Here is a 57,671-nt window from a genome sequence, read left to right on the forward strand (position 1 = left end):
CACTAATGGTGTAGTTAATCCATCATATTCAACTGCTGGGTTTGGATTACTAACTGCAAGATTATCAAAATAATAGGCACAATTTACACAAGGCCCTGTAGGTGGTGAATTTTGACCATTATTTACATTGTTAATACTAACAGGTGTTGTTGTTCCCGGAATTAAAGCTACATTATAATTTATATAATTCCCTCCTCCAGGATTTGGCCCTGATAGAAAAAAAGCAAAAACGTCGTTAAAACTACTATTCACAAATTCAGGATATTCATCTGAACCAAATAAATATCTAAAAAATAAACTATCTGCAGAAGGGATAAAATCAAATTCTAAACTGGCAGCATCATTTGTAGTTTGTGGAATAATGGCATTTAATAATGGATCGCTCGGTCCTGTTGTGTTTCCAGTTATTCCAGTAGAATTGTTAGGTCCAGGTGCATCAGAAATATACCCGGACGATAAAATTACACCGGCAGCAAAGTCAAAATTATTGCCCGGATCGGCAAAATAGCCTATGGATAAAGGATCTCCAATATAGGTAACATTCCCTGCCTGAAGGCAACCTGAGATTAAAACATCAGTAACAAGTTGTGCATTGGTATAGGTATTTGAATTTACCATTATTGGCTGGCTTTGCATTATTACTGCAAAGCTTATAAACGATAATGCTATTATTATTTTTTTCATATTAGAACCACTTAAAAAATTACTGTTACTGTTCCTGATTTTCGGTGGTCTCCACCATTCTTGTCTTTATAAATAATTACCCATGGATATATTGAACCGCTTTCAACATCCTGGCCATAAGCTTTTCCGTCCCAAGGGTGATATATATCAAAAGTTTCAAATATTTTTGCTCCCCATCTATCATAAATAAGCATATGAAAATTGTCGGCATCAACTCCAATTATTTTTGGCATGAAAGTTTGATTCTTAGAAATATCACTTTTGGGGCTAATTGCTGTTGGTGCATAAAAAGTGTATTCGTCTCTCACTACAATTTCTTGCATTACAGAGTCTTTACAACCTTTGTTGCTTTCAACAAACAATTGAACAGTGTATGTTCCAATTTCATCGAAAACATATTCCGGATTTTGTGTATTTATCAATGTATCATTCAATCCGTCAAAATCCCAATAGTAAGTCAAATATCCTTGCGAAACATCAGAATCGTCTTCAAAATAAACAATTGGTTTTATTATACTTACTATTTGAGGATGAGCTGTGAATCGAGCTTCAGGTTTTTGAAAAACTGTTATTAGATCTTGAGCTACACGAGAATTTTTACACCCAACCGGAGAAGATACTTCTACTGAAATATCGAAAGTTCCTTCATTAAGATATGTATGTTTTGGGTTTGAAAGGTCAGCACCAATATCGGCATATCCATCGCCAAAATCCCAAACGTATTCTCTTCCGTCTTCATAAAGAAGTTCTGAAAAGTTTACTTCAAGTGGAATACAACCCTCATAGATATCGGCAAATATTTCAATTTCTGGTTCATTAAAAACTGAAATTGTTATAGAAGCTTTACCTTGTGGCGAACCACACCAATCGTCAACTACAATTGAGTAAGTGGTTGTTTGCTCAGGTGTAAGAAAATATGGTGGTGCTAAAATATCTGTATGAACACCATCTGAGAATTTCACAGTGTATGGTCCACCTGTTCCGCCCCAAATTGAGTCTATAAAAATTGATACCTCATCTCCAAAGCAAATAGAATCTCTATCGGTAGCAAGTGAAGCACTAATATCAGGCCAAATATGAATTGTAATGACGGAAGTATCTGCTCTACAATCATTCAAATCGTGTCCCGTAATCCAATAAGTTGTAGTTTCTGAAGGTGTAACAGAATATGCTCCGCCGGAAAAGCCTGATTCCCATTCATAAAAATATGGAGTCGTACCTCCGGCACCTTCTACAAACATTGTTGTAGTTTGCCCAAGACAAATATATGTGCTTGTCGATGTTTCTAAAACGTAAGGTTCGGGTTCTTCTACCGGTCCGTTGAGAATTTGTGAACAACCATTATCATCGGTAACAGTGATTGAATAATTTCCTGCTCCAATATCGTTTAATGTATCGCTAACTATTCCATTGAAAACATAACCAGTTGACCAAAGAAATTCGTAAGGAGGAACTCCTCCAACAATGGTTACAATAGCTTTTCCATCATTCAGTCCGGCACAACTTGCAGAAATAGATGAATATTCTGGCACAACAAGTGTTGGTTGATTTATTACAAAAAGGGCAGAATCAATGCAACCTAAAGAATCAACTACAAAAAGTTTATAATTGTCTGCACATAAATCATTTATTACATTCGATGATGATGTTATTGAATCTACTAAATAAGTATAAGGAGCAAAGCCATTTATCGGCGTTCCTGTAACTGTTCCTTCGCAAACTTCAAAGCAATCAAGGTCTTCGGAAACTACATTTAATCCTGTAAGATCAGAAATTGTAAATGTAATGCAATCTACTGTAATTTGTCCGCAAGCATCAGTTACTGTCAGGCAATAAGTTGTGGCAGCACCGAGTGTTGGTATTACAGAAATATCAGGATTTGTAGAATTATTACTCCATTGGTATGATATTATACTTTGGTCCATTTCGGGAGGGATGTAAGAATGCAGATCATATCCGACCGGTATAATTGTACAAATGGAGGTATCATTTTCAGAAATTCCAGCATTTAGTGTATAATTATCCTTTATGAAAATTGTATCGTTAGTTGGTGAAAAAATACATGGCAAACACTCTCCAACCAATGAAATTATGAAATATTCAGTATTTTCATTATTATTATCAATAAATGCAGAGTAAAAAACTGTGTCTGTCAAATCACCCATAGGAATAGTTATTGTTGTTGGGAAGCTTGAATAATCAACACCATTTGTAGCATTTCCTGTTATTAATATGTCAAAAGTGTATGCTGTTGCCATTCCACTTGTTCCCGGACGAGTAAAAACATAATAATTATCACATCCTTCATAAATATCATTGTCTGAACCAACCGTACTATAATTTTTCCCTGTTGGAACTGTTGGTTCGCCTAAACTACCAGCTTCAAGAAAAAGTCCCGAATCGTAAAACCCATCGCCACCATCGGCAATACATATTTTCATATGGTATGTCTGACAAGGACTTACCCATGATTTTGCTTCTAAAATCTCTGTGAAACCATCGTATTGCATCCAGGCAGTATTTCCTCCGGCATATAATCCATCGTAAGCTAAGCTTAAACAATAATTACAAGTTGGACAAGTTCCTGCGGTTCCACTATTTACTGAATTAGCATTTACAGGAATTGTTGTACCCGGAATTACTGCCAAATTAGTAAAAGGTACACCTGGTCCACTTATAAAGATTCCAATTACATCGTTGGTATCCGAACAAACATTTTCTGGGTATTCTTCAGAGGAATAAATATAATTAAATCTAATTGTATCAACAGAAGGAATAAAATCGAATTCAATTACGCAAGCATCATATGTTTGATTTGAAGCAGTAATATTATCAAGATCAGGATCTCCGGGATAGCCCAAATCAACACCATTTATTGTTCCGATATCATCGTCCGGACCTATGGCATTTGTTGCCTTTCCTGTGGCTAAAATTAATCCTTGCTCAAAAATAAATGCACCACTGGCAGATCCAAATCCACCAAGTGCTGCAGGACTTCCTGTATAAGAAACATTCATAACTTTTATACAACCACTTACAAGATATTCAGTAACTAATTCGTAAGCCGTTTTCAAAGTTGTGTCAACACCAATTTGTGCTTGCACGTTTAATGATGCTATAAGTATGAAAAATATAAAAAATGATTTTAATTTCATATCTGTATGTTTTTACAACAAGGCTCAAATTTGTAATGAGTCAATGATGTTTTTGTCTAAACTTAATAAATAATTGATACGCTTCCTTTTTTTGTCTGCTTTATGCCAGAATAATCAACATAATGAAGTATCCACACATAAGAGCCTATTTCTCCTAATTCTCCTTTTCCTACTGTTCCATCCCAAGGCATTTCAGGATCGTCGGATTCAAAAACAAGTTCTCCCCATCGATTATAAATTAGTAACTGATAGTCTTCGACTTGTATTCCATGACCGATTGGAAGAAAAATTCTATTATCAGGATTTTTGCTAAGTGGGTTTATTACATTAGGTACATAGATTGTGTTTTGGTCTATAATTTCAATTTCAGTATAAGCTGTATCTATGCAAGTTACAGTATTTTCATAAGTTTTATGAGCAATCATAGTTACAAGATATTTCCCAATTTCAGGGAACAAATGTTTTGGGTTTTCAATTAAAACAGAATCGCCATCGCCAAATATCCAGAACCAGGAATCGGCATCAATAGATAAGTTTTCAAAACTAATTTCGGGTTGAATTATTGATACTATTTCAGGATCGGCAGAAAATCTTGCCTCAGGTTGTGCAAAAACTTTAATCATTTCTTCGTTGGTAAATTCTTTAATACAACCTTCTAAGGTAGTTACCTGAAGTGTTACATCATAAGTACCGTCATTCTGAAAAACATGATTTGGCTCTCTGAGAGAAGAATAGTTTAGAAATTCACTGTCGTGAAAATCCCATTGATAAATTAATTCTTCAGCAGTTTCAGTTTCATTTATAAATTGAATTTCAAGAGGTTGACAACCTTTTATTACATTCGATTTGAATTTAATTGTTGGAGCTTCCAGAACTTCAATCATCACTGTATCAGTAACAGCAGGTGTTCCGCAACCGTCAGTACCGATAATAATATATTCCTGACTTATTTCCGGCCATACATCGTAAGGTGGGCTAATTGCAGCGCCATTATAGACATTGAAAAAGTAAGGGCCGCCGTTTCCTCCTGACAATTCTGCCCAAATTGTTGCCGTATCTCCTCTACAAATTGTGTTTGCCATTGAAGTATAATTTATATCGGTAGAAACATCAATAGATAGTTTTGGATTTACGTTTACAGTTACGCATTTTTCATTACTATAACAGCCTGATGAGTCAATAGAATAGACGCAATATGTCTCTGAAGATGACGGATTTACAGTAATCATTGGAGATGTAAAACCATTTGACCAAATATAATTATATGGGGTAGTTCCTCCAATACAAGTTGAGACAATATTTCCATATTGACTTAAACAAATTGTCTGGTCGTCTGAAGCATATAAAATCAATGGAGCAGGCTCAGAAAATGAAACCAAAGTATCAATCGTACATCCTTTAGTATCGGTTGCTGTTACAAGATAAGTTCCAGCTGCAAGATTTGTAATTCCTTGTGTTGTATATCCGTTCGACCAATTGTATGAATATGGAGGTGTACCTCCTATAACAGTTACGATTGCAGAGGCATTTGTGTCGCCATGACAACTTATTAAAGTATTACTGGCAGTAATATCAAGGGATAATTCAGCAACGACTGCTCCCGATTGCGCAGTACAACCATATACATCGGTAACAGTAATACTGTAATTGCCGGACGCCACTCCGGTGAATGTATAATTACTTAATGGTTGCGGTGGAGAAGTAGGGAAAGTTGATAGATTGTAAACGAAAGGAGCAGTTCCATTATTAATATTTATTGTAACAGTTCCATCGACAGCACCAGGACAAGATTCTGGTGTTGTGCTTGCTAAAGCACTCATCTGGTCGTTTTGAGTAACAGTAAATGGAATAGATTCGTTGCAACCTCCTCCCCAGGTAACAGTACAACTGTAAACACCGGCTGTGAGATTAGTAATTTCGTCAGAAGGCACATTAACAATATTTGACGCACCTGTTGACCAGTCGAAAATATAAGGTGTACTTCCACCGGTTACTTCTACAACTGCATTCGCAGTATTTCCTCCAAAACAATCTACATTTAAATAGCTGCCTGGACCCATTGCCAAACTTGCTGCATCAATTGTATATGTAACTGTATCGGTATATAATGCTCCAGTACATCCTGAAATGCCTGCAATATAAGAAACAGTGCCTGTTGGGTTAACTGTTATTGAAGGTCCGGTTCCAATAGAATTCATCATAATATCGAACCATTGAATTGATGATGGTGGAATTATATCACCAGGAATAAATCTGGTACTTTCTAATTGAGCCTGCCATTGTGTTGAGTTTCTTCCGGGTGCTGTATGAGCTACTAATCCATTGAAGTTATGTACTCCCTGTGTTCCGGTTCCTCCAGCCCAGGCAAAACATGTAGGTTTATTTGTTAAATGATTATAAATCTCATTTGAAAACTCGCATAAAACTATCTGAAATTTTCCTAAAGTAGTTGTACATGAGAACATAGGACAATTATCCCAGTTTACGACAAATTTCCTGTTTGGAGTGGTTCCTGTAACATAGTAGTAAACATAAGGACCAACACCTACAGAAGGATGCCAGTCTTCCCAAGGTCCCATTGCACAATTTTTAGGAACACTAAAGGCCTGACTTGGTATTGCGGCAGATGTATATGTGGATGGTTGTCCAGGACTGAAACTTACCCACCCATTAGAACCAACCCAACATTGAGTGTAAACTTGTCCGAAAAAACAAAATTCGAAAGGTAATGTAAGTGTACTTGAAACAACATCGTCCCACCATGTGCCAGGAAAAGGCACTGGTGTACCTCCATAAACTTCCGGAGCATAAGGAATTATCTCGAAAGTATAAATGTTTGTTCCATATAATGGAGCAATTGTAGCATTCAGGTTAATATTTCCTGCTCCACAAATTAAAGAATCGTTGCCTGCGAATATTTGGGCTTGTATTCCATTATTGAATAAAACAAGCAAGAAAATTGCGGGGATTAATTTTAATAATCTATTTTTCATAATATTTTAGTTTATATAATTAAACTGAAATTGGAAATTAGAAATTGGTCAGTGCCTAACTTCAAATTTCCAATTTCTAATTTCATTTTACTGTTGAAAGAAATTGGTCTAAATTATAGAGTGTATTATTGTATTGAAATTTAGCTACTTCGAAAAACAAAAATGTTTTGTGAAGGTATGCCATATCTGCTTTAAACTTAAAAGTCAAAGAGCATTCATAATTTCCATCTTTGTTTAAAGTCTCACTTACAGTTAACTCATATCCATTAATATGTCTTTGTGCTTTCATTTTAATAACATCAAGTTGAACTTCATCTACCTTGAGGTAAAATGATGAGAGAGCAGTTTCTCCATCCACTGATAGTACATCTTGAGTATTTTCGAAATATGCAACAATTTCATTTTTTTCTTGGGAGAAAAGGTTTGCAGAAAACAAAATCAAAAAACTTACGGTTAAAATTCCAATATTTTTCATAATACATTATTTATTTAAAATTCAGAAAAAAGACGAAAGTAATGATTAATGGTTGTTTAACAAAAAATATTTGTTCATTTCCAATTTCCATAGGAATTTACCAGAAGGTTTTGTCTCTGGCAAATGTCCAAAACTTTTGCAAAAAAAATCATATGAAAATTGCCTATTGGTAGCATGTGCTTATAATCTCATAGGGATTTTCAATTGGTAGCCCCGAATTATCATTCGGGGCAAAGAATAATGCTTGCTAAAATCCTGTAGGGATGGGCTATTGTGTAATTTTTTTATCATTATAATGAAATGATTAATGAATTTTCTTAGATTTGCTTAAAAAATAAATTTAAACACACATTAAATAAGAGAATTAGAAATAAACAAAAATCCTAAACTCAGAAAATGACTATTGAAAACACTATCCCATTCAATAATTCTACAAATTGTAAGTCCGATTATGCAGATTTGATTTTGCCCGTCCCATTGCCAAGATTATTTACTTATTTCATACCTAAACAATTTCAAGGAAAAATTGAGCCCGGACATAGAGTCGTAGTACAATTTGGGAAAAGAAAAATATACACAGCAATTGCAAAAAAAATCCATCAGACTAAACCAGAATTGTATGATACTAAGGAAATTCTCACAGTTTTGGATGAAAACCCAATAGTAAATATTTTCCAATTGAAATTTTGGGATTGGATTTCGCAATATTATATGTGCACTCTTGGCGAAATTTACAAAGCAGCTCTACCTCTTGGGTTGAAATTGGAAAGCGAATCGAAAGTTTTAGAAAATCCTACATTCAGCAATTTTGAGGCATTAAGCGATAAAGAAAAAATAATTTTAAGAAACTTAGACAAAGATAAAGGTTTAACATTTAACAAAATAAATTCTCTGTTGAACCAAAAACAATCTATCACAAATATTAAATCTTTGCTGGAAAAAAATGCAATATTGCTTGAAGAAAAACTAAAAAATATTTATAAACCAAAATATGAGCATTACTTAAAATTAAATCCGGAGTTTCAGGACGAAAAAAAATTGGAAGGGATTTTTAATTCCTTGAGCAAATCTCCCGCACAACTAAAAGCTCTTATGGCATTTTTACAATCTGCTCCGAGCATCGAAAAAGCAAAAGTTTCAAGTATAAAAAGAAAAGTACTTCTGCATAAATCAAACTGTAGCCAACAAATTGTAAATGAGTTAATAAAAAAGAAAATATTCTTAAACATAAAAAAAGAGATAAACCGGCTGGATTTTTCAGAAGTAGAAACAAAAGAACTTAACGAACTAAATGAAAATCAGCAGATTGCTTTAAAACAAATCAAAAAGGATTTTGACAAAAATAATGTGGTTCTACTTCATGGTGTAACTTCAAGCGGAAAGACAGAAATTTATATTCATCTGATTAGAGAATATTTACAAAAAGGGAAACAGGTTTTGTATTTGCTTCCTGAAATTGCACTTACTGCCCAAATTATCAATCGTTTAAAAAACATATTTGGAAATAAAATTGGAGTTTATCATTCAAAGTTTTCTGATTCGGAGCGAGTCGAAATTTGGAATCGCATACAAAATGTTGAAGATATAAATAGCTATCAAATTATTCTTGGGGTTAGATCATCGGTTTTTTTGCCATTCAGGAATTTAGGTTTGATAATAATTGACGAAGAACACGAAAATTCTTATAAACAATTTTCGCCAGCTCCACGCTACAATGCGCGAGATTCTGCAATAGTTCTGGCAAATTTTTTTTCAGCAAAAACATTGCTCGGAACTGCAACTCCTTCGCTCGAAACTTATGCTAATTGCATGAGCAAAAAATACTCTCTCGTTGAGTTAAAACAAAGGTACCTTGGCATTAACCTGCCGGAAATATTTGTTGCCGACACAAAAGAAGCATATAAAAAGAAGCAAATGAAATCGCACTTCACACCAATGCTTCTCGAAAATATTTCTGCTGCTCTAAAAAATAATGAACAAATAATTCTATTTCAAAATCGTAGAGGTTTTTCGCCATATCTGGAATGCAACTTATGTGCATGGATACCAAAATGTAACAATTGTGATGTTAGTCTGACTTATCATAAATATAAGAATTATTTGAATTGTCACTATTGTGGAGACGTTCAGGAAAGTATAAAAGTTTGTAAAGTATGTGGTAGCAGTAGTTTGCAAACTCGAGGTTTTGGTACTGAAAAAGTAGAAGACGATATTTCGATTTTTTTCGAAAATATTAAAATCAAACGGATGGATTTGGATTCTACACGCTCGAAAAAAGCATACGAAAAAATAATTAACGATTTCGAAAAAGGAAATATCAATATTTTGGTTGGAACTCAAATGATAACTAAAGGTTTAGATTTCGACAATGTTAGTTTGGTTGGAATTTTAAATGCCGATAATATGTTGAATTTTCCCGATTTTCGTTCGCATGAACGAAGTTATCAACTTATGGCACAAGTAAGCGGTAGAGCTGGTCGAAAAAATAAGCAGGGAAAAGTAATAATTCAGACAGCAAGCCCGGATCACCCGATAATTCAAAATGTGGTATCGAACAATTATTTGGCAATGTACGCAAATCAAATGTCTGAAAGGCAACAATTTAATTATCCTCCTTTTTTTCGTTTAATAAAAATTACAGTTAAACATAAAGACTTGAATGTTTTAAACCTTGCATCAAATCTTTTTGCAAGAAATATTCGTAATATATTTAAGGAAAGAGTTTTAGGACCAGAGTTTCCGGCAGTTTCAAGAATACAAAATTGGTATTTGAAAAATATTTTAATAAAACTCGAAAAAGAAAAATCGCAGCTATCAGCCAAGAGCATTTTGCAAAACGAAGCTAATTTAGTTCTTGGAATGGATGAATTTAAAAGTTTGAAAATAATTTTTGATGTTGATCCTTTTTAGGAAATTGGCTGTTGGCTTTTTGCTCGTGGCTATGGGCTAAAGGCTAATCCTACTAAATATTTCAGTAGTCGAAAAACCTTCAACAAAATCAATAGTTTCAACTTTTCCACCTTTAGCTTTTAAAATATCGTAACCAACTATATCTTCTATTTTATAATCGCTACCTTTCACGAGTATGTCGGGCTGAACAAGTTTTATCAATTCATAAGGAGTTTGCTCATCAAACAAAATAATATTGCTAACAAAACTCATAGCTGCAAGTATCAATGCCCTTGAGTTTTGTTCTTGAACCGGACGGTTTTCTCCTTTCAATTTTCTTACTGAATTATCTGTATTTAGACCAATTATTAATACATCCCCCAAATCGGCAGCTTGAGCTAAATATTCGATATGTCCCCGATGAATTATATCAAAACATCCATTAGTAAAAACAATTTTTTTTTCTTTAAAACGCCAATAATTTAGTTTCGATATTAAAGTAGTTTCAGTAAGAATTTTTGCTTTAATGTTTTGAAGTTTTTGCATTTTAGAAAAGTTTATTTCAAAGACTTTTTTCTCCTATTCACAAATAGCATTAAAATGGAAAAAGACCCGAGAATTATTACTAAAAATGCTTGCGATTCGTGTGTAATTATTGAGTAAACTGCACTGTCAACTTCATTAATTTCAAATAATGAAAGGCCAACTTTTACTAATTCGTGATACGAACCAATTCCGCCAGGTGTTGGAATTGTCATCCCTATTCCTCCAAATATCAGCATAAAAATAGAGTCCACAAAATTTAATACAGAAGTTGGTTCTATTGCAAAAAACACAACATAAGTCATAAGGATATACATCAACCAAATGAATAAAGTATGAAAAATGAACCATCTTCTTTTTCTCATATGAAAAACTGATTTGGCTCCTGTCATTACACCTTTTACAATTTCAAATATTTTTTTTATAAGTTCATATTCTCTCAACTTATTTCGATAAAAATATATTAAAAAAAGCGAGACAGTGCTCAGCGAAAATAGTATTAACCAAAAAAAGAAAAGATTGTCAAAAACTGTTGAAATGTAATTAAAAAAGGGATCAAGTATAGTTTCAAAAATAAATTTTCCGAATAGCTCCACTTTAAAGATTATAACAAAAATCATTAGGAGTATCAGCATTAAGAGGTCTGAGGCTCGCTCTACTATCACGGTTCCGAGAAGGGCATCGAAAGGAATTTTTTCAGTTCTGCGGAGAGTTTCGCAACGAGTAATTTCGCCAATGCGAGGAATTGCCATGTTGGCAAAATAGCCAATTGCCATAGCGTAAAATACCGAAGTCTTTTTTGGCTTATGACCTAATGGTTCTATTAAAATATACCAACGCAAGGCGCGACTTACGTAGCCCAATAGTGCAAAAAATAGTGAAAATAAAACCCATGAATAATTTGCACTTTTAATGTCTGTCCATAATTCTTCAAAATTAATTCCTCTGAATGCTGCATAAAGCAGTCCAATAGAAATTGATAGAAAAATCAAATAGTTGAAAATTTTTAAGACTATATTTTTCAATGATTATTGTATGAGTTTGTTGGTTGCTGTATCAGGGAAGACTAAGTTTGGTTTGAAGGTTTTAGCTTCTTCAAAATCCATAGAGGCATACGAAATAATTATTATAACATCGTCAATTTCTACTTTGCGGGCAGCAGGACCATTCAAACAAATCATACCGGTATTTCTTTTGCCTTTAATTACGTAAGTGTCAAGCCGTTCGCCATTATTGATATTCACTATTTGAACTTTTTCGTTTTCAATAATATTAGCAGCCTCCATCAAATCTTCGTCAATGGTGATGCTACCTACATATTGCAGGTTTGCTTCTGTTACACTAACTTTGTGTATTTTCGATTTTACAACTTCAATAAACATAATGCTGCAAAGTAAAATAAAAAATTATGAAGTATCAAATTAAAATTTTAGGGCTTCAATTCTAATAAACAATATTGTCAATAAGTCTCACATGGCCAAGAAAAACTGCAATGCACCCAACTTTATTGTTTTTTTCGTTCCAGGAATTTATCTTTTGCAAATTTAATTCATCTACAATTTCAAAATATTCGAGTTTTAGAATTGGGTTTGAATTGATTTTTCCAATTACCCATTTATTTGTTTCTGTGGGAGAATGAGTTTTTGCAAATTCTTTCGACTCGAATAAAACTTGAGAAATTGTTACGGCATTTTTTCTTTCGGATTCTGAAAGACGTTGATTTCTTGAACTCATTGCCAAACCATCTGTCTCTCGAACAATTGGGCAAGCATGAATTTTAACCGAAAGTTTTAAGATTTTCACCATCGCTTTTATGATTGCAAGTTGTTGAAAATCCTTTTGTCCGAAATACGAATTATCTGGCCTAACAATGTCGAAAAGACGGCTGACAACCTGAGCAACTCCATCGAAATGTCCTGCTCTGAATTTGCCTTCCATAACTTTATCCAAGTGTCCGAAATCGAATTTTTGTGTTGTAGGTTTTGGATAAATTTCTTGAACCGATGGAAAAAATAAAATATCAGTATTCACTTGTCTCAACAAAAGCGAATCGTTTTCAATGGTCCGTGGATATTTTTTCAAATCGTTCGGATTGTTGAATTGTGTCGGATTTACAAAAATGCTTACTACAGTAATATTATTTTCAATTCTCGATTTTTCTATCAAAGAAAGATGGCCTTTGTGTAATGCTCCCATAGTTGGGACAAAACCTATTGTCATTTTTCGCGCTTTCCAGAGTTTAAGTTCTGCTTGTAAATCTTTTATACTTTTGAATATTTTCATTAAATTGTAAATTTGAGCTGATTTGTTGAATGCTAGCAATTCTATAGTAATTTTTCCTTATCAAGTTGTCGGGAAATATTTTATCTGTAAAAATCTATTCGCATAGAAGCACTTCGAAAATGCCGTTTACAAAATTGTCATTGTCATATTTTGCATCGATGCGACCTTTCATAATATTATAAACTGTATCTATAGAAAATATCTCAATTGCTCCTTCCGAAAGTATCATATTTTCTTGCTCATCGTTGGTTATAGTTAAAGTTTGTATATTTTCATTTTCCGAAAAATTTAACTGAAGTTCGTATAATCCAGTTTTGTTCGGAATAATAAACAAAACATCATTCCCTGTGAAAGCATAGTTGCATGGGTCTAAACTTAGATGTTCGTAAAGTGCAATGTCGAGCATTTGTTGGCTTGAGTCGTTCCGAAAAGAAAAAGCATTTCCAGACCTATATATCCATTCTCTGCCGGAAATTTCTCCAGAAAGATCCTGCGAAAGAAAATTGTATTGATTTGTACTTTCTGGATCTTTCGAGCATGAGGAGGAAATTATTACTACAAAAAAACTTAGAGTCAAGAAATAAAAAGCTCGTTTCATAAAAGTCAAATACGAATTAATAAATTATAAGTCAATTAATAAAAACATTTCATAATTGATGTAGTTCATCTTATTTTGGTTGCTACTTTTTTAGATTTTCACAATTGGAAAATATGGGGACTTCTAAAAATAGTAAATTTCAAGGCGTAAGAAATTTAAAAACCGGAGTTTACTATTGTAAATGAGGATTTTAAAATTGCGAAACAACGAAGAAATTTGCATTTTTAGAGGGTTCCATAAGTTAATTCATAATTCATTAATAACAACTTGTCAGACTGAAATTTCCGTTAACAAAATTGTCATCGTCATATTTTGCATCCATTCTTCCTGTAATAATTTTATTAGCAGTATCGATTGTTAGAATTTCAAAAGCTCCTAAAACTGTTATTAAATTTTCAGTTTCCTCGCCTTCGGCATAAAAAGTTACCAGATAATCGGCAATGTCATACAAACCAATTTCCATTGGAGTGAAAAACAATAAAGATCTGCTTGCAATATTATATGAACAGGGGCTAATAGTATCAGTTCCAAAAATTCTAAAATCGAATAGTGGCGGATGGTTGAAATCACTTATAAACACACCGCCTGTTTCGTAAGTCCAACTTTCGCCAGCTATTTGTCCGGAAAGTTCCTGGTCTTCAAAATTGTATTTGTACTCGTCGTCGTCTTTTTTACAGGAATTTAGTAAAAGTATTATGCTGAAGCTGAAAAGAAATATAATTTTTAAATTTTTCATTTGCTTAGGGTTTTAGTGATTTATTTGAAATTGCCATTAAAGCAATATTAAACGTTATAAAGGCATAATTTATTTATGTTTGAGTGCTAATTGTCCGCAAGCCGCATCAATGTCTTGTCCACGACTTTTTCTAATTTGAACCAACATATTTTTGCTTTCTAAATAATTTGCAAAAGCAATGGTTTTTTCTTCTGCCGATTTTTTAAAATTACTATTGTCAATTTCGTTGTATTCTATTAGATTGATTTTTACGGGAATAGCTTTACAAAGTTCGGCTAATTCTTGTGCATCATCAATATTATTATTAAAATTTTCTAAAAGTAAATATTCAAAAGTAATTCGTTTTTTAGTTTTTTCATGAAAATATACTAATGATTCCATAAGGGTATCTATAGGGTATTTTCTATTGATAGGAATAATTTTATTTCTTTTTTCGTTGTTGGCAGTATGCAAGGAAACAGCAAGATTAAATTTTATATCATCGTCGGCTAATTTTTTTATCATTTTCGGAATTCCAACAGTCGATAAAGTAATTCTACGTGGCGAAAATCCAAGTCCTTTTTCAGAAATAATTCTATCAAGTGAGCCTAAAGTATTCTCATAATTTAAGAGTGGTTCACCCATACCCATAAATACTATATTCGAAAGTTTTGCATTGTAAATTTCCTCCGATTGTTTATTTATTTCAAAAACCTGGTCATAGATTTCGCCGGCAGTGAGATTTCTTTTAAATGCCATTTTTCCGGTTGCACAAAAGCTACATTTAGCATTGCAGCCAACTTGAGATGAGATGCAGGCAGTTGTGCGATTATCTGTTGGAATTAGAACGCCTTCAACATAGGTTTTATCTATAAGTCGAAAAACTGTTTTTATTGTACCATCGCTACTTTCTTGTTTTAATTCAGGAATAGCTTTATCAATAAAAAAATTTGTTTCCAACAATTCTCTTGTTGTTTTTGGAATGTTTTTCATTTCGAAAAAGGAGCCTATGGATTTTCTCCAAATCCAATCGTAAACTTGATTTATGCGAAATGTTTTTTCGTTTTCTTTTTTCAGAAATGAAACTAATTCTTCATATGAACAGTTTCGTATATTTTGTTTTGTTTTCATCGAATTTCAGTTTGAAATATGATTCTTGAATTTCAGGAATTGATTGAATTTTGTTTATATTTTATTAGTTCATCCATCAAAAACCTATTAGAATTTGCTCATCTTCATTGTCTTGCGTATCGTCAATTATTTGTTCATTCTGATTCTGTTTGTTGAATTTTTCGCAATCTAATTCTATATTAATTTCTTTAGCAGGTCTTTCGAAATCGACAGGAAAAATTCCGGAATTTGCGGTGTCTGCATAAACTTTTTGCTGATACATTCCATAAATTGGTAGAGCCATGTTTGCACCCTGCCCCAATTTGAGACCTTTGAAATGTATGCTACGAACTTCGCCGCCAACCCAAACGCCTGACACCAAATTTTGTGTAACTCCCATAAACCAACCGTCTGAATGATTGTCGGTAGTTCCGGTTTTTCCACCAATATCGTTGTGCAATTGATAACGCCAACGCAAGCGTCTTCCGCTACCTTCGGTAACAACACCTTTTAATAAATTGAGCATAAGATATGCTGTCTCTTCATTAAAAGCTTCTATTTTTTTTGGTTTGAAAGTTGAAACTATATTTCCGTTTTTATCTTCTATTCTGGTAACAAAAATTGGTTCTGTATAAACTCCCTTGTTTGCAAATGTACTGTATGCACCAACCATTTCGTAAAGAGTAACATCCGATGTTCCCAGAAAAATTGATGGTACAGGATCAATATAACTCTTAACTCCCATTTTTCTGGTAATATCGACAACTGCGTGCGGATTAAATTGCTTTAGCACCCATGCCGAAATATAGTTTACAGAATTTGCAAGCCCCCATTTCAATGAAACCATTTTTCCATCGAACTCCGATTTAGAAGAGTTTTTTGGTGTCCAAGAGCTGTCGTTCACATAAAAAGTTGTTGGAATGTTCGGGACTTTATAACATGGGGAATAACCTTCCTGCATGGCAAGTGTATAAAGAAATGGTTTTATGGTTGAGCCAATCTGACGCTTGCCTTGTGTAACGTGGTCGTATTTGAAATAACGGTAATCGCCGCCACCAACATAGGCTTTTACGTGTCCGGTGTGTGGGTCCATAGACATAAAACCTGCACGCAAAATAAATTTATAATATCTTAAAGAATCTAAAGGAGTAAGAACTGTGTCGATATCTCCATTCCAAGAAAAGACAGTCATTTCAGTAGGTGTATCAAATTTTCTCTTAATCTCTTCGAGCGATTTCCCTTGTTTTTTCAATTCTCTATATCTATCGGTATTCTTCATTGATCGTTCCATAATTCTTTCGAATTGCTCATCGCTAATGTCGTCAGAAAATGGAGGATTTCTGGTTTCGTGCAATTCTTTCGACAATTCTGCTTGCAAATATCCACCAAGATGCTTTTCAAGCGATTCTTCACCAAATTGCTGAAGACGCGAATTTAAGGTTGTGTAGATTTTGATACCGTCTTTATAAAGGTTATAATTTGTGCCATCGGGTTTGAAATGTTTTTTGCACCAGCCAAAAAGAGCATTTGTTTCCCATGCTATAGAATCTTCCTTAAATTTTGTGTAGGACCAATATCGTTCTTTTTCCGGCTTGTTGGAATTTAAAGTCGTACGTAGATATTCTCTAAAATGTGTTGCCATACCTTTGGCATGAGTTTGTACTCTATAATTCAGTTCGATAGGCAAAACAGAGATTGAATCGTATTTCTCCTGATCAATGAAGTTGTATCTTTTCATTTGCGAAAGTACAACATTCCTTCGCTTTGTCGATCGTTCAGGGTTTCTTACAGGGCTATATCTGGTTGGTGCTTTCAGCAATCCAACTAAGGTTGCAGCTTCCTGAACTTTCAAAGAATCGGGCAGGCAATTAAAAAATGTGCTCGAAGCCGATTTTATTCCATAAGCCTGACTCCCAAAAGGAACGGTGTTTAAATACATAACCAGAATTTCCTTTTTTGTATAGTTTCTTTCCAGCTTTACTGCTGTTACCCATTCTTTAAATTTTGTGATTGCAAGATTCCATGTCCGACGAATAGATGAATTATAGTTTGAAGTGTCTCGTGGGAATAAATTTTTGGCAAGTTGCTGTGTTATTGTACTTCCCCCGCCTGATGAATTTCCGCTTAAAACACCTTTCGAAACTCGAAGTAATGCTTTAATATCAATTCCAGAATGCTTTTCGAAACGAATATCTTCGGTGGCAACCAGAGCATCAATTAAATATGGCGACAATTCGTAATAATTTACAAATGAGCGATTTTCTAAATAATACTTCCCAAGAAGTTTTTGGTCGGAAGAATAAATTTCTGATGCCAAATTGCTTTTCGGATTTTCCAGCTCCTCGAAAGTTGGCATAAATCCAAAAAAACCTTGAGAAATCAATATAAAAATTGTGATGATTGATGCCATTGGTACAGTAAAAAGCAACCACATCAGCCACAAATATAATCTATATGAGCGTTTTTTCTTTTCCATCATTTCAAAATAATTGCTGCAAAATTAGTAAAAATGAATTATGAGTTATGAATTATGAGTTATGAATTTGAAATTTGGTGTACATTATTTGATTTCGTTTTTTTTACTTTCAGAAAATATAAACTATTTTATTGCTTGGAGCGGTGGTATGGGTAAATTTGAGATGTATGTCAGTTTGTTACAAGATAAAGCGAAGTTTACAACTTCGCTTAACTGGGGATTAATATTTCTTTTGTCTATTAATCACTTTTCCTTGAATGTTTTTTTTATAATAAATACTACCACCATAATTATAAACATTTCCTATTAATTTTCCATAAACCACCAAAGTTGAGTTTTTCTGCAAAGTAATCTGCCCTTTGACAAAACCTTCAATTATAAAATGAATATTTTCTGAAATAATACAGTCACCAGTAATGCTTTTTTTAACTTTTGTATGCTTTCTATATATGTAATTTTTATTTATGGGCTTGTTTATGATAACAAATTTTAGCTTTTTAGAATCATAGGTGTAATTTTTTGCACTATAATTAATTGAATTTGCCTTTTGTTTCTCAGAAGAGACTTTTAACAAAGAACTGTTATCAGGCTCAGAATTCCGTCTCATAGTAACACTCCCACTTCTAACAACATAACGATGACCTGTGTAAGAAACGTTAGGCTTTTCTTCGGAACTAGTTTGAAATAACTTTTTATTTTCAAGTTCTTTTGGTGTCGATTTGGATACTGGCTTTTTAAGAGGATAGAGTGTATGTAAAACTTTCAAAGAAGTCAATTGTATAAATTCGATTTTTTCAATAAGTCCTTCACCTTTTATTCTTTGCCACTGGTCTAATTTTGATTCAGAAGATATGATTCTAAAATAAACTCGCTGAATATATATCCTTTTTTCATTAGTTTGATTAATTTCATGTAATAATTCTTCAGCTTGTTCTGGGGACAGTTTCAGTGATGTAAATTGACTATAATTACTTACAGAGATAATTAATTTGCTATGTTTAATGACACCTTCATTGACGTAACCTCCACGTATAGTTGGATAAACAACAAATGCTTGTTGTTCAAAGTTATATTCTGGGAGCTTTATATTCTCATCGAAATATAACACATTTGAGGAGTTGAAATTGAATTTTTTGAATTCTGTTTTGAATGATTCTTTCCATAGTTTTGTGGTTCTTTTTTTTTCAAATTCATCAGCTTTATATCTACTACGTTTGTAATCGAAGTTTATGATATAATCTTCGAATATATCTTCTGATGTTTTATTTGATAATTTAGCTCTAATGAAAAAAGACAATTCAGAATTTAATTTACCATTTGGATCAGGAAAATTGAAATCTTCAAACTCATGGAATGAGCTTTTATTTGGTTGTATTTCATCTACCTGATTGTTTGAATTAGTTTGATTATGTACAATTCTATTATTGTATGTTGTAAAGATATCAGTCAGGTTATTATCAATATTATTTGAGATTTTTTTATGCCTATTTGGCAAAGAGTCGTTTTGATTTGAGCAATTATCAATACCAACCACAATTAGTCCTAATAGAATAATTATACCAAGGATACTATATAAACATCCACCTTCTTCATCAGGAATTAATGTTCCACTTGGCACTCTTATTCCCATTTTGAATTTGTTTAATTAGATTCGATTATTACAATAAGTATTATAATTTCAACAAATAAATCTCCAAACTGTGCAATTGTGATATCAGTCTTTGACTGATATTGTATATTCTATATGTTCTTTGCGTATCCATTTCGAACAAAGGTACAAATTATTCTTTTCACATTCTTGGTAGTTTTGAAAAAAAACATCAAGATTTGGTTACTTAAATTTTCTAAAATGTCTTAATTAGAATGTTACCCAGATACCAATCATTTTATTTCCTGCTTCAACTTTTAACTTTACAAACTTTACAAACTCCCTACTTCTTCAACCAAGACCGAGCATCCTTAGAAATACAGACTTTTCCTTCAGCAAAATAAATTTCGTGATTCGAAATAATTTTTTTTAGCTCATAGTTATAGTTCACCATAATGCCTGCAGATTGTTTTAGTCCTTTTTCGGAAGTGTCGCCAAGCCAATTTATTTGCTGAATTTTAGAGCCATTCGTCAAATGAAAATGAGCAACCGGATCGAAAGCATTGTTTTTCCTCTTTTTCGAATAGAGTAAATAGTTGGCACATAATCGCATCAATGGCTTTTTAAGGAAATTCGATAGAGTTTCATTTTTGTACCAACTTGTATTTAGAATTTCAAGCAAGATGTTTTTAGCGTCTTTAGATTCTGAATATTTCTCAAGATTTTTTATTTCGCTTTTTGTAATTAACTCCTGAAATTTTTCGGAAGGATAATTTTCTAAGCAATCTCTGAATTTAGGAATTGGAGATAAGGTTGCAAAATTTTTCAAATTTGGAAACTCTGCCGATAGTTCTTTTACTACCCTTTTTATTAGAAAATTCCCGAAGCTAATCCCTTTCAATCCTTTTTGAGTATTTGAGATAGAATAAAAAATTGCTGTATCGGCAAGATTTGGATTTTCAGGCGGAATATTTTTGTCTAACAGATTTTGAATATTATTTGGCAGACCTTTTACAAGTGCAATTTCGATAAAAATCAAAGGATCATTTGGGACTTTGTAATGAAAAAACGCATACATTTTTCTATTGGTTAGAAGTCTGTATTTTAAATCTTTCCAAGAACTTATCTCATGAACGGCTTCATATTCCATAAGTTTTTCGAGCAGAATTGCCGGAGAATTCCAGGTTATCTCCTCCAAATCTAAAAGGTTAATGTCGAAATAAGTTATCAATAGATTTTTTATATCGCTGTCGAGTTTTCTCAGTCGTGGCATTGTCGGAATTAGTGGAATTAAATCGCGCCGCATATCTTTCAAGAAAAGAAAACCATTGGGCAATTTCACAAGCTGCCTTAAAATTTTCACTCGTGGCGGAACCAATGACTTACTTAGCTCAAGCTCGGCATTTATCCGTTCATTTTCATCATTAGAATTTTTAAGATTGTTAATCTTTTCGTTCAAAATTGAGGTATTTACATCGAAATATCGACCAAGGATTCTGAGAAATCTGCTTTTCCCTTTTTTCGACAGATTTATATAAATAATCCCGAGATGAATAATCTTCGATTTTTTTGAAATTTCTCCGACTTTTTCATTAACACATTCTACCATTAATTCTCTCAGAAGAGTTTCATCGCTTTTTGGCAAATCCGGTTTTATCTGTATTTTGAAATTGCCCGATTCGTCCCAAGCTGTTTTTATTTTATTGATGGTTTCTTTGCTAATTCCGGCAATAGAATCGTCAAGTTTTATTAAATCCTCTTTGTGTCTCGAAAATATTTTCATATAAATTATTCAAAATTATATTTAGCTAAAAATACATTATTATTATATGAATTGCAAGATTTATGAATAGATTATTTTTAACAACTTTATTGTAGCAAATAAGCTTGAATTATGTTTGTGTAAATTTATCACTCAACATTTTCCGGAACAATCTACCTATCAGCAAATTCCTTAAGTTTTTTCTTCCCAAAACGAATTATATAATTTGTTTCCCAGTGTGGAAGTGCTTGTTCAATTGTTAGAGCAAATTCATTTATTAGCTCGGGATAATAGCAGGTAATTTTATCGATTATGACGATAGAAAAGTATTTCATATAGGCCGGATACTTTTTCGACCGTATAAACTTTATGCCTTCGTCAACTAAAATTCCTTGCTGCTTTTCATCGCTAATGTCATAATTTTGAACTATACGCAATGCTCCATGAATCTGGCTGTGGTAAAGCATTTTTGGCAGTTTCTCTATTATCTGGGGCAAGTATTTTATTAGTAGTTTTTTGTGAGTATTCGCTATCTTGAACAGCACCCAACCGGCATGCCAGCAAATTTTTTTTTCGTCGGTAAGAAAAACTCTTACAAGCAAATCAAGAACTGTTGGATCATTCAGAGCCATTTCTTTCAATTCCATAGTATAACTTTTACCAGCCAATAATAGCAGTTGATAAATATCATCGCTCATCCAGGTTCTTGCTATAGAATCCTTTTTTTTCATTTAAATTTTTACAAAAATAAAATTTTGCAAGATAATATTATTCTGGGATTTTGGTGGTTGACTTATGGCTGTTGGTATAGTTAAACAGTATCTGTTCGCTCAAAATTAAACTTTGATTCAAATTCTCACTTTTTCATTTCTTACGAAAAATCTCTATATTTGAAAATGTTTAAAACGTTTTATTAATTAAATATTTTGATATGAAAACACAAAGATTAATCTGTTTTGCAATTGTCTTATTATTAATTAGTAGTAGTTGTGCAACCTTCAAATCGTCGATGGATGGAAAATATGAAAAGGAGGCAGAAAAAAATTATAATGCCGAAAGAGTCGATGTATTGTTTATTTTCAGTCATTACAGGCAAACCAAAGGATTTGATGCTGTACCAAAACTTGACCCAAGACCTGTAAATGGATTCGAAGAAATATTTGTGGATGCCATGACAGAAATTAGCAATATTTCTTATTATTCAGTTTTTACAGATCATGCTTCTGATGTAAACATCTCGAAACGTCGTCGTATGAAAGACAGCCTGATGAATAGTCATGATTATATTATTAAAGTCAAAATACAACGTGAAAAATCATTTGTAAAATACTTTTTTGCCACTGTTGGTGCAGTTGTTAGCGCTACCCTGCTGCCGATGCCTTTCAAGTATGAATATACAGCAAAAATTGAAGTGCTTGATTCAAATAGAAAATTGATTAAAGCTTACGAACGTAAAATGGAGATAACAAAATGTTGGCAAACCTTTATGTTTTTTCTATATCCATTTAAAAATGAAGAGAGGCAAAAAGGACTACTATATGTTGAAATCCTTCATGATGTTTTTAAACAAATTGAATCGGAAAAAATTCTCAAGAAATAGCTTAACACAAAATTTCAGTTAGAGCTAATAACATTCGAAAACTAAAGGTAAACTTTTGTTATTGAATTCTGTTTTTGCAAAAGAGCTATAAGAATTTATAGTGTCAAATCCGGCTTTTTGCAGCGCCTTTATAATTTGTTTTCTTCTTGCAGGAAAAAGTTTGATATTGTTTTTGATAATTTCTTCGGTTTCTTTAATGAAAAGGATGGTCGAAAAATCTAACATATTATTTTCGTCAAGGCTATAGAAACGTTCAAATTTTATTATTTCATTTTCAATAGTAGGTAAACTTTTCAGTTTACTGTCGAAAACATAATCGTAATTTATTAATTGAAATAAAAATTTTCCGGTTTTCTTCAGAACAAATTTAGTATTCCTGAAAAATGCTTCAATTTCTTCCATATTTTGTAAATGAACAAGCGTATTTCCGAAACAGCTAACAATATCGAAAGAATTTTCGGGAAAGTTTTTTTCAATTTCTAACATTCCAATTTTGCAGAAACTAATTTTCTTATTTCCGACTTTCTTTTTTGCTGAAGCTATCATTTGGCTATTTGTATCTATAGCCGAAATTTTTGCGAAATAATCGCAAAGACTTATTGCCAAACTACCAGTTCCACAACCAATATCCAGGAGGCTTTGTTCATTTTTGTTTTTTTCCGAAAAAGATTTTATAAAAGAAACTTGAGAATTATTGAGTGGAAAAACCTCATCGTACTGTTTCGAAATTCGTGAATAAAAATCCATATTTTCTATTTATTGAACAATTGCATTTGTTTGCAAAAATAATTAAAAGTATGCAGTATTCATTGGTTAACAAAAACTTATATTATATTTGGCTATTTAAATTTTGAAAAATAAATATTTAATGAAAATAGAATCAAATTTGGATAACGAATTTTGATAAGAGACTTGCAATCTCAATAGACTTAACTTAATACAACACCCAAGGAATGAAGTTTTCAGAACTACAGTTAGATAAACAATTATTAGAAGCAATATCATATATGGGCTTTGAAACAGCCACAGAAATTCAGGAAAAGGTTATACCAATTATTCTTGAAAACAGGGATGTAATTGCATGTGCCCAGACCGGCACCGGCAAAACTGTTGCATTTGTTCTTCCTGTTCTAAACAAATTGATAGGCAAAAACAACAAATCTATAAATACATTGATAATTGTTCCGACCAGAGAATTGGCGATTCAAATAGAACAAGAAATACAGGGGCTTGCATATTTCATATCGGTAAGTTCGAATTCTGTATATGGTGGCGGCGATGGCAAAGATTGGGTTGCCCAAAAAGATGCTCTTCAAGGCGGAACCGATATTATTGTTGCGACACCTGGCAAGCTGTTGTCTCATATTATGTCCGGAAATGTTAACTTCAACGATTTGAAACATTTAATCCTGGATGAAGCTGACAGGATGTTGGATATGGGATTTATTGACGATTTACAGAAAATTATTTCCTATCTTCCCAAAAAACACCAAACTATGCTTTTTAGCGCTACTATGCCAAAAAGTATTCGTCAATTGACAAAAAAGATTTTGCATAGTCCGGACGAAATATCTTTGTCGATTTCTAAACCTGCTGAAGGAATCGATCATAAAATATATTTATGCTACGACACTCAAAAAGTGAAAATTATAAGTCATGTTTTGAGCGAAAATAAAGACTATGATAGCATCATCATTTTCAGCTCTACAAAAAGTAAAGTAACAGAAATTGTAAGATCACTTAACAAGTCAGGTTTCCCGGCACAAGGGATTTCTTCAAATTTAGATCAGGAAAAACGCGAAGAAGTTTTAAGAGGATTCCGCTCTAAACAAATACGTATTTTGGTTGCTACAGATGTTATGAGTCGAGGCATTGATGTGAAGGAAATAAATATGGTCGTAAATTTCGATGTCCCCAACGATGCCGAAGATTATGTTCATCGGGTAGGACGAACTGCTCGTGTTAACACAAAAGGTGAGGCAATTACTTTGGTGAACGAGAAGGACATGTATCTAATGAGGAAAATTGAACATCTGATAGAATATTCTATTCCGAAATATCAACCCCCGAGCAAAATAGGTGCCGGACCCGAATGGAAAGATGGAAATCAAAAATCTCGTAAAAAGAAAAGTTTCCATAATAAAAAACGGAATTTTAAGACGGGGAATCGGAATAATATATCTTAGACTTTTTTTTTGAAAAAGGGAATTTGCTTTAATGCATATATTTTTGACATATGAGCATAGAACCAAATCATATAAAATCAATGTCCAATTGTACCAGAATATAAGCCAAAAGTTAAAAATTTGAGGTAGATAGAAGTGTGCAGTCTTAACCCAACTGGGAAATCAACCATTAACAAATGTTGATTTCCCAGTTGGGTTAAATATTGTTTTCTGTTTTTTTGAAACTTCACTTACTATCGGTTTTCCATCTTTTGCAATATGATTGATTTTAATTTTTCTTAATTCATAAAGCAGTTCTTTTATAGTGTAGGTTTTGAATAGTTTATTTTGATTCATAACTCTGATAATTTCATAATATATCACTAAAGAAATGAACATTACAAATAGTTTTCCTGTGGTTGTGTGGTCATTATGTGTTCTTAATCTTTTTCCATCCATTTCATTTTTAAGCACATCAAAAACTTTTTCAACCAGATCTTTATTTCTATAATGAGTTAATACCTCTTCGTGTGACATTCCTGTTTTGTTTGTTGCCAAGATGTAATAACCTGATCTTGATAGTGAAGAATTAATATTACGAATATTTCTTTTTGCTTTTTTCAGGCTAAAAGGCAATGGTTGAATAAAACTTATACAACAATCTTTGTCGTTCATTTCTAAAACATTTGCTGTACTAAAAAAGCCTCTGTCTAAAATAAAAAGGAAGTCGTTCAATCCAAAATTAGTTAAATACTTTTTGCAATTCTTCAAAGTTGTAACATCAACAATGCTACCAGGATACAAACAATAGTTAACTGGCAATTTTTTGTCTTCGCAAAAAACCATTCCAAGATTTATCTGAGGTAAATTTTCTTTATCTCTATTATATCCCCATTCTATAAAATCTATATTTGTTGAATAACTTGAAATAGATGAAATGTCAAAAAACAATGCTTTATCAGGATTAATGTGTTGTGCCCATTTTTCCATAAAATCAAAACGTCGTTTTTCATCACGACCAATTGCTGCAAATAGATTTGATATAGCCGAGGAGTCTAATTTATTTGTATCTGGAAAATAGTTTTCATCTGCCCAATAATGGTACAAATAAAAAGGTGTTCCTTCCATGACCTCATAAAGAGAAAGTGCAATTATTTCTTTATAATTTTCCGGAAAACACTTTAATAATTGATATACAATTCATTTAATCATATATGGTTATTAACCAATATGCAGATTTTAGGATACTTGTGGGGAGGATTGAGAAATTAGTATTGTCCCAAAATTATCTGTAGCCTTGATTTTTGTTTCTTTTTATCAAGAAAAAGAAAACAAAATTAATCTAAATTGTTAATATTCAGTACGCAATAACATGTAAAAATGCAATTTAGCATTTTAGCTTACAGATAGCTATCACCAAAACATTTCTCTTCTCCACCTCAAAAAATGATTTAGCCATAAAGGCTGGTGAAGATTCATTTGTAACAGTAGCCTAAAGATTACGGCTATTAAAATTAATTTAACTAATCGATTTATTGAATAGTTACAAATAATTTATTTTTGATGAGATTTCTAATTTCTTTCATGCAGTAAATGCTTTTGCATTAGACAAATGAAAAAAATCGAAATATCGCAATCCCGAATTTGGGCTTAATTTTGAACTGTTCTCTTAGAGACACTATATATAAATAATCTTGCAAAAACTATTCTTCGAGGTATTTTATAACCTCTACGGGGCAGCTTTCTGCAGCCTCTTTTATATCATCTTCATTACCGTCAAATTTAGCATCGGGCAAAACAGTTGATTCATCTTCAACAACAAATACTTCGGGTGAAGTATCTTCGCAAAGACCGCAAGATGTGCAACCGTCTTCTATCCATACTTTTTTTATAGCCATTTTTTTATTTTTATTCTATTAATAATTGGTTCAAAGAAAGTAAATGTTTTTTAAATTAAAATATTTCTTTATAACAAAAGTTTACCAAGTGCTGCAAAAACCTTAAATTAAAATTATTATACATAAATTAATCACTAATGGGCAATAAAAATTAATACAACTTTTTTAAATCATATTATCAAAACCCATTTCCATTTGTTCTTGTTTTTGGCTTTCTGAAATATTGCCTTTTACATACGCAACTCCATAGTTCTCGAAGAAGTTTTCCATCTGAAGTACAATTCAAACTTTCTTATGCCTGATGAACCACTCCCGATTTTTTCGGGATACCGTATATCTTATTTAGATTTCTTTAGCCTCTTTGCCTCTTTTTTTTCTTTTGGAGTTTTAGAGGGTTCTTTTTTAACGTTCTTCTTTGTGTCTTTTCCTTTTCCCATGATATTTTATTTTAAATATTTATTTTTAGATATTTTAATTTAGATGCATTTCCATTAGTTCTGACAAGAAATTCTACTCTTATAAATCTTTTATAAATTAAGTACAACATTAGTATATCCGGAATTTTCCAGATATTTCTTCCACAATTAAATTTTTTCAATTTCATTTTTCAAATATAACTATTTCATCATAATTATATCATCTTATCAAAAACCATTTTCATTTGTTTTTGTTTTATTAGAAATAATTATATTTGAGAATTATTAATTATTTATAGAGAACTTTTGAAAATATTACTGAATTGGCTGGTTTGGGTTTAGTTCAACTGAGCGATAAGATATTAAGTGGCAGGAATGTTAAAAATCTATATTTGAAATTACAGTAAATCATGTCTTCAGAAAAAAATCAACCAGAAAAAGCGAGGCTACATTCTCGAAACAAAAACCGAGGCAGATACGATTTAAACGCTTTGACTAAATCTACTCCTGAATTAAAAAATCATTTAGCCCTTAACAAATACGGTATAGAATCAGTAGATTTTTCAAACCCACATGCTGTTAAACTTTTAAACACAGCAATATTAAATCATTATTACGGAATAAAGAACTGGGATTTCCCAGACGAAAACTTATGTCCCCCCATACCTGGAAGGGCTGATTACATTCATCATATGGCTGATTTATTAGCCGAAAACAATTTTGGAACAATCCCAACTGGCGATAAAATCACTTGTCTTGATATTGGTGTAGGGGCAAGTTGCATTTACCCAATTATAGGAGTTGTAGAATACGATTGGAAATTTATCGGATCTGATATCCACCCAAAAACAATTGCATCAGCACAGAATATTGTCAATTCTAATTCATCAATTAAAGAAAAGATTGAATGTAGATTACAAAAAATATCAAAACAGGTTCTTTTTGGCATAATAAGCAAAGAAGATAAAATTGAATTAATCATATGCAATCCTCCTTTTCATTCTTCGATTGAAGATGCTCAAAAAGGAACTCGACGAAAAATAAAGAATCTATCTGGCAAAAAAGTAAAGACACTTGATCGCAATTTTGCAGGAATCAGCAATGAACTTATATGTGTTGGCGGAGAAAATAAATTTATTCAGAATATGATTAGAGAAAGTGAAAAGTTCTCTAAAAACTGTTACTGGTTTTCAACTTTAGTATCAAAACAATCTAATCTTAAAGGAATTTATAAATATTTAGAAAAAATTGAAGCTAATCAGATAAGAACGATTCTCATGGGAACAGCTAATAAATCTAGCCGAATTGTAGCTTGGACATTCCTTTCTAAAGAAGAACAAAAAGAGTGGAGAGAAACGAGATGGAAAACTCTACTATAGAATTAACTTGTAACATGCTAAACTAAGGCAAAATAAATAATCTTAGCGTAAAGGTGCGATATTATTAATCAAGAAAAATACTTTGCTATTTTTTAAACTCGTAAAGTAGAATTAGTTACAATAATTTATTTTTGATGATATTTCTATTTTCTTTCATGCAGTAAATGCTTTTGTATTAGACAAATGAAAAAAAACAGAAATATCACAAAAAGAGATGTTTTTAATTTTGAACTGTTTTCTTAGAGGCACTATCTACATACCCTGCAAAATTCGTCTCAAAGCCGGGCAACATTAAACCATCATATCAAAAACCATTTTCATTTGTTCTTGTTTTCTAGAATTAATAATATTTGAGAATTATTAATTATTTAGGTAGGCTGGTTTCATTTTTAATTATATTCTTCCTTCCTCCTTTAACAAGTAACCAAATTGCAAGTCCAAGCTCACCGATCGCCATTGGCAGAGCCAATATCATATTCAATGTGTTTACAAACTCAGAATCTGGACTTATCAATTTGAAAAAATGGATAATTACATATGAGACTCCTGCTATCAATGCTAAATACCATAGAATTTTAGGAATCCTACTATGTAATTTCATTAATATTCCAATTAGGATAATGTGAAATCCAAATACTATTAATCCGCCATTCCAAATAGATTGAAATAATTGAAAATTTGTACTTATTGTTTGATTCGTAAGTTCAGTTACATTCAAGTTTTTGGTCAAAAAAAACGTTGCTATTCCAAATATAAATGTGTAAGCAAGTCTTAGAATTCCTGATGCTAAAGACATTTTTCTATTGTCATCTTTGAAGTATTCGTAAAGCGTGAAGGATACTAATAAATCCAAAATAATTATTATCAGTATTCCCCATAGCATACTTCGATATAATCCAAGATTCTTGAGGATATTGTCATTTAGAAATTCAATTTGGTCAGCCTGATAAAATTCTGAAAATGCATATCCTACAGAGAACATTGCGATTATTGCCATAAGGATTAATGACCATCCTGTTGTTATTGCAACTTTCCTTTTATTCATATTTTTTGTTTTCATATTTGTCGCTTAAAATAGCATATCTGCATATTTCTTTATTATATTTTTTAAATATAACTGTTTTATAAAATTCAAATAATCTTATCAAAAACTATTTCAATTTGTTACTGTTTTCGAGTTTCTGAAATGTGCAGATAAATCATTGTAGTTTCAATTTTTGAATGGCCAAGCTGTTTATATTCTTTTTTATTATGTTTTATTCAAAGGTAAGCTAAATCTGAAATCACTTCCTTTTCCTTCTTCGCTTTCCACCCAAATATGCCCACCAAGTCTTTCCACAAATTCTTTGCAAAGGACTAATCCTAAGCCAGAGCCTTTTTCTTTTGTAGTACCAAGAAATGTTATATTTGAAGATATATCAAATAACTTTTTACGTGTTTCGTCATTCATCCCAATTCCATTATCGGAGATAGAAATTTCAACTTGGTTTTGTTCTGAAATTCCATTAACATTGATATTCCCTCCCGGATTCGTAAATTTGATTGCATTGGAAATAAGATTTCGCAAAACTGTCTTCACCATATTTGCATCGGCATAAGCTTCAATCTCCTCTGATTGAATTAAATTTAATGATATGTTTTTAATTTTTGCCATTAAATTTGAAGATTCAATTATTTCCTGGATAATTGATAGCAAATTTATTTTTTCAGGCTTGAAACTAATTTGTCCGGTTTGAGATTTTGCCCAATCTAATAAATTATCAAGTAAAATTAATGTATTTTTGGCTGATGAATTTATTATGCGTGAATGCATTTCAGATTCTACAATATCAGAATTTTTTGCATTCTCAATTAACAATTCAGAAAATCCTAAAATACTGTTAAATGGACTTCTTAAATCGTGGGCAATGATTGAAAATAGTTTGTCTTTGGTTACATTAAGTTCTCTTAACTGTGTTTCACTTTCCTTTAGGGCTTCTTCCGATTTTATTCGTCTGGTAATGTCTTTCCCAAAAAAAGATGCCCCTATGACTTTGTCGTCAACAACTATTGGATTCAAATGAACTTCAATATGAATTGTCCCGTTCTCTACCTCAATCTTGTCGATAAATGAAAACATCTCATTGCTCAACACCCTGTCGTAATGTGATTTCCATAGTTGTCTCATCGGTTTAGGTAGTGAAAGTAAAAGATTTACACCAGGCCCAAGGCGAACGCCAAAAGTAGTATGAAAAGCAGATACAAAAACATCATTGGCAAATAGAATTTCATAGGAGGAATTTATAGCCCATATACTATCAGTGGTATTTTCTAAAATAGCTAATATATTTGCTCTGCTCTGGAGCAGAATTCTATGCGTTTCTTTTTTTTCGGTAATATCTGAACTTATCCCGGATACACCTGTAGCTTTACCATTTAAAATAATCGGATTTAGGGAAACTTCATAGTAACGAAGTTCTTTCCCCACTTGATTGGAAATTTCGAAAACAACTCTTTCTCCTGAAAGTGCTTTATCGTATTTCGATTTCCAAAATTCTAACAACCCGGGAGTAAGGATATTCAACGAATTAAGTCCTTTCTGTAACTCGACATTGAATGTTGCAAGATATGCTTCTTTAAAAAAGTTGTTAAAGATAATGTAGTTATAGTTATTGTCGATTGACCATATTGATTCATCGCGGTTGTTTATCAGCGAATTGAGATTTGATTCGCTTTCTTCTACTTTTTCTTTTGCACTTAATAACTCCGTTTCTCGTTTTTTTTCTTCGTTATGAGCTGAAGAATGCAATCGAAGATTATCATTTTGCTTTTTGAGTTCAGCAATCTGATCTTCTAATTCTTGATAGGTCGGTTTATCATTTATTTCCATTTGTCCTTATTTCTTTTATTAAAATGTGAACATATATCATTTAAGTTCCAATTTTTGCCCTATTTGCATCTTGTTTAAGACGACAAATTTTGGAGAGTAGTCCCACCAAGAATCGAACTTGGATCTAAAGTTTAGGAAACTTTTATTCTATCCATTGAACTATGGGACCCTTCAATATTTTAAAACCGCGAAATTAATTATTTTCTAGTAATTTGAATAGTTCATCAAGTTTTGGTGTCAAGATAATTTCTGTTCTTCTGTTCTTTCTGCGGGCTTCTACTGTTTTGGCAGGATCAATAGGCATAAATTCGCCTTTGCCAGAAACTGTTAGTCTTGTCGGACTTATTTTCGATTTGGCTAAAATAATTTTTACAATAGAAGTTGCTCGTTTTACACTCAAATCCCAATTGTCTTTAATATCGCCCTTGCCGTTAAATCGAACATCGTCGGTATGTCCTTCAATCATAATATTAATATCCGGATTTTGTTCTAAAACTACTGCAAGTTGTTCAATGGCTTTTTGTCCTTTAGGATCAACATTCCAGCGCCCCGATTTGAAAAGTAACTTTTCTTCGAGCGAAACATAAACTTTGCCATTTCTTTTTTGAATAGTCAATCCATCTTTTTCAAATTGATTTAGAGCTGAGGCAACTTTATCTCTCAAAGCATTCACAGCAGAATCTTTGGCAGATAGCATATTTTCAAGCTCAATTAGTCGTTTACTCTTTTCATTTAGAATTTTATTGTTTTTCTCTAAGTCTGCCTGAAGTTTTTCATTATTTGCTTTTTTATCGTTTATGGCTTGTTCCAATTTTTGCAATTCGTCTTCTCGCTTTTGCAAATCTTCTTGAGCGGCTTGCAGTTGAGCCAACATTTTTTTCACCTCTTCGGTATTTCCTTCAATCAGTTTACTTTGATTATCTATCAACTCATTATTGGTGTAAAGTGCATTTTCGTATAGCCTTTTATACTTTCTTACATTGGCACTCAAATTGGAAGTGTCCGATGCAATTTTTTGAAATTTTGCACTCAATGCTCTAATTTCTGCACCCATTTCTGTAGTATCTACAATAAGTTTTTCGTTGCTGGTTTTTACATCGGTGTTTTCGCTTTTGCAACTATTATTTTTGGTTTCCAACTCCTTAAATTGATTGAGCGGAACACATGAAATACTAATTCCGGAAATAATCAGTGCAAGCAATAAGCTCTTAAATATCTTAATCATAATTTCTTCAAATTAATTATTGCAATAAAAATAATAAACAAAATGCAAAAGTATAAATTGTATGACTTTGTGAAAAATTAAATTTATGGCAATTAATTTTTGTACTATAACACTAATCTTCAGCAAGAGATTATAATATTCAAGCCAAAATTCTGTTTCCAAAAAATATTACTTTTGCATCGAAATTTTAAAATAATAAAAAATGTTAGAGACAATATTAAAACATAGAACAATAAGAAAATATAAGGATACTCCAATAAAACCGGAAATATTGGAAAAAATTCTTGAAGCAGGTTCAAGAGCTTCAACAACTGGCAACATGCAGGTTTACAGCATAGTAGTTACGAAAGGAAAAGAGCTGAAAGAAAAACTTTGGGAATCGCATTTCAAGCAAGATATGGTGAAACAAGCCCCGGTAGTTTTAACTTTTTGTGCCGATTTCAATAGATTTAACAAATGGTGCAAACAAAGAAATGCAGAGCCCGGATACGACAATTTCCTGTCGTTCTACACAGCCTCGATAGATGCTTTGCTGGCTGCACAAAATGTCGCAATTGCTGCCGAAGATTTTGACTTGGGAATTTGTTATCTTGGAACTACAACATATATGGCCGAAAAAATTATCGACATTTTGAACCTCCCAAAAGGAGTTGTGCCTGTAACTACTTTGGTGCTTGGTTATCCCGACGAAAATCCTGAACTGACCGATCGATTACCTTTGAACGGAATAATTCATGAAGAGACTTATCAGGACTATTCTGAGAAAAATCTCAACAATATTTATAGCGAAAAAGAAGCTTTAAAAGAAACTTTAGATTTGATTGAAGAAAACAAAACAGAAAATCTTGCTCAAATTTTTACCGATAAAAGATATACTAAAAAAGACAATGTTTTCTTTTCAAACTCATTTCTGAAAATAATTGAAAAACAAAATTTTATGAATAATGAAATTTAGAAATTGAGCTAAACCAGAAAAGTCAGAAATTGAAAATTTGCAAAAAATAATGCCTCAAATTCACGGATTTGTACAAATATTAAATCCGTGAATTTATGAAAGTTATCATATAATAATATTGAAATGTTGCAGACGAAAATTTTCCTAAAATATTTCACAATAAGTGTAGTTCTAATTTTTATTATTTCTGTGGTTTTTCTTTCAAATAAAACTTTGCTGTTTTTTTTCCCTGATAAAATTTGGGCTCATAAGGTTAACAATATTGAAAAACTCGAAGAAGCTTCCAAAAAATATGCAGGAATAGAACTCGATGTAGTTTTTCACAAAAAAACAAACTCTTTCGATGTTAATCATCCGCCCGATAGTTCTATAAATCTGTCATTGACTGAATTTTTTCTTTCACAAAAAAACAGTGTTTCGAATTGTAAATATTGGATTGATTTTAAAAATTTGGATTATGAAAATAAAAAGCTTTCTGCAGATAAGTTAGATTCAATTGCAAATGTGTTTGAAATAGACAAAAAAAATATCATCATAGAATCTATCAGTCCAAAATTTCTAAAACTCTTTGACGATAAAGGATTTTTAACTTCTTACTATTTGCCAACAAATTTGAATTTGCTTGACGATAAAAATCTTGAATCTGTTTTGAAAACTATTAATACCAATATTTCCACTTTTAAAAACACATACATTTCATTCAACTATAAAGACTATGAGATAATAAACAGACGATTTCCCTACAAGAAAAAACTAACTTGGTTTACCAATTATGGCTCATTAAATAAAATCAGCGCAAGGATTTTGTTATTCGAAATTTCGATGGACGAAAATGTAGATATTTTACTCATTCCTTTAAAGTAACAAAATGAAGAAATTTAATAGTTTTCTGATTGTTCTAAAGGAAATCTACAATCCATTTATTGTCGCTTTAGCTTTTGCCCCATTAATTGTTGGGCTTATTGTGGATGCTAGTTTGTTCGACAGCAGGAATATTATTACGAATATCATTTGGATTCCAATTTTTACAGTAGCTTTTATTTTATCTAAGAAAAGGATTGTATATCAGATAGTTTGCTTGCTATATTTTATTTTGGGTCTTGTTGAAATTTCTCATTGGATTATTTTACAAGGTCCTGTTACAATAACAAGTTTTTTAGTAATCTCAAATACTAATTTACAAGAAGCAATAGATTTTCTAAATCTAAAAGCTACGGTTGGCCTGATTGTTTTGGTTTTTTATACAATATTTTTCATTTTTACTTTTAAACGCAGACCTAAAATCTCCAAATCTAAATTTAAGCCCTACCTTATAGGAATTATTTTATTATTTTCTGCAATATTTATTCTCGAAAATGCAATTAATGAGCGATTAATTAGAAAAGGAATGCCACATATTGCAAAAGTTGTTTTTTCATTTATCGAAAAAATAAATTTGTATGAAGAAGCTATGCAAGAAATTGAACCTAAAATGGTTCAGGCAATTCCAACTTTGCCACAAAACCAGCAGACATTTGTATTGATAATTGGCGAATCGTGTAGCAGAAATCATATGTCTATTTATAATTACTCGAGAAAAACCAATCCAAAGCTCGAAAAGCGTAAGGATTTGTTTGTTTACGATAATGTAGTTTCACCTTATTCAAATACTTTAAACTCTGTTCTATCAATGCTTTCTGAATCAAATTTAGAGCGAAAATTAAATTTCGGAAAATGTGTCGATATAATTGATATTTTTTATTCTGCCGGTTTCAAAACCTATTGGCTTTCAAATCAATCGCCTATCGGAATTTGGGATAATCTTATAACTGTTTTTGCAAAAAAAGCTGATCACTACCGTTTTGTAAATACTACAAGCAATTCATCGTTTGAAGCAATGTTTACGACTTCATACGATTCTAAGCTCTTTAAACCATTTGCCAATGCTTTGAGCGAAAATGTTGCTAAAAAATTTATAGTTCTGCATTTAATGGGAAGTCACTCTTCATATTCAAAAAGGTATCCTACTCATTATGATGTCTTTAACGGAAGTAACAAGAAAGAAAAAATTATTGCAGAATACGATAATTCAGTTCTTTACAACGACTTTATTGTTGACAGCATTCTAAATATTTTAGATGAAAACGATTCCTTACATGAAAATTCGATTAGCTCTGCAATTTATTTGTCTGATCATGGCGAAAATGTTTACGATGAGCAAAATAAAATAGGACACGACTATTCAAAAAAATTACCAAAAGCTAATGTAGATATTCCTTTTATCATCTGGCTTTCACGGGAGTACATAAAATCCCATCCGCTAAAAGTAAATTTTGTCAGGTCAAATAGTCGCAAACCATTTATAACGGACGATTTGTTCCATTCAATAATTGATCTGATCGAAATTCAGACACCTTACTTTGAAGAAAAAAGAAGTATTTTCAACAAAAGATTTAATGACACTCGCCAAAGAATCTTGGAAGACGGGAAGGATTATGATGATGATTAATTGAATATTTCCCAATTTGTGATGGCAATAAAAAATTATAAATAATCAATGAAAAATCAAAAATCTATCTCCTAAGCAACCACAAACTTGAATTATCTTTCCTAAGAACGGATAGCTTATTTGTTGCTTCAAGTTTTTTCTCAAACGAAAATATTGCTACCCGGTATTTTCCTTTTTCTTTGGGAAGAACTTTTGCAGGAAATCCTTCATCAATTATTTGGTGGAAATATTTCTGTGCATTTTTTTCTTTCACAAAACTGCCGCCAATAATATGATAAAGTTTTGAATTATTAATATCAGTATCAACTAATTCTACTTTCGAATTTTGTTCAATATTTCTTTCAGAAAGTAATATTTCTTTTTCGTTAAAACTATCGCTTGCAATAACAATAGCTTTGCGACTTTCAATTTCAGTTAGGAAAATTCTTTTATGCTCTAATAATTCTGATTTCGGTCCTGAAAATGGATTCAGATTAGCAAAACTGAAATTGCTATTTTGAAAAAATCCCATTTTGTAAGGAACAAAAATCATAATTGCTGCAATTGAAACTCCAATTGTAGCTCTACGAAAAATAGAATTTCTAATGATAGCACTTACCTGTGACTTGTTTTCAAACTTGGGCTTAATTCTAATATGTTGCTTTTTCTCTTTCAAAGCAGGAAAATGGAAAGTACTCAATCCATACGAATCTAAAAGGAAATTTGTGTATTGTTCAGGTTCAAACTGTAAGTTTTTCTCCTTGTCGTACTGAAACTGCCCAATTCCTTCAAAATTTATTCTGTCAGCATTTTGCAATTTTTCGTTAATTTCCTTCACAAATTTTGCAACAATATCGTTCGTCTCTTTATAATCAATATTCTCAAAATCAGAAATATGCTTGATTAGTAAGCCATCATTTTGCCGAAGATTAATATTAAAACTTACTTTTTTTGCTGGAGGATAACTTTTGTGAAGTTCATTGTCAATTTTTGCAGGCTTGTAGTTTGTTATAAACCCACCAAAATCAGGCAATATCACACAATCGTGCTGAAATAATAGTTCGTATATATACTTTTCAATTTTCAAAATAAACAATTTTTATTTTACAAAAATATGAAAAATAATTATTTCAATCGGAGTATTTCAAAATTAATATTAAAATGAAAAAGATTAATTCTCCAAAAAGTATTTACCAAAATTGTATTTTTGCAGATTATTTAAATTTATTGAAATGGAAAAAATTAGAAGGACAGAAATTTGCGAGCTTTTGAAAGCTACTGATACCGAAAAATTGATTAATGTGAAAGCATGGGTGCGTACCAAACGCTCAGGCAAAAATGTTGCATTTATTGCACTGAATGATGGTTCTACAATCAATAATATTCAAGTTGTGGTAGATTTGCAGAAAATTGATGAAGAAAACTTAATCAACATAAATACAGGAGCAGCCATTTCAGTAAATGGGAAACTTATAAAATCGCTTGGGAGTGGGCAATCGCACGAAATTGATGCTCACGAAATTGAAGTTCTTGGTGTAGCAAATCCAGACGAATATCCTATTCAACCAAAAAAACATAGTTTAGAATTTCTTAGAGAACATGCACATTTACGCTTCCGCACAAGCACTTTTTCTGCTATTACTCGCGTGCGTCATGCCATGATTTTTGCAATTCATAAATTTTTCAACGACAAAGGATATTGCAATATTCACACTCCAATCATCACCGGTTCCGATGCCGAAGGTGCCGGCGAAATGTTTCGAATTTCTACATTAGATAACAAAAAACCACCTTTAAACGAAAGTGGTGAAGTAGATTATACCCAAGATTTTTTTGGAAAAGAAACCAATCTTACAGTTTCAGGACAATTGGAAGCCGAATTGGCTGCTTTGGCACTATCAAAAGTTTATACTTTCGGTCCTACTTTCCGTGCCGAAAATTCTAACACAACTCGTCATCTTGCCGAATTTTGGATGATTGAACCGGAGGTAGCGTTTTTCGATTTGAACGATGATATGGACCTTGCTGAAGAAATGCTCAAATATCTTGTGGAATATGCTCTGGAAAATTGTTCAGACGATTTGCAATTCCTCAACAAACGATTGATTGACGAAGAAAAGGGAAAAGCTCAGAAAGACCGGTCGGAGATGGGACTTATAGAAAAACTGGAATTTGTTTTAAAATCTGATTTTGAGAGAATTACATATACTGAAGCTTTTAATATTTTAAGAAATTCTAAACCTAACAAAAAGAAAAAATTCCAATATCTAATAGAAAATTGGGGGGCAGACCTTCAATCGGAACACGAACGATTTCTCGTAGAAAAACATTTTAAAAAACCAGTGATACTTGTAGATTATCCTAAAGAAATAAAAGCATTTTACATGCGACAAAACGATGATGACAAGACAGTTAGAGCTATGGATATTCTTTTTCCGGGCATTGGCGAAATAGTTGGTGGATCGCAAAGAGAAGAGCGATACGATTTACTTTTGAACAGAATGAAAGAACTTGATATTCCTGAAAAAGAACTTTGGTGGTATCTCGAAACCAGAAAATTTGGGACAGTACCACATGCCGGGTTTGGCTTAGGTTTCGAACGATTGATGCTATTTATTACCGGAATGAGTAACATTAGAGATGTAATTCCATTCCCAAGAACACCGAAAAATGCTGAGTTTTAACCATATAACTATTTGCTACAGATTTAATTTTCATAATGAAAAAACTTTTTGCCATAATATTATTCCTTGCTTTTTTCACCAATTCAGCCTATAGTTTCAGATATTCAGAAATTTTTCAAGACAGTTTGTTATCAGAAAATTTCGAAAATTGGAGTGTTACATCTGCAGATTGGCAAATATTTGATTCGAACGGAGATAATCTCACATGGAGCATATATGGAAATGCCGGCGTTGATGGTTCATTCGCAGCCGGTTATCTTTTTTCGTTTACCGAAATTGCCGACGACTGGATAATTTCGAAAGGAATTTCTCTTGAAGCCGGAAAAAATTATTGGTTAAATTTTAAATATAGAATTGAAGACGAGCTTTATCCCGAAAAATTAGCTGTTTATTTTGGTTTGTTTCAAAATCCTATGAGTATGACAACAGAAATTGTGGACTTAGGAGAAATAAAAAATGAGCAATTTTTAACTCTTTCGAGAGGATTTACAGTGCCGGCAGATTCGGTTTACTATTTCGGATGGTATGCCTACTCTGATCCATACCAATGGGTAGTTCTCATTGATAATATTTATATTAAAGAAATTGATTGTTCTGCAAGTGTACCGCCGGTTATTGAACTCGGCAATGATCAATCTTTGTGCGAAGGCGACACAATAGTTTTAAGTGTAGAATCAGAATTCGATTTATATGTTTGGGGCGACTATGGAAATTTGCCAAACCTAACAGTTACTCAATCAGGGATTTATTCTTTATACGTAGAAGACAGTTGCTTGAATAGTGCTTTCGATAATGTTGAAATAAATTATATTCCGAATCCCGAAATTGATTTGGGCAACGATACAACTATTGTGGAAGGAGATAATATTCTGCTCTCTACTGGAGTTTCCAACATGGACTATTTATGGTCAACGAACGAAACAAGTCAGTCTATTTTGATTTCGGAACACGGAACTTATTATGTTACAGTAACAAACGATTCTAATTGTTTTTCTGTTGATTCGATAAATATTTACTACTTAGGTATTGAAAACCCATTTTCTAAAATTCAAATTTTTCCGCAACCTACGGTCGATTTTTTGAATATTTCAAGCGGAAATGAAATCATTGTTGAAATAGAAATCTTTGATTCGAATGCGAAAACCGTTTTTTATAAAGAAGCATTTTTGCAAAATTTGATTATCGATGTCAGTGTTTTAAAAACAGGTGAGTATATTGCTAAAATTAAAACAAAAAGCAATAGATTATATTCAAAAATAATTGTGAAAATATAGCCATCTGCTAATCTCCGCAATTTATTCAAAGCATTTCCTAAAACGAATAATTATTCAATAGAAACACTAAACAAAAAATAGACTATTGATAATGAGCTATAAAAATATTTTAGTATTTTGTGCAAAATTTTGAAATATTAAATATGAACAACAAAATGAATTTTGTGCAAATAATTTTTTTTTATCCACTGTCATTGATTTATAGTTTTGTTGTGTACATTAGAAATCGACTATTCGATTACAATTTTCTCAAATCTAAAGAATTTACAATTCCTATAATTTCGGTAGGAAATATCACTGTTGGCGGGACAGGAAAAACCCCGCATATTGAATATTTAATTTCTATTTTAAAAAACGAATGCAAAATTGCAGTACTTAGTCGGGGCTACAAACGAAAATCAAGAGGATTTGTACTTGCACACCCCGACTCAACATATTATGAAATAGGTGATGAACCTAAACAAATAAAAACAAAATTTCCAAAATTAGACGTTGCAGTAAATGCAAATAGAACACAAGGAATTTACCAATTATTAGAAAAAGGAAGCCCCGAACTTAACACAATTTTGTTAGACGATGCCTATCAGCACAGATATGTTAAACCGGGCTTGTCAATACTTTTGGTCGATTATACTCAACCAATGTTTCACGACCATTTTTTGCCATATGGTCGCTTGCGCGAAAATAGGCACGAAAAAAGGAGGTCGAACATTATAATAATTACAAAAACTCCGAGAGACCTGAAACCAATAGATAGGCGAATTTTGGTGAAAAATTTAAAACTATTTCCATATCAGAATCTGTTTTTCACGACTATGGCTTTTGGAGATTTTCAGGCGGTTTTTGACTCAGAAAAATTTCAGTTAAAAATCTTGGAATGTGTAGAAAATAAATATTCTATTTTGGCTATTTCGGGAATTGCAAATCCTCAACAATTCGACAAACATATTCAAACGGTTAGCAATGATGTAGTTACATTGACTTACCCGGATCATCACAATTTTACTAAAAAGGACGCTAATAAAATTTATTCAAGTTTTAATAAAATTAACAATCCTAAAAAAATTATTGTTACTACAGAAAAAGATGCAATGCGTTTTCAAGACAATAGGCATAGCAAAATCCTCAGCGATTTGCCATTTTATTATATCCCAATGCAAATAGAATTTCTAAACAAAGAAACAGAAAGCTTTAATAATCAAATAATTAACTATGTTAGAAAAAATAAAAGAAACAGCAACCTACATAAAGAATATCATAAAAAGTGAACCTCAGATAGGAGTGATTCTCGGAACCGGACTTGGCGGTTTGGTCGAAGAAATGAAAATTGAACATATTATTGATTATAAAGATATTCCGAATTTTCCGGTTTCAACTGTAAAGGGGCACCACAGCCGTTTGATATTCGGAGAATTCTCGGGAAAAAAGCTTATTGCCATGCAAGGGCGTTTTCATTATTACGAAGGCTACAACATGAAAGAAATAACTTTTCCGGTAAAAGTTATGAAACTTCTCGGAATTGAATATTTGTTTGTGTCGAATGCAAGCGGTGGAGTGAATCCAGATTTTCATATTGGAGACCTTATGATAATTGATGACCAAATTAATTTGTTTCCCGAAAATCCGCTTCGAGGCAAAAATGAAGACGATTTTGGGGTACGTTTCCCAGATATGAGCGAAACATACTCTGCAGAATTAATTGCAAAAGGGGTAGAAATTGCTAAAGAAAATAAATTTACAGTTCATACCGGAGTCTATGCAGGCGTTACAGGACCAACTTTTGAAACACCTGCAGAATATAAATATTTGCGTATTATTGGCGCCGATGCTGTTGGTATGTCCACAGTCCCTGAAGTTATTGTTGCACATCATATGAGAATTCCTTGCTTTGCAATTTCAATAATTACAGATTTGGGTGTTCCTAACAAAATTGTGGAAGTTACTCACGAGGACGTACAAAATGTAGCAGAAATTGCCGAACCCAAAATGACTAAGATTATTAAAGAAATTGTTAGCCAATTATAGCAAAATTTTGATTTATTATTTTTGAATTTTAATTTGAAATTGACATGAAATTGAAACTCTTCATCGCAATTCTTTTTGTGCTTTTTGCAAAAATAGATTTTGCACAGAATGTAAAAATATCAGGAACAGAACTATCGTATGCAAATCAAGAATTAGTTTTATTGACTTATTCAGAGCATATTACTTTTTCCGAGAATGCGCTTGCAAAATCCTTAGTAAAGGAAGATGGGAGCTATTTGTTCGAATTTTCAACTGAAAATGCTATATCTGTATTTATGTATATTGGGCGATACAAAGCATTTTTGCTGGTTGAACCAAATAGAGATTATAAGATTTTTTTGCCCGAATTTTCTGAAAAATCTACCAGCGAAAAACTAAATCCATATTTTAAGGATATGGAAATTACTTTGGAAATTTTATCTTCAAAAAAAAATGAATTAAATAATATTATTTCAGAATTTGACTCTACATTCAACGCTGTTCTAAATAAAAATTTTCCATCGATTTATCGACAGAGAAAATATTCTATTATCGATTCAATTGTTCAACTCATTGATACACAATTTATAAATATTGAAAATAAATATTTAAATAGTCATAAATTATATAAATATTCATCGCTATACTATATGGCAAACCAGCGGAATTCTGAATTTATCATTGAAAAATATTTTTCAGAAAATCCGGTCTTGTATCACCACACAGAGTATATGAATATGTTTAATCAGATTTTTGCACGCTACCTGACTTTTTATTCGCTCACAAAAAATGGCAATAGAATTCCGCTCGACATAAGTCTTACGAAAAGTGTTGTCAGACTGAAACATACACTTTCAAACAATCCTAATTTGAAAAATGATACCCTCAAAGAATTGATTATTCTTAAGGGAATTTACGACAATTTTTACTTGGGCAACTATTCTCAGAAAACTCTTTTGCTAATTATTGATTCTATTGGGGCAACAACAAAAGTAGCTCATCATAAGCTAATTGTAGAGAATATTAAGAAAAATGTCAATTGCTTGAAAATAGGGACTAAAGCTCCTGAATTTGAATTATATAACAGAAATAAAAGAAAGAAGAAGTTATCGAATTTTTCGGGGAAATTTATCTATTTAAATTTTGCAAATACCGAAAATTATGCCTGCCAAAAAGATTTTCAACTTCTCGCAAATTTGTATAAAAAACATGGCAAAACTATCGAAATTGTAACAATAATTTCGAATGGAACACACGAAGATATGACCGAATTTTTGGAGGGAAAAGATTATGACTGGACTTTTTTGCACTGCGGAAATCAGCCCACTGTTATAAAAGATTATAAAATTAAAGTATATCCTTTGTATTTTTTAGTTGATCCTTACGGAAAATTAGCGTTGTCGCCAGCCCTGCCACCACACGAGAATTTTGAAATACAATTGTTTAAAGAGATTAAGAAAAGGGATTAGTTTGGCTTGTCAAAATATTTTGTATTTGATTTTCTGAATAGTGCTAATTTTCAAACACATTCTTTAAATATTTTAACCATTTCGGGTAAAACCATACCGCTTGGATATTGCAAAAAATATCCATTACCGCTATTTATTGCCATTTCTGAAAAAATATTCTTTTCAATGTTTATATCGAAAATTATCCCGCCAGTTTTGAGAACCAATTGTGCAACGGTGTTCGGAATATTCGTAGAGCCAGTGGTTCCGGCAATAATCAAAAGTTCGGTTGCGGCAGCGGTTTTCATACAGCTTTCTACACGATAATATACTTCGTTATAGTATTCGTCCCACAACAAGGCAAATGGACGTGTGATACCTCCACAATCAGGACATCTCAACATTTCCACTTCTGCTTTACTCAAGTCATCTCCTCTACTTTTTTGAGGGAAATTTTCAGGAATAGGATAAATTGATAAATTGCAGTTTTTGTCGCATAACATATAATTAATATTTCCGTGTGCTTGAAATGTTCCTTCAATACTATTGCCGGCTCTTAGATGCAATCCATCAACATTTTGTGTTATAATAGTGAATCGGTCTCCCAATAGTTTTTCTATTTCTACCAATGCCATATGTCCGGCATTTGGTTTTGCTGAATTGCAAACTGATCGCATGTACAAAAACCATTTCCAAACTTCGTAGGGACTTTTTTGAAACATTTTATAAGTAGCAATTTCGTGAGGCTTGTAGTTTTTCGAACCAATCGTCCAATATCCGTCTGATCCACGAAAAGTGGGAATGCCACTTTCGGCAGAAACACCGGCACCGGTTAGGAAAGTAATTTTTCCTTTGCCATTAAATACAGTTTTTAACTGCTCTTCTAATTTATTTGAAATCATAATTTTGAGATTTACTTATTGAGACAATTTTTTTTATAATTTCTATATCAGTAATTAATTTTTCGTAATCTTTAATTTTGTCAGTGCTGCTCAGAAGTACATTGTTGTTGCGAAAATACATCTGGCTTTCAGTTTTTTTGCTGCCTGTGAGATGAAAACTTTGTGCTTTGGTTTTCTCCATCAATTCAGTGAAATTGTTTAATTTTATTCCTGAACCGGGCATAATTTCTATTTTGTCATTTGCTTTTGAAATTAGCTTTTTAATTAAATCTGCACCTTCAAGAGCTGTCTGTTTTTGTCCGGAAGTAAGCAAACGATCAATTTTGAGTTCAATCAGTTGGTCGAGAGCCTCAAACGGTTCGGCACACATATCGAATGCACGATGAAAAACAACTTCCATAGGCTTGGCTAATTTTATTAGCTCATCAGTCCTTTTCATATCAACAAATCCATTTTTGTTAAGGACTCCTATGACAACACCATCGGCTTTTAGTTTTTTTGCCATCAGGATGTCTTCTTTCATGGTTTCAAATTCTATTTCATTATATAAAAAATCGCCACCTCTTGGTCTTATTAGAATGCACAAGTCAATTTCCAAATTTTTTCTTGCAAGCACAATGCTGCCTGCACTGGGAGTTGTACCACCTTCAATTATATTGTCGCAAAACTCAATACGTTTGGCTCCTGCCTCTTGAGCCACAATTGCAGACTCTACCGATATTGCACAAACTTCTATTGTAATTTCATTTTCATTTAAGTTTCTATATTTTTGCATAATTAACTATTGTGCTAAGCTTTTTAATAATAAGTAAGATGTTATGTATTTCATCTTACATCTTATGTTTTATATTTGGCGAAATTCTGGATTCAAACTGCTGCTGGTATTGTAAAATAAAACTTTGAACCTTTTCCTTCTTCGCTTTCTGTCCAAATTTCCCCCCCATGTGTTTTTACAAATTCTTTGCAAAGCATTAAACCAAGTCCACTACCCATTTCATTTTCAGTTCCTTTTGTCGAATTATGTTTTGCTATTTCAAACAATTGCGATATTTTTTCAGAAGAAATCCCTATCCCAGTATCCTCAACAAAAATTTCTATATATGCTTGATTATTTTCATCTGAAATTGGTTTTGCATTTATGCTTATTTCCCCTCCTTTGTGCGTATATTTAATAGCATTTGAAATTAAATTACGCAGGATAGTTGACAACATGTTTTTATCTGCATTTACAAAAATATCTTCCGACACTTTATTTATCAAGCTTATTGATTTTTTTATAGCTAACTGATTTAAGAGTTCAACGGCTTCAATTGATAACAAATTCAGCTTTTCTTTTTTTGGATTAAATTTGATAATCCCTCTTTGTGTATGAGACCATAACAACAAGTTTTCAAGTAATTTATATACTTTTTGTACGCCTTGATGTACGTAAGAAATGAAATCTTTTCTTTCGGCAACATCATATTGGTCATATTCATTTATTAGTAATTCTAAAAATCCTAGCATCGTGGAGAATGGACTTTTCAAATCGTGTGCAATTATTGAGAAGAATTTATCTTTGGTAGTATTTAATGCTTTGATTTCTTTAAAGCTATCTGATAGTTTCAGCATGGAATTAACCCGTGCAGATAATTCAATTTTATCTATTGGTTTTCGAATATAATCAACTGCTCCTGCTTCTAATGCTGTTTTTAAATTCTTAGGAGATGTCATTACTCCAGTTGCCATAATAACAGGGATGTTTTTTGTTGATTCCTGACTCTTTAAATATTTTATAGTTTCAATACCATTCATTATTGGCATTTTCCAGTCAGTAATTATTAAATCCGGAAGTCGCTTCATTGCGAGCTTACATGCAACATCTCCATTTGGGGCTTTTAAAATTGTATATCCAATATCCGATTCTTTCAGGTAATCAACTAAAGTTTTCAAGTTGTCCGGCTTGTCATCAACAACAAGAATCGTATATTGTTTCATGTTTTTATTGTTAAAAAAATAATATTTCTAAAGTTAATCAATCATTTTAATCAAACTCAAATACTTCTCTTGATTAAGACCGTAAAGAGCATTATCAATTTCTTCCTTCCATTTTGTCAGCCCTATAGTTTTACTAAAATCAATTTGCTCCAAAATTTCTTCTATATCACTAAACTCAAAAACTTCATATTTCCTAAATTCTATTTGGAAAGGTACTAAAATATTTTTATCTTTTTGTGTTAATTCAATATTTTTTTCTTCAGGAAGACTTTTCTTAATGCTAATATCTACATCTTCTTGCTTACCTAAGGGTAATGTAAACCAAATAGTTGTTCCTGTTCCAACTTCCGATTCAAGCCCGATTTCGCCGCCGTGTGCTTCTACAAAAAGTTTACAAAAAGTTAGCCCTATTCCAGTAGAAGCAGTTAAGCCGGAATTTCTCGATAACACTTGTTCAAACTTACCAAATACTTTATCTAATTTGTCCGGTGGTATTCCTTCACCGGTATCAGTAATTTTTATTTGAATCAAATCTGAAGACTCTTTAAATGATTCAAGTATTATATTTCCATTGTTTGGTGTGTATTTAATTGCATTTGTAAGGATATTTACAAATACTCGTTCAACAATTTCTTTATCAATAAGAACATTATAATTTTGAAGATAGTTCTTGATTGTTATGTTTTTCTCAATGTAGAGTAAATTTATTTGTTGCAATGCCGATTCTGAAATAAGATTTAATGAACAATTCGATTTTTTTAGTTGAATTTTGGCATTTTCATATTTCTGAACATCTAGAATATTTGTTACCATATTTAGCATTTGCTTTCCAGACTGTTCTACTATTGGATTTTCTGACAAACCTATTATTGAATTTAGAGGATTCTTTAGGTCGTGAACAATCATTCCGGTCATCTCTTCTTTGAATTCGTCGAGTTCTTTTAATTTTTCGTTTGCGTATTCTAATTGTTCAGACTGAGAGCGTATTTCTTCATTCTTGGTAATTAACTCGTTGTTTTTATTCTCAATTTCTGTTTTTTGTGAGGCAAGAATGCGATTTGCTTTACGTTTTTGCAGAAAACTACGCATGACTACTACAATTACTAAAACCATTAAGCCAATAGCAGCCATCAGATAGTTTCTTATAGCTTGCTTTCGCCTTGCCTCTTCTGCCTGAATTGCATCCTTTTTTTTCTGCTCAGCCTCAATTGCTTGCTTTTCTTTATCAAATTCATATTGTTTTTCGAGACTTGTAATTTCAGCAATATTATTTTCGTTGATAAGGCTATCAGCATAAAGTTTAAACAATACATGACTTTCCAATGCCTTTCGATAATCAGTTTTTGCTAAATATATTTCGTAGAATAGATTTTGAACTTCCATTTTTCTATTCAACTCCCCAATTTCATTTGCAATATCGAGTGCAAGATATGCATATTTTAATGCTTTATGATAATTTTCAGCTTTAAGATATACACCGCTTATATTCTGATAACTTAAACTAAGATTTGGTTTGTCATCGATTTCTTGACTTATTTCTAATGCTTTTTCATAATATTCTGCAGAAAGAGAATAATCTTCCCGATTGAAATATACCACACCAATATTTGTTAAACATTGTGAAATGTTACGTTTGTTGCCTAGCTTTTTATATATCTTTAATGTTCTGGTCCAATACTCAAGGGCTTGCGTTAAATCTTCCATATGAAAATAAACTGCACCTATATTCATTAAGCATTTAGAGACTTCTTCCAAGTTGTCAATTTCTTCATTTGTACTCAAGGCTCTTTTTAAATAATTTAAAGCTTTATCATATTCTCCCTGATTTGTAAATATAATTCCAATATTATTCTCGCATTTTGCAATTTCAATTTTATCATTCAAATCCTCGTATATTTTCATTGCTTTTTGATAATATTTGACTGCATTCGGGTAATTTCCTTGTCGCCAAAAGACAATACCTAAATTTGTAAACGCAGAAGCAATTCCGTTTTTGTAGTTAATTTTCTCAAAATTTTTCAAGGATTTATCAAAGCAATCTAATGCTTCTTTATAATTTCCCTTTTCAGAACTCATCTGTCCCAAAAAATTGTAGCCTTTCCCAATCACCTTATCAAAACCCTCTTTTTTGCTGATTTCCAAAGAGTTTTGAACGTACTTTGTTGCTGTTGGGAAATCCGACATATAATAATAATAGCTGCCACAATATATTAAACTCAAAGCCTCTCCTTTCTTATAATCCAGTTGATCTGAAAGTGTTTTGGCTTCTTCTGCACACTTTAGTTTTTTTTCAGCATCCTGACGAAAATATTCATTAGCGAGTTCATTTAGAAGGTTTACTCTAATGGTGTCTTTTGTTGTGTGTTTTTGCAACAAGTTTTCAAGACTGTCAATTTCTGTTGTTTGTGCATTCAATTCTGTTAAAATAAAACCACTAAAAAGTATTACAAGAATTAATATAAATTTTTTCATCAACATAAATTTAAGTTAAATTAAACAAATTTACTAAAAGTTTTCGCAGAATATTGCTATTTCAATTATTATATCCCCAAAACTGATTTAGCACCATAAATCCGCAAGCGGATTCTCCTTATCCACGAATTATGCGAATTTCACTAATTTTTTAATCACTTTATTGAGTTGTGACAGGAATGTACAATTTTCTGATTTATTGCACTAATATTAATCCTTGCGGATTTTAGGCAACACATCAGATTAGAAATTTATATCACTTTTCTGAATGTTTGAGTTTTAAGGCTTGATCATTTTTTTGACTTAAAACTAAAGGAGTCTGAATAGTAAAATGAACTCCTTTTTCTAATTTGCTTTCAAGATGAACAGAGCCATTTAGTTTTTGTATCAGCAAATTATAAACAATATGAAGTCCCAAACCACTGCCAAGTTGTTTGTTTGTTGTGAAAAATGGATCGAAAACTTTTGATATGATATCTTCTGAAATTCCTTGACCGTTGTCTAAATATTCAATTGTCAATAAACCTTTATTTTCTGTTGCTCTGATTTCTATCTGTCCGGAATCATTTTCTTTGAATCCATGGATTAGTGAATTTGTAATGAAATTTGTAATGATCTGTGCAAAGGCATCCTGAAAACTATTTACAATGATATTTTCAGGACAGCTTATTTTTATATCAACAGGCTTTTCCTGAAGTTTTGGTTCGAGGCTTGCAATCACATTATTGATATACGATTTCAAATTGAATTCCTGAATATCTTCTGCTGCCTGATTTACTGACACTTGTTTGAAATTCTGAACTAATTTGCCTGTTCTTTTCAAATTGGCAAAAATCAAATTCCCTGCTTTAAGAGTTGAATTAATAAAAGCTTCCAATTCGCTCTTTTTCATTTTCTTACTTTTGTAAAGCTCCGAAAAATCTTGTGCTTTATTAATTAATGATGATGAAGCAGAAATGCCATTCCCAACAGGTGTATTTATTTCGTGAGCAACACCTGCTACTAAATTTCCAAGCGAAGCCATCTTTTTCGACTCAACTAATTGTTCTTGTGTATTCTCAAGCTCTTGCAGGCTTGTATGTATTTTTTTGTTTTGATTTTCAATTTCATCTTTTTGGGATGTAACTTCCTCCACAAGTTGATTTAGTTCTTCATTTTTTTGAGATATTTTTCTCTTTTGTTTTTCTATTTCATCTTTTTGTTTTCGGGTATTTCTCAGATTACGGTAGATCATCAAAACTATCAGTGCCATCGCTATAAATACAATGATTGAAGACAAAATTGTGATATTACGGATTTTTATATTTAAGGCTACTTTCTGATCTTTTGCTTGCTGTTCAATCATAAATATTCGTCTGTTTACTTCAGATTTATGTCTGATACTGTTTAGTTCTCCAACATTTATTGCACGCTCCAATTCTTTTAATTTATCAGCTTTTTCCACTTCATCTCGTATTTGAATATATTTCTTTAATGTTTCAAATGCCATGCTTTTATTGCCCAATTTGGAATATATAATACTTGCTTGTAGATAAATGTCTAATTTAGTATAATTACTTAGGATATTTATAAATTTATCAAATATTTCATTATAAAGTTTTGCGGCGGAAATATACATTTCCTTTTTTTCTAATATTTTCGCTTGGTAGGACAGCATTAACCCGGCTCTCTTTGGTTTCCCAATTTCAATAAACAATTTATAACTTTTGTCTAAATAATAAAGAGCAGTATCGTACTCTTTTGCATTCGAATAGGCATATGAGAGATATCTATATCCTTCAGCCAATCTGCTTTTATTGTCCATTCCTTTATAATATTCAATGAATTTTTTCTGATAATAGATGGATGAATCTTTTTTATTCAGACTTGCATAATTAATCCCTAACCACATGAAAAATTCATGGACATTTATTCTTCCATCTTTTTGATCATAAGCTAAGCCTTTTTGTAATATTTCGAGAGATTTGTCAATTTTATTTATGTTATAAAGCTGATATCCAGATTTCTTATAAAATTGTAATCTCAATTTAGTAAAGGACGAATCGACATTATCCAACGCTTTTTCTGTTTCAAGAAGACTAACAATATAACCTATTGTGTCGCCCACATCAAATTGCAAATTCTTTAGAGCCTGATTTGCTTTTACTAATGAATAACTTAAGTCATGTTTTTTTGAAAAATCTATTCCTTTTTTTAGATGTTTATAACTTTCTGTAATAGAAAGTCCCACTTTTTTGTATAAGATAATTCCATAGAATTTACCGAGAAGTTTATCATTCTTGATTTTATGAAGATATTCGATATGAGAAATAATTATTTTTTGTTTTTCTTCAATACCAAACTCCGATGACTTAATAATTCTAAGAGCAGAATTTTGCTTTGTTGTTGCAGAAGAACTGTCAGCATTGTATATCTTAAGTTCTTCAAATAGTTTGCTTTGCTTTTGTGCAACTATAAAATTGTGTATGAAAAGCAGGAGAAAAAAAAGGGTTCTAATTTTCATTGGATTATTCATTAATATAAGTTTTTTTAATCACACAAATTAAGTTACAAAACTACCTTTTCAGGCCAGGGATTGAATTTTGATGTTCCCCAAAGTTTATTAATATAATCAATTGAAAAAAAGTCTTCAAATGCATGAATCCAATATGTACCTTTATCAGATAATGTAATCTGATCTTCTCCATTTTTGAGAAAGCCTATTCGGTTCAACATTCTCATTTGTCTTCCATACTTTTCATCAAAACTTGCATTGAATCTATAATTGAAATCGCTCTTTTCGAATTTTGTTTCATAAATTCTCCAATAGAGCCATCCGGCCATCTGCATTTCTTCATGCAAATCTACAGAAAGTGCAATAGGAGATTTCCCTTTTTCAATGGCTTGAATATATTCAGAAACATTAAAAGTATTCACGTAAAAAGTATCTTTTAAATATGAACTCCCGCTGGCTCCCAGTCCAAGATAAGAAGGAACAGTTACCGAACAATATTTATCTATTCCACTTTTTGTAAAAGCCCAGACAGACGATCGGTCGAATCCTGAATCATAAAAAATATTCTCTAAAATTTTCAATAGTTTTCTTCTTCGGAACATGGTGCCAATTGCTGTTCCATTATTTTGAGCTTCTCTGCCCAATCGTGTGTAGGGAAATCTGAACAATGGATAAGTTGCTACTTGCTGAATTCCAAGTTTTACCATCTCTCTACCAGCCTCCTCAACCTCCTTTATAGTTTGCCCGGGCAAATCGAAAATGTAATCTATGTTTACACACTCAAAATTTCTACCTGCTGCTCTTTCAACATTCCTTTTTACTTCTAAAACTGTGTATGGCCTTTCAATTGCTTTGAGGTGTCGATCTTGAAGTGCCTCAACTCCAATGCTCAAATATTTTACTCCCAGTGCCTCTATGGCGTTCAGATTTTCTTTTGTCAAATGATTGGGATGACTTTCCATATGAACTCTGCATTGCATATTAAAACGTTTGTACAGGTGATTGATTATTTCTTCAATACCATTCCCAAGCATTGTGGTAGGCGTGCCACCACCGATATACATATTTGTTATAGGTTTATCTGATAATAGAGGTGCATAAAAATCTATTTCTTTTTTCAGTGCATTAGTATAATTTCGACTTGCTTCCTCACTGAAAATTTCTTTATTATAAGGGCAATACGGACAAATCTGGTCGCAAAATGGAATGTGCAGATATACTCCCAATTCTTCAATATTTTTAATATTTTCTTCAATAACACTATTCTCAGGAATACTATTTCTAAATAATATTTGTTCATTGCCGGTAAAGTATTTGCTTATTTTTTTTCTTAAAAGATCAGAAAGCATAGTTATTTTGTTGGTTAATTTTTCTAAAAATATATAAATCTAAAAGCATATTATTTAAATAGTTAGAAATATTTAAGTGCATTTAGTATTGCTCCCGGTTTTAATTTCAGAGTTTGATCGATCTCGGCATAACTTAAATAGCCACATTCTTCACATAACTTGGTATTGTGGCTTTCTCTACAGCAGTTATAATACTTTCCGTCCTCATAAACTTTGCAAAGAGTCAAATTTTTCTTCCAGTCGTTACGGATAGCTGATTTTAGTCCTGCTGTTGAATTTAGAATTTTATACTGTTTTTTAAGTTTCAACAACTGTTGCAAGATTTCCTTTTTTGTTGAAACATCAATATTTAGCTCATCATGTCCATAATACGGTGTGTGGAAATAGAAGAATGTCCCTTTTATTTGTGGGACTTTGTCAATAAACTCACAAAAGTCAGAAAGCTCAGTTTTATTCACTGAATTTATCGTGAAGTTAATATACAAGGATGAATGTTGAGACAGTTCAATATTATTTAATATTCGCTCAAATGATTTTCCTCTCAGAGAATCATGCGTATTACTTAATCCATCAACGCTAACAAATATTGTATCTGCGGCAGATTCTAAAGTGCGAGTGCCATTTGTGTATATGATAACTGCAAAAAATCCTTTTTTCTTGGCATATTTTACAATATCTTCCATTGTATTTTCATTGTCATTCCAAATAAATGGTTCTCCGCCTTCTAAGTAAAGACATCTTCCGCCTTCAGAATAATATGAATCAATAACATTTACAGCTTCAATAAAACTCATGCTTGCTTGCTGCCTGTCAACTACTGTGCAATGTCGGCATCTTAAGTTACATTTATTGTGAAGAACAAGTCCACAGATAAGTGGTTTGGTTTTTCCAAGAAACCAATAATTAATTAAATACCTTATTCCATAAATCATATGTTTCATAAGCACCGATTTATTTTACTTACCATTTTTTACCAAAATGCTTGTTAATTTTACTACCAGCTTTCTTGGCAAAAATCTAACAAGAAACACTTGCAGCTTATTACTCATTCCTGGCACAACAACTCTTTTGCCCTTCATCAATGAATTGTATCCAATTTTTGCTACTTCAGAAGCTTTCATAATTGGAAATAAAACTGACTCTTTCCTATCATCAAAATTCTGAAAATTTGTTTTCGTCCCGCTCGGGCATAAGGCTGTAACTGCAATTCCAAATTCTGCCACCTCCTCGGCAATAGCTTCCGAAAAACTCAGGACAAAGCTTTTAGCTGCACAATAAATAGCATTATTAGGGCCAGGTACAAAAGAACCGGTTGAGCAAATATTGAGAATTCCGCCTTTTTTAGATTTGCACATCTGCGGCAGTAACAACTTTGTAATCTTAGTATGATTTAGGCACTGCAATTGTACAAGTTCATGTTCCTTCTCCCACAATGTTTCAACAAAGGCTCCTTTCACATAGAAACCAGCATTATTGACAAGATAGTTAACATGAATTCCCTTTTCACTGACTAAGCCAAAAATTGCATCGGCTGCATTAGGATGGCTTAAATCCTGCGAAATTAGAACTGTTTCAACATTATAGTCAGCTTTTAGAATTTCAGCCAATTGCAATAATTTTTGATACTGTCTGGCAACAAGAATTAAATTATGACCATTTTTTGCAAATTGAAATGCTAATTCATAACCTATTCCACTTGATGCTCCAGTTATCAAAGTATAATTCATATATTTAAATAAAAATCTAAATATACGAAAATCAAACAAAATATCAAGTTTTCAATTCAACAACTAAAAAGCAGATATGGTTTTGAATTTACCATGGAAGATTAAGATGCTTCACTTCATTTTTATAAAAATCCTCTAACTTTTTAACGAGTTCTTTAGAAATTGGATTTTTAATGCTCTCCAAATTACTATCTAACTGTTCAATTGTGATATTCCCCGGAATAACAGTAGATACAGCATCATACGCCAGACAAAAAGAAATGGCTGTTTGTGCAAGATTATTTTGCTTGATTATATTTTTTACTTTTTCCGTCAAATCAGCTCTTATTTTAATATCCTTTCTCGACCATCGTTTTCTAATATCATCGAATGTACTATCAGAATTATATTTGCCTGAAAGCCATCCGGAATCGAGAGGGATTTTCGCAATAATACCGACATCTTGTTTTTTTGCTAAATCGAAGGCTCTTGCTGCATCCTGATGAAAAATATTGAAGAAAGCTTCTATAACTTTTGAATTTGTAGTTTTTATTAAAAGTTTCATTTCCTCGAAGGTATCCAAAGATGCTCCATAAGCTTTTATTTTTCCTTCGTCCATCAATTTTTCCAGAATTTCATAATGGTCATTGTCGTTGCCATCAAGGTATTCAATTGGCGGACTGTGTATTATGATTGAATCAATATAGTCAACTTGCAATCTTTTTAAGCTCCCTTCTAAAGATTCACGAATGTTATTTGAATTAAAGTTAATTTCTCCCTTTTCGCTACGACCGAATTTTGTATTGATTACTATTTTAGACCTGTCATAAATTTTCAAAGCTTTTCCGAGCCTTAATTCTCCGGTACCAAGACCATAAACTGGAGCAGTATCGAAAAAATTGACTCCTAATTCAATAGATTTATGTACCATGTATATAGCTTCTTTTTCAGTCATACTTTTCCATCCCGAATTTATGCCTAACTGCCATGCACCAAGACCAATTTCGGAAACTTTCGGTACATCATTTATGTATCTATTATATTTCATTATTGTCATTTTTTTAAGATTAAAATATTGGTACGCTAATAAAATTCATTTGTTAAAACGTAAAACCCTACTGCAATGCCCTCCTCGCTTTCAAAATATATTTTGCTTCATCTAATGGGCTAATTCCTTTATATTCTCTATGAACACCATGTTCATCGCTACACTCTTTGTAAGAATGAAAACGGGTTTTAATTTTAGCTTTCCCTCCCGACCTTGAACTTAGCCTAATTGGAAAATCCATTGATGTAGCAACAGGCACAAATCCCTCAAAAGAGAATTTACCATCATTAATATCAGGGCTTTCAAAACTTCCTCTCATTTGAATTATATCGCTTGATATTGCACCTAAAAGCCCCTCAGGAGCGGTAATTTTAAACCAAATATATGGCTCCAAAAATTTTGTTCCACTATTTATCAAACCATTCATTATTGCCATCGGTGTAGCTACAATAAAATCGCCCGGGCGAGAATGGACTTCATGATCTTCCCCCTCAATAAGTGTAATTTTTAAATCTGTTACTTCCCATCCTTTTGGCCCCTGCTTCAAGGCTTGCGGAATTGTTCTTTCTACTTCATTTTGATATTTTCTGTGAACATCGTCAACACTAAGTTTTGACTCATAAACAAGTCCGCTATTTGGCTCTCCGGGTTCAATTTGAAGTTTTATAATTGCCCAGCATGGTTTTGGCATCCAATATCTTGCAAATCCGACAGCATTATTTTTAGGCGATTCTTTGTAAATAACGGTGGGATCTTCAAATTTTGCTTTAACATTAAATCTGTTTTCTAAAACTCTCTCAAGTACTTCAATCTGTATCCACCCCATAATTTGAAGATTTAATTCCTTATCTTCTTTCAGCCATTCAAATTGTAGTGCAGGATCTTCTGCATCAAGAATTCTTAGTGCCTCTGCGAGTTTTGCATAATCATTTTCATTTATGGCTTTCACTTGAACTGTCAGCAGTGGACTATTTAACTTAACTTCTTTCTGAAAATTGGACTTTTTACCTAAAGTATCTCCCAGCTTTGCATCATTCAATCCTGTTAATGCAAGCACATCGCCGGCAAAACCAATAGATATATCCTTATATCCTCCTGATGCATATCTTTTAAGCTGATTAACTTTTTCAAGCTTATCTTGCGAACTATTAAAGATTTCATCTTTATTTGATATTTGTCCGCTAAAAATCCTTAGCCCAACAATTTTGCCTAATTTCTTATCATGATCGATCCTAAAAACTACAGCAGATAGATTATTTTCATCATTTATTTCCGACGTAGGTGTATATTTAACAACAGCGTTCAATAATTCTTCAATTCCAATTTGACTTTTTGCAACTCCCATCAACACAGGAAATATCTTAAATCCTTTAACAGCCTTAATCAATGAGTTGTTCAATTCATCAAAACTTATGTCCGCTTCTGAAATATAGCTCTCTAAAATTTCATCGTCATTATTTGCAATAATTTCCAATACATTTTCATCAATTTCAGTATCTTTCCAACAATTTAAAACATTAGCTTTTGCATCACCTTCATCGACAGCTTTCTGCAAAACAGCAATGTCAGAACATAAATCTTGTTTGATTTCTTGTATAACTTCTTCTGTATCAGCTCCTATTCTGTCAATTTTATTAATGAAAAAAATCGTTGGAATATTGTGCTGCTTTAGTGCCATCCATATATTTTCGGTATGTGCCTGAACACCTTCAACTGCCGAAACAACAAGTATTGCCAAATCTAAAACTCTGATTGATCGTTCCACTTCTGCAGAAAAATCAATATGTCCAGGAGTATCTATTAAGTTTATATTTGAATTTTGCCATCTTAAATTGGCAACTGCAGACTTCACTGATATACCTCGCTCTTTCTCAATATCGAGAAAATCTGTTTGGGATGTTCCATTATCAACACTTCCGGGGCTTTTTATGGCTCCAGCTTTATAAAGAAAACTCTCTGCAATAGTTGTCTTTCCTGCATCAACATGGGCTAAAATGCCTATATTTATTATATTTTTCCTCACCGAGCAAAGTTAAAAACTTTAAATCATACTCTACAATAGAAATTT

The 57,671-nt window shown here is 32.1% G+C and carries 44 protein-coding genes and 1 tRNA gene; 12 read left to right on the plus strand and 33 right to left on the minus strand.

Annotation, left to right across the window (positions count from 1 at the left end):
• From HN894_01660 to HN894_01675, 4 genes are all read right to left on the minus strand, one after another.
• A partial coding sequence (locus tag HN894_01660; protein MBT7142015.1) for a hypothetical protein occupies nucleotides 1–684 on the minus strand: 684 nt, incomplete at its 3' end.
• An 11-nt stretch (nucleotides 685–695) separates the two neighbouring features.
• Entirely contained in the window at nucleotides 696–3,839 is a 3,144-nt protein-coding gene (locus tag HN894_01665) for a PKD domain-containing protein (GenBank protein ID MBT7142016.1), read from the minus strand.
• 62 nt (nucleotides 3,840–3,901) lie between these two features.
• Nucleotides 3,902–6,832 (minus strand): hypothetical protein, encoded by a 2,931-nt coding sequence (locus HN894_01670; GenBank protein MBT7142017.1) that lies wholly within the window; start codon nucleotides 6,830–6,832, stop codon nucleotides 3,902–3,904.
• 82 nt (nucleotides 6,833–6,914) lie between these two features.
• Nucleotides 6,915–7,307 (minus strand): hypothetical protein, encoded by a 393-nt coding sequence (locus HN894_01675; GenBank protein MBT7142018.1) that lies wholly within the window; start codon nucleotides 7,305–7,307, stop codon nucleotides 6,915–6,917.
• Nucleotides 7,308–7,703: 396 nt separating this feature from the next.
• Between HN894_01675 and priA the strand changes: the two genes are divergently transcribed.
• Nucleotides 7,704–10,217: a primosomal protein N' gene (gene priA / locus HN894_01680; protein MBT7142019.1), complete on the plus strand. Its 2,514-nt coding sequence runs from the start codon at nucleotides 7,704–7,706 to the stop codon at nucleotides 10,215–10,217.
• A gap of 36 nt (nucleotides 10,218–10,253) precedes the next feature.
• On the opposite strand, the gene rfaE2 is transcribed toward priA, so the two are convergent.
• From rfaE2 to HN894_01735, 11 genes are all read right to left on the minus strand, one after another.
• Nucleotides 10,254–10,742, minus strand: a complete 489-nt coding sequence (rfaE2, locus tag HN894_01685; GenBank protein MBT7142020.1) for a D-glycero-beta-D-manno-heptose 1-phosphate adenylyltransferase — start codon at nucleotides 10,740–10,742, stop codon at nucleotides 10,254–10,256.
• 11 nt (nucleotides 10,743–10,753) lie between these two features.
• Nucleotides 10,754–11,764, minus strand: a complete 1,011-nt coding sequence (locus HN894_01690; protein MBT7142021.1) for a flippase-like domain-containing protein — start codon at nucleotides 11,762–11,764, stop codon at nucleotides 10,754–10,756.
• A gap of 3 nt (nucleotides 11,765–11,767) precedes the next feature.
• The gene (locus HN894_01695; GenBank protein ID MBT7142022.1) at nucleotides 11,768–12,121 is read right to left on the minus strand and encodes an aspartate 1-decarboxylase; all 354 of its coding nucleotides are present in this window, start codon (nucleotides 12,119–12,121) and stop codon (nucleotides 11,768–11,770) included.
• A gap of 61 nt (nucleotides 12,122–12,182) precedes the next feature.
• On the minus strand, nucleotides 12,183–13,022 hold the full coding sequence (locus tag HN894_01700) for a pantoate--beta-alanine ligase (GenBank protein MBT7142023.1): 840 nt from the start codon (nucleotides 13,020–13,022) through the stop codon (nucleotides 12,183–12,185).
• A gap of 94 nt (nucleotides 13,023–13,116) precedes the next feature.
• Nucleotides 13,117–13,620, minus strand: coding sequence for a hypothetical protein (locus tag HN894_01705; GenBank protein ID MBT7142024.1), 504 nt, complete (start codon nucleotides 13,618–13,620; stop codon nucleotides 13,117–13,119).
• A 256-nt stretch (nucleotides 13,621–13,876) separates the two neighbouring features.
• Nucleotides 13,877–14,356 (minus strand): hypothetical protein, encoded by a 480-nt coding sequence (locus HN894_01710; GenBank protein ID MBT7142025.1) that lies wholly within the window; start codon nucleotides 14,354–14,356, stop codon nucleotides 13,877–13,879.
• Nucleotides 14,357–14,425: 69 nt separating this feature from the next.
• A complete protein-coding gene (gene rlmN / locus HN894_01715; GenBank protein MBT7142026.1) occupies nucleotides 14,426–15,466 on the minus strand; it encodes a 23S rRNA (adenine(2503)-C(2))-methyltransferase RlmN in 1,041 nt (346 codons plus the stop codon).
• 76 nt (nucleotides 15,467–15,542) lie between these two features.
• On the minus strand, nucleotides 15,543–17,921 hold the full coding sequence (locus tag HN894_01720; GenBank protein MBT7142027.1) for a penicillin-binding protein: 2,379 nt from the start codon (nucleotides 17,919–17,921) through the stop codon (nucleotides 15,543–15,545).
• A gap of 220 nt (nucleotides 17,922–18,141) precedes the next feature.
• Nucleotides 18,142–19,551, minus strand: coding sequence for a DUF4852 domain-containing protein (locus HN894_01725; protein ID MBT7142028.1), 1,410 nt, complete (start codon nucleotides 19,549–19,551; stop codon nucleotides 18,142–18,144).
• A 301-nt stretch (nucleotides 19,552–19,852) separates the two neighbouring features.
• Nucleotides 19,853–21,292 (minus strand): Malonyl-CoA decarboxylase, encoded by a 1,440-nt coding sequence (locus HN894_01730; protein ID MBT7142029.1) that lies wholly within the window; start codon nucleotides 21,290–21,292, stop codon nucleotides 19,853–19,855.
• Nucleotides 21,293–21,444: 152 nt separating this feature from the next.
• The gene (locus tag HN894_01735; GenBank protein MBT7142030.1) at nucleotides 21,445–22,002 is read right to left on the minus strand and encodes a hypothetical protein; all 558 of its coding nucleotides are present in this window, start codon (nucleotides 22,000–22,002) and stop codon (nucleotides 21,445–21,447) included.
• Nucleotides 22,003–22,202: 200 nt separating this feature from the next.
• Between HN894_01735 and HN894_01740 the strand changes: the two genes are divergently transcribed.
• Nucleotides 22,203–22,871 (plus strand): hypothetical protein, encoded by a 669-nt coding sequence (locus HN894_01740; protein MBT7142031.1) that lies wholly within the window; start codon nucleotides 22,203–22,205, stop codon nucleotides 22,869–22,871.
• Nucleotides 22,872–22,895: 24 nt separating this feature from the next.
• Here HN894_01740 and HN894_01745 read toward each other — a convergent pair whose 3' ends face one another.
• Entirely contained in the window at nucleotides 22,896–23,618 is a 723-nt protein-coding gene (locus HN894_01745) for a class I SAM-dependent methyltransferase (protein ID MBT7142032.1), read from the minus strand.
• A gap of 206 nt (nucleotides 23,619–23,824) precedes the next feature.
• Between HN894_01745 and HN894_01750 the strand changes: the two genes are divergently transcribed.
• A complete protein-coding gene (locus tag HN894_01750) occupies nucleotides 23,825–25,057 on the plus strand; it encodes a DEAD/DEAH box helicase (GenBank protein ID MBT7142033.1) in 1,233 nt (410 codons plus the stop codon).
• A gap of 162 nt (nucleotides 25,058–25,219) precedes the next feature.
• Here HN894_01750 and HN894_01755 read toward each other — a convergent pair whose 3' ends face one another.
• On the minus strand, nucleotides 25,220–26,164 hold the full coding sequence (locus HN894_01755) for a transposase (GenBank protein MBT7142034.1): 945 nt from the start codon (nucleotides 26,162–26,164) through the stop codon (nucleotides 25,220–25,222).
• Between the two features lie 575 nt (nucleotides 26,165–26,739).
• Nucleotides 26,740–26,934: a ferredoxin gene (locus tag HN894_01760; protein MBT7142035.1), complete on the minus strand. Its 195-nt coding sequence runs from the start codon at nucleotides 26,932–26,934 to the stop codon at nucleotides 26,740–26,742.
• A gap of 826 nt (nucleotides 26,935–27,760) precedes the next feature.
• On the opposite strand from HN894_01760, the gene rlmF reads away from it, so the two are divergent.
• Nucleotides 27,761–28,729, plus strand: coding sequence for a 23S rRNA (adenine(1618)-N(6))-methyltransferase RlmF (rlmF, locus tag HN894_01765; protein MBT7142036.1), 969 nt, complete (start codon nucleotides 27,761–27,763; stop codon nucleotides 28,727–28,729).
• A gap of 364 nt (nucleotides 28,730–29,093) precedes the next feature.
• Here rlmF and HN894_01770 read toward each other — a convergent pair whose 3' ends face one another.
• From HN894_01770 to HN894_01785, 4 genes are all read right to left on the minus strand, one after another.
• Entirely contained in the window at nucleotides 29,094–29,774 is a 681-nt protein-coding gene (locus HN894_01770; protein MBT7142037.1) for a DUF4386 domain-containing protein, read from the minus strand.
• A 204-nt stretch (nucleotides 29,775–29,978) separates the two neighbouring features.
• Nucleotides 29,979–31,598: a PAS domain S-box protein gene (locus HN894_01775; protein ID MBT7142038.1), complete on the minus strand. Its 1,620-nt coding sequence runs from the start codon at nucleotides 31,596–31,598 to the stop codon at nucleotides 29,979–29,981.
• 97 nt (nucleotides 31,599–31,695) lie between these two features.
• Nucleotides 31,696–31,767: transfer RNA gene (locus tag HN894_01780), tRNA-Arg, on the minus strand.
• A gap of 24 nt (nucleotides 31,768–31,791) precedes the next feature.
• Nucleotides 31,792–32,823, minus strand: a complete 1,032-nt coding sequence (locus HN894_01785) for an OmpA family protein (GenBank protein ID MBT7142039.1) — start codon at nucleotides 32,821–32,823, stop codon at nucleotides 31,792–31,794.
• A gap of 202 nt (nucleotides 32,824–33,025) precedes the next feature.
• Here HN894_01785 and HN894_01790 point away from each other — a divergent pair, with 202 nt between their 5' ends.
• The 3 genes from HN894_01790 to HN894_01800 all read left to right on the plus strand — a co-directional run bounded on the left by HN894_01790 (nucleotide 33,026) and on the right by HN894_01800 (nucleotide 36,266).
• The gene (locus tag HN894_01790) at nucleotides 33,026–33,778 is read left to right on the plus strand and encodes an NADPH-dependent oxidoreductase (GenBank protein ID MBT7142040.1); all 753 of its coding nucleotides are present in this window, start codon (nucleotides 33,026–33,028) and stop codon (nucleotides 33,776–33,778) included.
• Nucleotides 33,779–33,901: 123 nt separating this feature from the next.
• Complete coding sequence (locus tag HN894_01795) at nucleotides 33,902–34,642, plus strand: DUF2181 domain-containing protein (protein MBT7142041.1); 741 nt, start codon at nucleotides 33,902–33,904, stop codon at nucleotides 34,640–34,642.
• 4 nt (nucleotides 34,643–34,646) lie between these two features.
• Entirely contained in the window at nucleotides 34,647–36,266 is a 1,620-nt protein-coding gene (locus HN894_01800; GenBank protein MBT7142042.1) for a phosphoethanolamine transferase, read from the plus strand.
• Nucleotides 36,267–36,330: 64 nt separating this feature from the next.
• Here the strand turns inward: HN894_01800 and HN894_01805 are convergent, their stop codons facing one another.
• Nucleotides 36,331–37,332, minus strand: coding sequence for an HU-CCDC81 and SPOR domain-containing protein (locus HN894_01805; protein ID MBT7142043.1), 1,002 nt, complete (start codon nucleotides 37,330–37,332; stop codon nucleotides 36,331–36,333).
• A 154-nt stretch (nucleotides 37,333–37,486) separates the two neighbouring features.
• Here HN894_01805 and asnS point away from each other — a divergent pair, with 154 nt between their 5' ends.
• The 5 genes from asnS (at nucleotide 37,487) to HN894_01830 (ending at nucleotide 43,676) form a co-directional block, all read left to right on the plus strand.
• Nucleotides 37,487–38,929, plus strand: a complete 1,443-nt coding sequence (gene asnS, locus HN894_01810) for an asparagine--tRNA ligase (protein MBT7142044.1) — start codon at nucleotides 37,487–37,489, stop codon at nucleotides 38,927–38,929.
• A gap of 35 nt (nucleotides 38,930–38,964) precedes the next feature.
• Nucleotides 38,965–40,203, plus strand: a complete 1,239-nt coding sequence (locus HN894_01815; GenBank protein MBT7142045.1) for a T9SS type A sorting domain-containing protein — start codon at nucleotides 38,965–38,967, stop codon at nucleotides 40,201–40,203.
• A 155-nt stretch (nucleotides 40,204–40,358) separates the two neighbouring features.
• Nucleotides 40,359–41,471 carry a tetraacyldisaccharide 4'-kinase gene (gene lpxK, locus HN894_01820; GenBank protein MBT7142046.1) on the plus strand — a complete coding sequence of 371 codons (1,113 nt, stop codon included), beginning with the start codon at nucleotides 40,359–40,361 and terminating at the stop codon, nucleotides 41,469–41,471.
• Complete coding sequence (locus HN894_01825) at nucleotides 41,416–42,228, plus strand: purine-nucleoside phosphorylase (GenBank protein MBT7142047.1); 813 nt, start codon at nucleotides 41,416–41,418, stop codon at nucleotides 42,226–42,228. Before lpxK ends, HN894_01825 begins: the two co-directional genes overlap by 56 nt.
• Nucleotides 42,229–42,272: 44 nt before the next feature.
• Nucleotides 42,273–43,676, plus strand: a complete 1,404-nt coding sequence (locus tag HN894_01830; protein ID MBT7142048.1) for a redoxin domain-containing protein — start codon at nucleotides 42,273–42,275, stop codon at nucleotides 43,674–43,676.
• Nucleotides 43,677–43,726: 50 nt separating this feature from the next.
• Here the strand turns inward: HN894_01830 and HN894_01835 are convergent, their stop codons facing one another.
• The 10 genes from HN894_01835 to HN894_01880 all read right to left on the minus strand — a co-directional run bounded on the left by HN894_01835 (nucleotide 43,727) and on the right by HN894_01880 (nucleotide 57,626).
• Nucleotides 43,727–44,557, minus strand: coding sequence for an RNA polymerase subunit sigma (locus HN894_01835; protein MBT7142049.1), 831 nt, complete (start codon nucleotides 44,555–44,557; stop codon nucleotides 43,727–43,729).
• Complete coding sequence (locus tag HN894_01840) at nucleotides 44,544–45,332, minus strand: copper homeostasis protein CutC (GenBank protein MBT7142050.1); 789 nt, start codon at nucleotides 45,330–45,332, stop codon at nucleotides 44,544–44,546. Before HN894_01840 ends, HN894_01835 begins: the two co-directional genes overlap by 14 nt.
• Before the next feature lie 92 nt (nucleotides 45,333–45,424).
• Nucleotides 45,425–46,534: a hybrid sensor histidine kinase/response regulator gene (locus tag HN894_01845; protein ID MBT7142051.1), complete on the minus strand. Its 1,110-nt coding sequence runs from the start codon at nucleotides 46,532–46,534 to the stop codon at nucleotides 45,425–45,427.
• A 33-nt stretch (nucleotides 46,535–46,567) separates the two neighbouring features.
• A complete protein-coding gene (locus HN894_01850; GenBank protein MBT7142052.1) occupies nucleotides 46,568–49,006 on the minus strand; it encodes a tetratricopeptide repeat-containing sensor histidine kinase in 2,439 nt (812 codons plus the stop codon).
• A gap of 256 nt (nucleotides 49,007–49,262) precedes the next feature.
• Nucleotides 49,263–51,509: a HAMP domain-containing histidine kinase gene (locus HN894_01855; protein ID MBT7142053.1), complete on the minus strand. Its 2,247-nt coding sequence runs from the start codon at nucleotides 51,507–51,509 to the stop codon at nucleotides 49,263–49,265.
• 44 nt (nucleotides 51,510–51,553) lie between these two features.
• On the minus strand, nucleotides 51,554–52,849 hold the full coding sequence (locus HN894_01860; protein MBT7142054.1) for a radical SAM protein: 1,296 nt from the start codon (nucleotides 52,847–52,849) through the stop codon (nucleotides 51,554–51,556).
• Between the two features lie 62 nt (nucleotides 52,850–52,911).
• Complete coding sequence (locus tag HN894_01865) at nucleotides 52,912–53,790, minus strand: radical SAM protein (GenBank protein ID MBT7142055.1); 879 nt, start codon at nucleotides 53,788–53,790, stop codon at nucleotides 52,912–52,914.
• 15 nt (nucleotides 53,791–53,805) lie between these two features.
• Nucleotides 53,806–54,576, minus strand: a complete 771-nt coding sequence (locus HN894_01870; GenBank protein ID MBT7142056.1) for an SDR family oxidoreductase — start codon at nucleotides 54,574–54,576, stop codon at nucleotides 53,806–53,808.
• Nucleotides 54,577–54,664: 88 nt separating this feature from the next.
• A complete protein-coding gene (locus HN894_01875; GenBank protein MBT7142057.1) occupies nucleotides 54,665–55,603 on the minus strand; it encodes an aldo/keto reductase in 939 nt (312 codons plus the stop codon).
• A 67-nt stretch (nucleotides 55,604–55,670) separates the two neighbouring features.
• Nucleotides 55,671–57,626 (minus strand): TetM/TetW/TetO/TetS family tetracycline resistance ribosomal protection protein, encoded by a 1,956-nt coding sequence (locus HN894_01880; protein MBT7142058.1) that lies wholly within the window; start codon nucleotides 57,624–57,626, stop codon nucleotides 55,671–55,673.
• Nucleotides 57,627–57,671: the final 45 nt, after the last annotated feature.

The sequence above is a fragment of the Bacteroidota bacterium genome (assembly GCA_018692315.1).
Lineage (GTDB): Bacteria > Bacteroidota > Bacteroidia > Bacteroidales > JABHKC01 > JABHKC01.

Bases quoted from the DNA above. Each gene is read 5' to 3' on its own strand.
- HN894_01665 (MBT7142016.1), bottom strand. From the start codon at position 3,839: ATGAAATTAAAATCATTTTTTATATTTTTCATACTTATAGCATCATTA.
- HN894_01670 (MBT7142017.1), bottom strand. From the start codon at position 6,832: ATGAAAAATAGATTATTAAAATTAATCCCCGCAATTTTCTTGCTTGTT.
- HN894_01675 (MBT7142018.1), bottom strand. From the start codon at position 7,307: ATGAAAAATATTGGAATTTTAACCGTAAGTTTTTTGATTTTGTTTTCT.
- priA (MBT7142019.1), top strand. From the start codon at position 7,704: ATGACTATTGAAAACACTATCCCATTCAATAATTCTACAAATTGTAAG.
- rfaE2 (MBT7142020.1), bottom strand. From the start codon at position 10,742: ATGCAAAAACTTCAAAACATTAAAGCAAAAATTCTTACTGAAACTACT.
- HN894_01695 (MBT7142022.1), bottom strand. From the start codon at position 12,121: ATGTTTATTGAAGTTGTAAAATCGAAAATACACAAAGTTAGTGTAACA.
- HN894_01700 (MBT7142023.1), bottom strand. From the start codon at position 13,022: ATGAAAATATTCAAAAGTATAAAAGATTTACAAGCAGAACTTAAACTC.
- HN894_01705 (MBT7142024.1), bottom strand. From the start codon at position 13,620: ATGAAACGAGCTTTTTATTTCTTGACTCTAAGTTTTTTTGTAGTAATA.
- HN894_01710 (MBT7142025.1), bottom strand. From the start codon at position 14,356: ATGAAAAATTTAAAAATTATATTTCTTTTCAGCTTCAGCATAATACTT.
- rlmN (MBT7142026.1), bottom strand. From the start codon at position 15,466: ATGAAAACAAAACAAAATATACGAAACTGTTCATATGAAGAATTAGTT.
- HN894_01720 (MBT7142027.1), bottom strand. From the start codon at position 17,921: ATGGAAAAGAAAAAACGCTCATATAGATTATATTTGTGGCTGATGTGG.
- HN894_01725 (MBT7142028.1), bottom strand. From the start codon at position 19,551: ATGGGAATAAGAGTGCCAAGTGGAACATTAATTCCTGATGAAGAAGGT.
- HN894_01730 (MBT7142029.1), bottom strand. From the start codon at position 21,292: ATGAAAATATTTTCGAGACACAAAGAGGATTTAATAAAACTTGACGAT.
- HN894_01735 (MBT7142030.1), bottom strand. From the start codon at position 22,002: ATGAAAAAAAAGGATTCTATAGCAAGAACCTGGATGAGCGATGATATT.
- HN894_01740 (MBT7142031.1), top strand. From the start codon at position 22,203: ATGAAAACACAAAGATTAATCTGTTTTGCAATTGTCTTATTATTAATT.
- HN894_01745 (MBT7142032.1), bottom strand. From the start codon at position 23,618: ATGGATTTTTATTCACGAATTTCGAAACAGTACGATGAGGTTTTTCCA.
- HN894_01750 (MBT7142033.1), top strand. From the start codon at position 23,825: ATGAAGTTTTCAGAACTACAGTTAGATAAACAATTATTAGAAGCAATA.
- HN894_01755 (MBT7142034.1), bottom strand. From the start codon at position 26,164: ATGGAAGGAACACCTTTTTATTTGTACCATTATTGGGCAGATGAAAAC.
- HN894_01760 (MBT7142035.1), bottom strand. From the start codon at position 26,934: ATGGCTATAAAAAAAGTATGGATAGAAGACGGTTGCACATCTTGCGGT.
- rlmF (MBT7142036.1), top strand. From the start codon at position 27,761: ATGTCTTCAGAAAAAAATCAACCAGAAAAAGCGAGGCTACATTCTCGA.
- HN894_01770 (MBT7142037.1), bottom strand. From the start codon at position 29,774: ATGAATAAAAGGAAAGTTGCAATAACAACAGGATGGTCATTAATCCTT.
- HN894_01775 (MBT7142038.1), bottom strand. From the start codon at position 31,598: ATGGAAATAAATGATAAACCGACCTATCAAGAATTAGAAGATCAGATT.
- HN894_01785 (MBT7142039.1), bottom strand. From the start codon at position 32,823: ATGATTAAGATATTTAAGAGCTTATTGCTTGCACTGATTATTTCCGGA.
- HN894_01790 (MBT7142040.1), top strand. From the start codon at position 33,026: ATGTTAGAGACAATATTAAAACATAGAACAATAAGAAAATATAAGGAT.
- HN894_01795 (MBT7142041.1), top strand. From the start codon at position 33,902: ATGTTGCAGACGAAAATTTTCCTAAAATATTTCACAATAAGTGTAGTT.
- HN894_01800 (MBT7142042.1), top strand. From the start codon at position 34,647: ATGAAGAAATTTAATAGTTTTCTGATTGTTCTAAAGGAAATCTACAAT.
- HN894_01815 (MBT7142045.1), top strand. From the start codon at position 38,965: ATGAAAAAACTTTTTGCCATAATATTATTCCTTGCTTTTTTCACCAAT.
- lpxK (MBT7142046.1), top strand. From the start codon at position 40,359: ATGAATTTTGTGCAAATAATTTTTTTTTATCCACTGTCATTGATTTAT.
- HN894_01825 (MBT7142047.1), top strand. From the start codon at position 41,416: ATGTTAGAAAAAATAAAAGAAACAGCAACCTACATAAAGAATATCATA.
- HN894_01830 (MBT7142048.1), top strand. From the start codon at position 42,273: ATGAAATTGAAACTCTTCATCGCAATTCTTTTTGTGCTTTTTGCAAAA.
- HN894_01835 (MBT7142049.1), bottom strand. From the start codon at position 44,557: ATGATTTCAAATAAATTAGAAGAGCAGTTAAAAACTGTATTTAATGGC.
- HN894_01840 (MBT7142050.1), bottom strand. From the start codon at position 45,332: ATGCAAAAATATAGAAACTTAAATGAAAATGAAATTACAATAGAAGTT.
- HN894_01845 (MBT7142051.1), bottom strand. From the start codon at position 46,534: ATGAAACAATATACGATTCTTGTTGTTGATGACAAGCCGGACAACTTG.
- HN894_01850 (MBT7142052.1), bottom strand. From the start codon at position 49,006: ATGAAAAAATTTATATTAATTCTTGTAATACTTTTTAGTGGTTTTATT.
- HN894_01855 (MBT7142053.1), bottom strand. From the start codon at position 51,509: ATGAAAATTAGAACCCTTTTTTTTCTCCTGCTTTTCATACACAATTTT.
- HN894_01860 (MBT7142054.1), bottom strand. From the start codon at position 52,849: ATGCTTTCTGATCTTTTAAGAAAAAAAATAAGCAAATACTTTACCGGC.
- HN894_01865 (MBT7142055.1), bottom strand. From the start codon at position 53,790: ATGAAACATATGATTTATGGAATAAGGTATTTAATTAATTATTGGTTT.
- HN894_01870 (MBT7142056.1), bottom strand. From the start codon at position 54,576: ATGAATTATACTTTGATAACTGGAGCATCAAGTGGAATAGGTTATGAA.
- HN894_01875 (MBT7142057.1), bottom strand. From the start codon at position 55,603: ATGAAATATAATAGATACATAAATGATGTACCGAAAGTTTCCGAAATT.